We start from the raw sequence: 55,728 nt of genomic DNA on the forward strand, positions 1-55,728 counted from the left end.
GGCGTGCTGGCGACCACCGGCACCTTGCAGAGCGCCAAGTTTGCCGCCTTGCTCGACCGCTTCGCCAACGATGTGCGCGTGGTGACCCAGCCTTGCCCAGGGCTGGTCGAGCTGATCGAGACCGGTGACCTGGGTAGCCCGCAACTTCGCCAGTTGCTGATCGCTTACGTGCAACCCTTGCTGGCTGCAGGTTGCGACACGCTGATCCTGGGCTGCACCCATTACCCCTTCCTGCGCCCGTTGCTAGCCGAGATGGTGCCCAGCGACGTGGCGATCATCGATACCGGCGCTGCGGTAGCCCGGCAGCTGCAGCGCTTGCTGGCCGCCCGCGACCTGCTTGCCGATGGGCCAGCGCGCGCCGCTGCGTTCTGGACCAGTGCCGATCCGCTATCGCTGAAAAACATCCTTCCTGTGCTGTGGAATAAGTCGGACGCCGTGCAACGCTTTCAGTTGTAAAAAAAATGTGAAAACAGCTGAACTAACGTCCCATCTCTGATTTCTATTTTTTTGCCTGACATAGGCGAACACTTACAACAGCATTGGAAAGAAGGATGTTTCTCATGAGCAAACTGCTCGGCTTAGCGGCGGCTGCCGCTCTTGTTTTGGGGCAAGTCGCGGCGGTGCAGGCTGCCGATGTGTCGTTATCCGTAGGGCAGACGGGTGATTCGACCATGGTCTATCGCTTGGGGCTGCAGTCGAACTGGGATGCGAGCTGGTGGCAAAGCAGTGTCGGTCGCTTGACCGGTTATTGGGACGGCGCCTACACCTATTGGGACGGTGACGAGACGGCCAGCAACCACAGCCTGTCGTTTGCACCGGTCTTCGTTTACGAGTTTGCCGGGGAATCGGTAAAGCCGTACATCGAGGCAGGCATCGGGGTCGCTGCGTTTTCACGCACCAAGCTTGAGAGCAATGACCTGGGGTCTTCTTTCCAGTTCGAGGACCGAATCGGTTTTGGCCTGCGCTTTGCCGGTGGGCATGAGATCGGTGTGCGGGCCATTCACTATTCCAATGCAGGGATCAAGCAGCCCAACGATGGGGTTGAAAGTTACAGCCTGCATTACCGCATGGCGCTTTGATCCTTCCGTAGCCGCCTCTTCGCGGGTTAGCCCGCGAAGAGGCGGCTACTGCCGATACAGGATTCAGCGTGGCAACGGCCACAAACTGCTGACATCGAGCACTTCCAGCACCAGCTCCGGCTCGCGCAGCGGCAAGCGCTGCAGCAACTCCTCAGCGGCACTCTCAGGCGTCCAGGCTTCCGGCACAGCTTGCACCGATGTCACCGGTGTCTTGAGCGACTGCGGCGCCACCACGGTCAGGTCGATACCCTTGTCCTTCAACGCCTGGCGCTCTTCGCGTAGCCACTGCGGCATGTTGTTCCAGCCCGCTGTCACTTGCGTCGGCGCATACAACTGCAGCGCCGAATAGCGGTTGAATATCGCCATCACCTGCGGTGCGTCGCCCTTGGCCAGCAACGGCTGGACCTTGGCCAGGCAATGCTCGCCAGCCAGCTGGTTGCTGCTGACGATTGCCTCGAACAGCTCGCTGTGCGGCACATTGTCGGCCAAGTACTCACTGGTACCTGCGTTGATGATCAGGGTGTCCAGTGAGCCCCAGGCATGACAAAGCTGCTGGCATGCGCTTGCGGCCTGGTCCTCTTCATGCAGCTGCGAAGGCAGGCGCAATAGCTTGCTGCCATGACGCGCCGCCAATGCACCGAGTTCATCGCCTTCCTTGGCACTTGCGGCAACACGGTGCCCTTGTTCGAGCAACCGCGTAACCAGGGCCAAACCCAGCCCATTGGAGGCCCCTGTAACCCAGAAAATACGCGAGTGATTCAATTTGCTGCCCTCTGATCCGACCGGCGTGGCAGGCCTTTGAAGGCTTCGAGCGCACGCTGACGGCTACTGCTGAGATCGACTATAGGACTGTGATACGAATTATTAACCAAAAGGTCCGTAACCTTCATGGGCTGATGAATGTTTTTTTCATCTTCCCCGCTTAATTCGGGTAACCAGTGGCGGATGAACGCCCCCTGGGGGTCGAAGCGTTGCGACTGTGAAACCGGGTTGAAAATACGGAAATAGGGCACTGCGTCGGTGCCCGTGGAAGCGCTCCACTGCCAGCCGCCGTTGTTCGCGGCCAGATCACCGTCTATCAGGTGGCGCATGAAATGCCGTTCGCCCTTGCGCCAATCGATCAGCAGGTTCTTGCTGAGGAACATCGCAACGATCATGCGCAGGCGGTTATGCATCCAACCTGTGTGCAGCAGTTGGCGCATCGCCGCGTCGATGATCGGGAAGCCGGTGCGCCCCTGTTCCCAGGCCTCGAGGTCTGCAGGCGCATCGCGCCAGGGCAGGGCTTCGGTCTGGGGGCGGAATGCGCGGTGGCGCGACACCTGTGGATAACCCGTCAGTATGTGTTTGTAGAATTCACGCCAGAGCAATTCGTTGATCCAGGTCTGGATGCCGCTGCTGCCACTGTCGAACTCGCCGCGGTTGCTGGCCAGGGCCGCGTGCAGGCATTGGCGCGGCGAAATCACCCCTGCGGCCAGGTAAGCCGACAGTTGGCTGGTGCCGGGTTTGGCCGGGAGGTCGCGCAGATGCTGGTAATCGTCGACTGTCTCGTCGAGAAAGCGTGAGAGCCGGGCCTGCGCCTCTTCTTCGCCGGCAGGCCAGTGCTGGCTGAGGGTGCGCGGTGGTTTGTCGAAGCCTTCGATGTGCTGGGGGATCGGGTCGCTGGCAATCTCCAGCGGCGCCTGGCGTTTTACCCGAGAGGCTTGCGATGGCAGGCTGCGGTGTAAATGTTCCAGGCAGACCTTCTTGAACTGGCTGAAGACCTGAAAGTAGTCGCCGCTGCGAGTCAGGATTGTGCCGGGGCGGAACAGCAACTGGTCGAGGTAGCTGTGGGCCTGAATGCCGGAAGCTTCAAGCAACGTGCGGGTGGCCTGGTCACGGTTGTTCTCGTTGATGCCATATTCATCGTTCCAGTGCACCGCTTCGATGGCGTGCTGGCGGCATACCTTGAGCACCGCGGGCGCGGCCTCGTCCCAGGTGTCGATCGTGCGGATCAGCAGCGGAACATTCAGTTTTTCCAGCGACTGGCGCAGGTCGCGCAGGTTGCGCAGCCAGAAGTCGACCTTGCACGCGGCATCATCGTGGGCCTGCCACTGGCCTGGGCTGGCCAGCCATAAGGCCACGGTCGGGCCGCGCTCGCAGGCCGCGCTCAGGGCGCTGTTGTCGTCAATGCGCAGGTCGCTGCGCAGCCAGATCAGTTGCATGGGGCAATCATCTCTACAGGCGGGCGGTCATTGCCTTGCAGCGCACGCAATGCCGCCTGGGGGGTATCGAACAGGGCAAGGTCGGGCAGGCCGAAGGCTTGCAGTTGAGCTTGATGAAGGGAGACCGTGGCGCCGCCCACCAGTTTTAGCCCGGGCACGCCTTGCAGCGTGCGCAGCAACGCCCGGCTATCGATGCGCGGGCCCAGGTGCAACAGCAGTGCGCGAGGTTGCAGGGCGGTGACGGCTCGTTGCAGTTCCACGCCGCTGACCGGTTGTTCTAGTACTTCGACGGGGATGCCGTTGTTGCTCAGCAGCCAGGCGCATAGCCACAGGCTGGGGTCGAAGGCGTGCTCACTGTCTTGTGCAAGCAGCACGGGCGGCCCTTGCAGCGATTGATTGTCGTGGTACACCCGCGCCCCCAGCTTGCTGCGCAGCCAGGTATGGAAGAACACCTGTTCCAGCCGGGCGTTGAAATAGTTACGCCAGCGTTGTGCCAGGCTGTCCATCAACGGCAGCAACAGCTGCTCGCAAAGCGTGATGGCCGGGTACAGCGCCATGGCCTGGTTGAGTTGCTGGTCGAGGGCGCGTTGAGAAAGGTTGGCGATGGCCTCGATCAACTGTTGCTGACGGGTTTGCCAGTCACCGCGCGGGGCAACGCCGGCTGGCTTGTCCAGCAACTCGCGCACCTGGCCAACTGATGCACCACGCTCCAGCCAGGCGAGGATGGCCTCGACCCGCTCGACTTGATCGCTGCCATACAGGCGGTGACCCTTGGCAGTACGTTGCGGCTTGAGCAGGCCGTAGCGTCGCTCCCATGCACGCAGGGTCACCGGGTTCACACCCGTGCGCCGCGCCAGTTCACCGATGGGCAGGGGCGTGTCAGACGGCATTGCGCAGCCCCAGGCTGTCGGGGTGCGGCTGAAGGTAGGCCTGCTGCTGCAGGTACGGGTCAGGGTATTTGCGCAGGTAGTGTTTGAGCAGGGTCAGCGGCACAACCAGCGGCACTACACCTTGCTGGTACTGGTCGATCAGGTGCTGCAGCTCGGCCTTGTCCTGATCCGTCAGTGCGCTTTTGAAATAGCCGCTGAGGTGCTGCAGTACGTTGCCATGGGTGCCACGGCTAGCGCAGCGGCGCAGGGCCTGCATCAGCTGGCTGAAATAGCGCGGGCCGATCTCCTGCGGGTCGTCCTCTCGGCGCATGGTGCCCAGCAGGCGGCCGAGCTGGCGATAGGCATGGGGGTTGTTGGCCATTAGCAAGTATTTGTAGCGCGAATGGAAGCGCACCAGTGCGCCGCGGCTCAAGCCTTCGGCAAGTAGGTGCTGCCAGTCTGCATAGGCGTAGACGCGGCTGATGAAGTTCTCGCGCAGTACCGGATCGTGCAGACGGCCTTCTTCTTCGACCGGCAGGTCGGGGCGACGTGCGCAGAAGGCTGCTGCGTAGGCACCTGTGCCGCCTTGAAGGGCGGGGTAGCCGTTTTCCTGATACACCTTGACCCGCTCCAGCCCGCAGGAGGGCGACTTCTGCATGAAGATGTAGCCACAGATGTCATCGAGTTCCATGGCCATTCGTTCGCCGTACAGGGCGAGTGGGCCGGTCACGTCCATGTCGGGGTCACGGGTGCCGACCACCGAAGGGTTTTGTGGGTCGCCTACCAGGCGGATAGGATCGCGCGGTATACCCAGGCCGATGGCCACTTCGGGGCAGACTGGCGACCAGTCGAAATGCGCTTCGAGCTGCGTACGGCACAAGTCGGATGCTTTGTGCCCACCGTTGTAGCGCACACTGTGGCCAGTCAGGCAGGCGCTGATGGCGATGCGAGGCTTGCTGTGGGCGGATGGGTCGTGCATGGCTGCCTCCGAAATACTTGTACATGAACGCATGCGTGTACAAGGTTATTCCAGCACAGCCACAAACTTATGCAAACTAGTATTTTTGTATAGCTTTGCAGCGCGCGTTAATCGAGATGCTCCAGCAGCCTTCGGGCTGCCTCCTGGCCGCTGAGCCAGGCGCCTTCAACTCGGCCGGACAAGCACCAGTCGCCGCACGCATACAAGCCTTGGTCAGCATCGGCCAGGGCGCCCCATTCGTGATTGCCGGCGGGCCGTGCATACAGCCAGCGGTGGGCCAGGGCGAACGAGGGTGCCGGAATCACGCAGCCGACCAGCTCGGCGAATTCGCCCCACAGCTGTTCGATCACTTCTTCCTTGGCCAGGTCGATATGCTGCTTGCTCCACTCGGATGTAGCGTGCAGTACCCAGGTGTCGAGGTGCTCGTCCCGGCCAGGCTTGCTGCGGTTGCGCGCCAGCCAGTCGAGCGGGTTGTCCTGTACGAAGCAGCCTTGCATCGGCGTGTCCAGCGCGGTGGCGAACCCCAGGGCGACAGCCCAGGTGGGTTCCATCACCACGCCGGCCGCCACGGCGGCGAGTTTCGGGGTGGCAGCGAGCAGCGGCGTGGCCTGCGGGGCAGGTACTGCGATCACCACGCGGCTGAACGGCCCATGGCTGCAGCCTTCGGTGTCTTGCAAGTGCCAGTACTGCTTGCCACGAAACACTTCGGCAATGCGGCAGCCGAAGTTCACCGTGACGTCCTTGAGCAGGCCTCGGGTAATGGCGCTCATGCGCGGTACGCCCACCCAGCGGGTTTGCTCGTCAGGGGAGGGGGTGAGTTCGCCATTGCGGTAGTTGTACAGCTGCGGCTTCCATTGTGCGGCCCAGCCAGCGGCGACCCACTGCTGCACCTGTTCGACAAAACGCCGGTCGCGGGCAGTGAAGTACTGGGCGCCAAGGTCGAGCGCACCGGCATCGCTGCGTTTGCTGGCCATGCGCCCGCCACTGCCGTGGCCCTTGTCGAACAGATGAACGGATTGCCCGGCCTTTTGCAGGGCCTGAGCGGCGGAAAGTCCGGCGATACCGGCACCGATGATGGCAATAGGTACTGTCATGATGGCCTCTTCGAACCTTGCTATACGCAGACTACGCTGTCAGGCAAACCTGTACAATGCACAAAGTTTGTATAAGGTTATTCCGCTTCAGAAAGCCGGTTGGCCTATGATTCATCCGAGAGCGTTTGGTTAAAAAAGTGCCTTGTTGTTAAAAATAGACCATCGCCGGACTCTGCGAGGACACAGCCATGCATATATTGCTGACGGGCGGTACTGGTTTGATCGGCCAGCATCTTTGCCAGTACTGGTCAGGCCAGGGCCATCGCCTGACCGTATGGAGCCGACGCCCCGAGCAGGTTGCGCGCCTGTGCGGCAGCGGCGTGCGCGGTATCGCCAAGCTGGAGGATCTGTCGCCCGATGAGCCAGTGGACGCAGTCATCAACCTGGCCGGTGCGCCCATCGCTGACCGGCACTGGACTGCTGCCCGACGCAACCTGCTGTGGGCCAGCCGCATCACCCTGACCGAACAGCTGCTGGCCTGGCTGGCCAGTCGCGAACAGCGCCCTGAGGTGTTGGTTTCGGGGTCTGCCGTGGGCTGGTATGGCGACGGCGGTGAGCGCGAGCTGACGGAGGCGTCGCCGCCGGTACGCGAGGACTTCGCCAGCCAGCTGTGCATCGCCTGGGAAGAAACCGCGCTGCGTGCACAGGCGCTGGGTGTGCGCGTGGTACTGGTGCGCACCGGCTTGGTACTGGCCAGTGATGGCGGCTTTTTGTCGCGCCTGCGCCTGCCCTTCAAGCTTGGGCTGGGTGGCCCGCTGGGCAATGGTCGGCAGTGGATGCCCTGGGTTCATATAGACGACCAGGTCGCCCTGATTGATTTTCTCATGCAGCAAAAGGATGCCAGCGGTCCTTATAATGCCTGCGCGCCAGAGCCTGTGCGCAACCGCGAGTTCGCCCGGCGCCTGGGCCGGGCGATGCATCGGCCCGCGCTGTTACCCATGCCAGGCCTTTTGCTCAAGGCCGGCCTGGGCGAGCTGTCGACCCTGTTGCTTGGCGGCCAGCGGGCTCGCCCGGTGCGCTTGCTGGCAGCGGGTTTCACCTTCCGGTTCAACGATCTGCAATCGGCCCTGGACAACCTGTCCAGGCGCCTCTGACATAGGACGCTGCATGACCGATCACGCCCTGCTGCTGGTCAACCTGGGTTCACCAGCCTCCACCTCGGTGGCCGATGTGCGCCGCTACCTCAACCAGTTCCTGATGGACCCGTACGTGATCGACCTGCCTTGGCCGGTGCGACGCTTGCTGGTGTCGCTGATCCTGATCAAGCGCCCCGAGCAGTCGGCGCATGCCTACGCCTCGATCTGGTGGGACGAAGGTTCGCCGCTGGTGGTGCTGACGCGGCGCCTGCAGGCCGCGATGGTCGAGCACTGGCCCCACGGCCCGGTCGAGGTTGCCATGCGTTATGGCCAGCCGGCACTACCGGACGTGCTTGCGCGCCTGGCAGCCCAAGGTGTGCGTAAGGTGACGCTGGCGCCACTTTATCCACAGTTCGCCGACAGCACGGTGACCACGGTGGTGACGCTGGCCAACCAGACCGTTGCCGAGCGCGGCTTGCCGCTGGAGCTGCGCGTGCTGCAACCGTTCTACGATCACCCGGAATACATTGATGCCCTGGTGGCCAGTGCCCGGCCGTATTTGCAGCAGGACTATGACCATCTGTTGCTGAGCTTCCATGGTTTGCCGGAGCGGCACTTGAAGAAGCTCGACCCAACCGGCACCCATGATTTCCAGGCGGCAGATTGCTGCAAGGACGCCAGCGCCGAGATGCGTGCGGTGTGTTACCGCGGGCAATGCCTGGCCACGGCCAAGGCGTTTGCGGCGAAGATGGGCATCCCGGACGGCAAGTGGTCGGTGTCGTTCCAGTCGCGGTTGGGGCGGGCCAAGTGGATCGAGCCCTACACCGAGACGCGCCTGGATGAGCTGGGCAAGGCGGGCGTGAAGAAGCTGCTGGTGATGTGCCCGGCATTCGTCGCCGATTGCATCGAGACACTGGAGGAGATCGGCGATCGCGGCAAGGAGCAGTTCATCGAGGCGGGGGGCGAGGAGTTGGTGCTGGTGCCGTGCCTGAATGATCACCCGGAGTGGGTGAGGGTGCTGGCAGGGATGTGCGAGAAGGTCTGAATCAAGAAGGGGCTGCAATGCAGCCCCTTTGTTTCAACGCTTGGCACGCCTCAAGGCAGCTGATCATCCAGCTTCTTGTGCTTCCAGCCATCATTGCCCGGCAGAATCAGGTTCAGGGCAATCGCCACGATGGCGCACAGGGCAATGCCCTTCAGGCCCCAGTCGTCCGGGCCGTCACCGCTGCCGATCAGCACACCGCCAATACCGAACACCAGGGTCACCGACACGATCACCAGGTTGCGTGCTTCGCTCAGGTCGATCTTGTGGCGAATCATGGTGTTCATGCCCACCGCCGCGATCGAGCCGAACAGCAGGCAGAGGATGCCGCCCATCACCGGTACCGGGATGCTCTGCAGCAGCGCGCCGAACTTGCCGATGAAGGCCAGGGTGATGGCAAAGACCGCCGCCCAGGTCATGATTTTCGGGTTGTAGTTCTTGGTCAGCATCACCGCGCCGGTCACTTCGGCGTAGGTGGTGTTGGGCGGGCCGCCGAACAGGCCAGCCGCAGTGGTGGCCAGGCCGTCACCCAGTAGGGTGCGGTGCAGGCCAGGCTTTTTCAGGTAGTCGCGGCCGGTCACGCTGCCTACCGCAATCACGCCGCCGATGTGCTCGATCGCCGGTGCCAGGGCAACCGGGACGATGAACAGGATGGCCTGCCAGTTGAATGCTGGGGCTGTGAAGTTGGGGATCTCCAGCCATGGTGCGGCGGCGATCTTGGCGGTATCGACCACGCCAAAGGCGAACGACAGGGCAAAGCCTACCAGCACACCCGAGATGATCGGCACCAGGCGGAAGATGCCCTTGCCGAAGACCGCGACGATCAGCGTGGTCAACAACGCCGGCATCGAAATCAGCATGGCGGTCTTGTAAGGCATCAGCGCGGCGCCGTCACCGCCTTTGCCCATGGCCATGTTGGCAGCGATCGGTGCCATGGCCAGGCCGATGGAAATGATCACCGGGCCAATCACCACAGGTGGCAGCATGCGGTCGATGAAACCGGTGCCCTTGATTTTCACCATCAGGCCCATGAAGGTGTACACGAAGCCTGCGGCCATTACCCCGCCCATGGTCTCGGCCAGGCCGAACTGGCCCTTGGCGAGAATGATCGGGGTGATGAAAGCGAAGCTGGACGCCAGGAATACCGGGACCTGACGGCCGGTGACCAGCTGGAACAGCAAGGTGCCGATGCCGGCGGTGAACAACGCGACGTTCGGATCGAGGCCGGTGATCAGCGGCATCAGCACCAGCGCGCCAAATGCCACGAAGAGCATCTGTGCGCCCGAAACGACCTGGCGCCAGAGCGGGTCGTTGAAGCCGTCCTGCATGGTCAGGCGTCCTTCTGCTTGGTGCCGAAGATCTTGTCGCCGGCATCACCAAGGCCTGGAACGATGTAGCCGTGTTCGTTGAGGCGTTGGTCGATCGAGGCGGTGTAGATCTGTACGTCCGGGTGGGCTTGTTCCACCGCGTCGATACCTTCGGGGGCTGCAACCAGTACCATCGCGCGGATTTCCTTGCAGCCGGCCTTTTTCAGCAGGTCGATGGTCGCGACCATCGAGGCGCCGGTGGCCAGCATCGGGTCGATGATCAGCGCCAGGCGCTGGTTGATGTCCGGCGCGAGCTTTTCCAGGTAGGTGTGGGCTTCGAGGGTTTCCTCGTTGCGGGCGACGCCCACAGCACTGACCTTGGCGCCCGGGATCAGGCTGAGCACGCCATCGAGCATGCCGATGCCAGCGCGCAGGATAGGTACCACGGTGATCTTCTTGCCGGCGATTTTTTCAACTTGTACCTTGCCACACCAGCCATCGATCTCGTAGGTTTCGAGTGGCAGGTCCTGGGTAGCTTCGTAGGTCAGTAGCGCGCCGACTTCCTGGGCGAGTTCGCGAAAATTCTTGGTGCTGATGTCAGCACGGCGCATCAGGCCGAGCTTGTGGCGGATCAGCGGGTGGCGGATCTCACGAGTGGGCATAGGGGGGCTCCGAAAGGCGGGCAAAAAAACCGCGCTAGATTAATCTATTCAGCCTTTGCTGTCGTGTAGTCCTTTTGCACGTTAGTCCATAAATGCTTGATCTGTGACGAGCGGATGGGTACCTTTGCCCGCTTTTCCAAAATCCCCCCGGAGAGCGCCATGTCCGCTGATCTCGAGCACATCCGTCAAGTCATGCGCGAGGCAGACTGCCTGTACAACGAAGCCGAAGTGGAAGTGGCCATTGCCAAAGTCGGCGAACAGATCTGCAAAGACCTGCACGACAAGAACCCGGTGGTGTTCTGTGTGATGAACGGCGGCCTGATCTTCGCCGGCAAACTGCTGACCCACCTGCAGTTCCCGCTGGAAGCCTCGTATCTGCACGCCACGCGCTACCGCAACCAGACCAGCGGTGGTGAGCTGTTCTGGAAGGCCAAGCCGGAAGTGTCGTTCATCGACCGTGACGTGCTGATCGTCGACGACATCCTCGACGAGGGCCACACCCTCAGCGCCATCATCGAGTTCTGCAAGCATGCCGGTGCGCGCTCGGTGCACACCGCCGTGCTGATCGACAAGGACCACGACCGCAAGGCCAGCCCTGATCTGAAGGCCAGCTATGTCGGCCTGCCTTGCGTGGATCGCTATATCTTCGGTTACGGCATGGACTATAAAGGTTACTGGCGCAACGCGAACGGCATCTTCGCCGTAAAAGGACTGTGATCATGAGCCAGCCTGCATTCATCGACCAATCGCTGTTCGCTGGGCTGGCACAAAAGGCCGCAGGCTCCGCGCGTGGTCGTCATCACCACAATTTCCACGCCATGGAAGACCCTTGCCACCGCCTGGCAGTTGGCTTGCAGCCCTCCACCTACATTGCCCCGCACAGGCACCTGAGCGATGACAAGGCCGAGACCTTGCTGGCGCTCAAGGGCCGCCTGGGCCTGTTGATGTTCGATGAGCAGGGCGTCGTGACCGACAAGCGCGTGCTCGAGGCCGGGGGGGATTGCCTTGGCGTGGACCTGCCCCCGGGCATTTTCCATTCCCTGGTGGTGCTGGAAGCAGACAGTATTCTGTTCGAGTGCAAGGCTGGGCCCTACCGGCAGTTGGTCGAGGGCGAGCATGCCCACTGGGCGCCGCGTGAGGGTGCAGAGGGCATGGCCGAGTATCACGCCTGGATGCTCGCGCAGTTCGATTGATAGCCGCCGTTACTGCGCATGCTAGAGTGCTCCCTCATGCCAAGGAGCCTCACATGCGTGCGATTCTTCCCCTGCTGCTGGCGGTCAGCCTGCCCCTCGCTGCGGCACCGCTGCACAGCCAGTTTCTCCCGCCCGATGACCAGTCTCTGCGCCAGGAAGCGCCGACCGGCCAGCAACTGCTGCAGGTAACCGACTATTCGGTGGTGGTGGGCGCCCAGCGCCAGTCTGACCAGCAACCGATCCCGATCACGGCCTCCCTGCAGATTCGCCTCAAAGGCAAGCCGCTGAGCAAAGGCGCGACCATCGCCCAGGTGCTGCTGAACTTCGATGGCGAAGCCAACAAGAGCCTGAAAAAACCGGTGTATGACGAGAAGTCCCGTACGCTGAGCTTGAACTACCCGGGCAGCGACTACCGTGTGGTCATGGACCTGCTGCGCAACGAGACCGTCTATGTGCAGTTTCTGACCTACGCCAACGGCCATGTCTGGGCCGACTTGCACACGGGGACCGTACGTACGCGTTGAGGCCCGTTGCCTGTGGGGGGTACACTGCCGGCCTTCGAAATCCCGTGATGGTCCAGTTGGAGCCGGCAATGCGTAAAGACAAGAAGCAGGTGATTGGTGACGAAATCAGCGACGACTACATCAAGTCGTTCCTCCAGTTCGAACCGGCCGATGGCGTGACCTCGCCGTCGCTGCACAAGCTGGTCAAGGCTTACCGTGGCCTGCGCGTAGACGACTTCGAGCGTTTTGTCGGCTTCTTCGTCGAGGCGGGCTACGACCTCGATGGCAAGGACGAGCATGGCAAGACCTTCGTCGAGCAGATCGCTGACCAGCGCACGGCGCCCGAGTACATCGAGATCATCGACAACGCTCGCGGCTGATGCTCTGCAGGTAGAATCTGCAGGCACAAAAAAACGCCCCGAGGGGCGTTTTTCCGTTTCAGCCGGTTCAGGCGTAATGCTTGGCCGGGCTGTCTTCCACCAGGTCCAGCGCTGCATCGTTGTCGGCGCTGATCTTGTGGTACAGGGCCGCATCGGTGGCCAGGGTCTTCTCGCGAGCCGGGAAGATTTCCTTGAGCTTGGCAGCCCAGGCACCTTTGGCCTGCTCGGGGAAGCAGCGTTCGATCAGCTCGAGCATGATCGAGACAGTCACCGACGCACCTGGGGAGGCGCCGAGCAGCGCCGCCAGGCTGCCGTCCTGGGCCGAGACCAGCTCGGTACCGAACTGCAGGATGCCGCCTTTTTTCGGGTCTTTCTTGATGATCTGCACGCGCTGGCCTGCAACTTCCAGGCGCCAGTCTTCGGCCTTGGCCTGCGGGTAGAAGCGGCGCAGCGATTCGAGGCGCTGTTCCATCGACTGCATCACTTCGCTGACCAGGTACTTGGTCAGGTCCATGTTGTCGCGGGCCACGGCCAGCATCGGGCCGATGTTGCCCATGCGCACCGACAGCGGCAAGTCCATCAGCGAACCATGCTTGAGGAACTTGGTGGTGAAGCCGGCGTACGGGCCGAACAGCAGCGAAGTCTTGCCGTCCACCACACGAGTATCCAGGTGCGGCACCGACATCGGCGGTGCACCGACCGCGGCCTGGCTGTAGACCTTGGCCTGGTGCTGTTTGACGATTTCCGGGTTGTCGCAACGCAGCCACTGGCCGCTGACCGGGAAACCGCCGAAGCCTTTGCTTTCCGGGATGCCGGAAAGTTGCAGCAGCGGCAGGGCCGCGCCACCGGCGCCGAGGAACACGAAGCGGGCATCGACTTCACGGCTACCGCCGCTGTTGACGTCCTTGATGCTGACGGTCCAGCCAGTGCCGTTGCGGCGCAGGCCAACGACCTTCTTGCTGTACTTGACCTGTGCGTCCGGCGAATCACCCAGCAGCTTGAGCAGCTTGTTGGTCAAGGCCCCGAAATTGACATCGGTGCCTTTCGTCACGCGGGTGGCGGCGATGTGCTGGTCGGCCGGGCGGCCGGGCATCATCAGCGGCATCCAGTCATTCATCACGGCCTTGTCTTCGGTGTATTCCATCTCGGCGAAGGCGTGGTGCTGCTTGAGCAGCTCGAAACGCTTCTTGAGGAAAGCCACACCCTTGTCACCTTCGACATAACTCAGGTGCGGGACAGGGTTGATGAAGGCACGGGCCGAGCCGAAATTGCCTTTCTTGCTCAGGTAAGCCCAGAACTGGCGCGAGACCTCGAACTGGGTGTTGATGTGCACGGCCTTCTTGATGTCGATGCTGCCATCGGCGGCCTGCGGCGTGTAGTTCAGCTCGCACAGGCCAGCGTGGCCGGTGCCTGCGTTGTTCCAGGGGTTGGAGCTTTCCGCGGCCCCGGAGTCCATCGCCTCGACGACCTCAAGCTTCAGGGTCGGGTCGAGCTCCTTGAGCAGTACGGCCAGGGTGGCACTCATGATGCCCGCGCCTACCAGTACTACATCAACCGATTCGTTCTGCGCCATTTAACGCGTCTCCACAATCTACAGCTACCTAATTGACAGCACAGGACCCCAGGGTGCCAGGATCGCCATGTCCGACTCTTCGCAGTTCTTGCAACTTCCGCGGACACCGCCAATCAGTCTTCGGGTTCAGCTATTGAACGCCGTTTGCCACAGGTGCGGCAATTCGACTTATGGTCAAGGTGTCATGCGTGCGTTATGGAGCGACCTCAGATGCCCATGTGAAATGAGCGCTTCAGCCGCCTGTTCAGGGCTGTAAGGGACACATCAGCTGCTTTTGCACATGCCAGACTGTTCATTTGCTCGCCACACTCTCGTGAAGTTGTGAAAAACCGTTTTTTCACGCTCTTTTGGAGACGTGAACCTCAAAAGGGGACTGCGCGATGGCAACCCACAGGTTCATGCAGTGCGAAGGGCCGGAAAAGCAGGCACGACAGCCGATGCAAGACCTGAGTGGAAGGCTCTCTGTGGGCGAAGCGGTGAAGGTGCCGGGGTCAAACGGCGAGTGCGGGGCCCGATCAGGAGACGTCCTTATAATCGGGGGGAGATTATAGCGATGTCGCGGGCAGAAAGGTCGTTATTCGTGCTTTTTATTGCAGCGTTTGTCAGGCTGGCAGGGTGCGTCGCTGCCAATGGCGGCTTGCGTCAGCGCAAACCCGGGCGCTGGCGGGCAGTGGGCGGCCCAGCCAGGTGAGCTGTATTTCCTCGACCTGAACCCAGTTGCTGCCGCTTGGCCGCTGGCGGCATTGCTTGAAAGCCAGGCAGTTGCCGTCGCTGTCGAGGCGGGCATAGGTGTTGTGGCGCGGGCGTTGGAAGAGCAGGGTCCAGAGCGAGGCCATGATCGTCAGTCCTGTGCGTTTTGGGCTTGCCGTAAGCTTAACGGTGCGGCCATGAAACGATTGTGACAACAGCGGCCAAGCTACAAGCTGCAAGCGGCAAGATAAAAGCCGGCCCAGCGCGATCCGCTTTTACTTGTCGCTTGCCGCTAGTAGCTTGCCGCTAGGTATACTGTGGGCCTTTGCCGCATTTTCTGGAGAAACGCGCATGTTGCAACGTCTGTTGTTCGGTGTGCTGGCCGTGGCCAGCCTCAGCCTGGTCGGTTGTGCCCACAGCCCGCAACAACTCAGCCCGCAACCCAAGCTCAACGCCCAGCTCGCTGCGGTTGGCCATGGCCAGCCGGTGGTGGTGAAGGTCGTCGACGGTCGGGCTTCGCAGTCCCTCGGTACGCGCGGTGGCATGTACCCCGAGACCAGCACCATCAGCGTCAATGGCAATGACGTCGTGCCCAAGCTGCAGGCCCAGGCCGAGGCCGCCGTGCGCCTGCTGGGCTTCACGCCTACGCCCAATGCCTACAACGCGCCACAGTTGACCGTGACCCTGGCAGAGCTCAAGTACCAGTCGCCGAAAGACAACATGTACGTGACCGAAGCCACCATCGGCGCGACCTTTCGTGCCGATGTGTCGAACGCCAACCGCCGTTACAGTGGCCGCTACGGCGCCTCCCTGGACCAACGCTTCGGCATGGCGCCGAACCAGGAAACCAACACCAAACTGGTGGGTGACGTACTCAGCGATGCGTTGACCCGCCTGTTCAAGGACCCGACCATCGGGCAAGTGCTGGGCGAATAAGCCTTTCGCCGGGTTGAAAGAACCCGCTGCCTGTTACCAGGTAGCGGGTTTTTTATGGCCTGTACGGTCTTACGCTGCTTCGATATGGAAATCCAGCAGGCTGACGCCGGTCAGCATGTCCACCTCTGGCAGGTGCTCATGCACATGCCCCCCCAGCGCGCAGTAAACCAGCCACTGTCGGTCCTGGACGTTGATGGCAAAACCATCGATCAGCGCCTGCTGCTCATCGCTCTGGGCAACGAAATAGAGGCGGTCCTGGTTTTCGGCGTGCAGCATGAACTCGCTCCGGATCGGGAAAAGGCCGACAGGGTGGCCTGTCATGATGACGAGCATGTGACAGATGAAATTAAGTGACACTTTGTCGCCAAACCCGGGCGCCAAGGTTGCGCTTCGGTAGAATGCCGGCCTTCGCCGTCGTTCAAACCGAGGTTGTGTAATGTCCTTGCAAGTGTTCTGGGGGTTTCTGGCCGCCCACCCGACCAAGCTGATCAACCTGCTGGCGCTGCTGATGACCTGCCCTGGCGGGCTGCTGCTCCAGAATGCACGGCGCCGCGAGGCCATTAGCCGGGAGAGCCTGGCGATGGATGAAGGGGTGGTGGATGCGTTCGACCAGCGCGTGCCGCGCTACTACTACATCCTCGGTTTTTCCTGCCTGGCCATGGCCTTGCTGCTGTCCTGGTTCAGTACCTGGGTCTGATTCTTCAGGGCCGCTTTGCGGCCATTGGCCTGCAAGCCGGCCCTCACAGGTGCAGCGGCGCTCTCGAGGATAGCGCGGGCACTGTGGGAGCCGGCTTGCCGGCGAAAGGGCTGCAGAGCAGCCCTCGGTCAGGCAACCGGCGCCTGCAGCTTGACCTGATACTGGTTGCGCACTGGCGTTGCGTACTGCAAGACCAGATACGGCCGCTGCTCTTGCGGGCACGCGTCCAGGCGGCGCTGCCACTCTTCCTTGGCCTTGGCCAGCTCTTCGGCCGGGAACACCTGCTCGGCGCTCGGCACCTGCAGTGCCTCGTCCTTCTCGCCCCACATCGCATAGGCCAGGTAGTGCACCGGGAACAGCCGGTAGCCACCGAGGATCTGCCGGTCGATTTCCTGCGCCAGCTGCTTGGTATCCTCGTAGAACTCAGTCACCGGCGGCGCGAAGTTGATGTGCACACGGCCCTTGTAGCCGGTGATGCCCTTGGCAATGCTGTTGTCGTCCTCACCCGGCGCCTTCTGGTAGGTGCCAGTGGTGGCGCGGATATACAGCTCGCGCGCTTTGGCCTGGTCACAGGGGTCGTACTCGTAGCTGATCGACACCGGGGTCAGGTTCAGGCTCTGGATCACTGCGCCGAACGGTTCGTCCTTGCGGCTCATGTGGAACATCTTGAGGATGGCCGAGTCGGTGCGGTCGTCACCATCCTTGGCGCGGCCTTCGGCCTGGGCGATCCAGATCGAGGCGCTGTCGTTGCGGATGGAGTGATTGATGTAGGCAGAGAGCAACTGATAGGCCGCGAGCTTTTCGCGACGGCCGCTCAGCGAGCGGTGGACGATAAAGCTCTTGTTCAGGCGCATCATGTCGCTGACGAACGGCTTTTGCAGCAGGTTGTCGCCAATCGCGATGCGCGGTGTCGGCAGGCCGGCGTGGTACACCGCGTAATTGACGAAGGCCGGGTCCATGACGATGTCACGGTGGTTGGCCAGAAACAGATAGGCAGTGCCGGACTTGAGCTGTTCGACGCCGGTGTAGGTGACGCCGTCCGTGGCGCGCTCGATGGTCTGGTCGACGTAGTACTCGACCTTGTCCTGCAAGGTGGAAACGCAGGTGACCCCAGCAAACTCCTGGCGCAGGCGGCGGGCGATCAGCGGCTTGAGCAGCCAGCCGAAAGCGCCAGCGGCGCGCGGGAAGCGGAAGTGGGTGAGGATATCGAGGAATGCCGGGTCGCTGAGCAGGCGTGCCAGAACGGCAGGGACCTCAGCATCGTCGTACGGTCGGATGGCATCGAATTCGCCCATCATGCTCTCTTGTTGGAAACGGCTAGGGTAATAGGTAGGGACGGGTCCGAAAAACGGTTCGGACACACGCAGGCCCTGTAAACAGACCGGCAATTATACGCACAAGTCACTTCGGAGGCCGCGATGCTGGAAACTGCGTTCTACGATTGCCCTTATTGTGGCGAGGAAGTCGAGACCACGGTGGATCTTTCCGGTGGCGATCAAGAGTACATCGAGGATTGCCAGGTGTGCTGCAAGCCGATTCGCTTCGTGCTGCAGGTTCACGGCGACGAATGGATGCTCGATGTCTACGGTGAGAACGACTGATGCGACGAATCTACGAACCGGAAAACCTGCTTGAGGCCGAAATGCTGGTGGGCATGTTGGCCAGCGAGGGGGTCGAGGTGCACCTGGTCGGCCGCGACCTGATGGGCGCTGTCGGCGAGCTGCCGGTGCAAGGCTTGCTCGGCCTGGCGGTGCCCGATGAGCAGGCCGGTTACGCACGGCAACTGATCGATGCGTACAATGGTGCCCAGCCGCTTGCCGGCGACGAACCGGAGAGTTATCCCGGTACCTTGATCTGCTAGGTTCTGAATTCGCCCATGTGTGGACGCTACGCCCTGTTTCGCTGGCCCCAGGAGCTGGCAAGCCTGCCTGGTTTTCCTGCCGGCCAGCCGGCGCAATGGAACATCTCGCCCGCCGCTTCGGTGCTCATCCAGCGCCAGGTCGACGGCCAGCTGCAACTGGCCAAGGCACGCTGGGGGTTGACCCCCGCCTGGCTCACCGACCTGTCTCGCACCCCTGCCCATGCCCGTGCCGAAACCCTGGCCGAGCAACCCATGTTTCGTGAAGCGCTGCGCCTGCGGCGTTGCCTGATGCCGGCCAACGGTTTTTACGAGTGGCGCGGCACGGTGCGCAAGCGGCCGTACTGGCTAACGCCCGGAGAGGGCTCGTCGCTATATTTCGCGGCGATCTGGGAGGCCTACCCGGTGCAGGACCAGGTGTGGTTGAGCTGCGCGGTGGTGACCCAGGCGGCCATGAACCAGCGGCGGCCGTTGATTCTCGATGAGGCGGGGCAGGCCGCATGGCTGGACCCTGAAACACCGCTGCCGCATTTGCATGAACTGCTGGCCAGCCCGCCGGCCACGCTGCGGGAACGAGCGTTGGCGAATTTCGTCAACGATCCCAAACTGGATGCGCCGGAGTGCCTGACGCCGGCCTGATCGTGGCCTTCACCGGCCTCTTCGCGGGCAAGCCCGCGATAGGGCTCGCGTAGGCGAAGAAATCTTACCTGCGGCTATGGCAGCCGTGGACGACTCGGCCTAGGATACGCCGCATGTAAAAAGGGAGTGTTTTCATGCGTAAGTCTTTTGTCGTCAGCCTGTTGAGTGCTGGCATCCTGCTGGCTGGCTGCCAGGCGGTGAATACCACCAGCGGCGGTGCTGTAGGCGTCGAGCGCAAGCAGTACATGTTCAGCATGCTCTCGACCGATGAGGTCAACCAGATGTACGCCCAGTCGTACCAGCAGACCCTTGGCGAAGCCTCGACCAAGGGCGTGCTGGACAAGTCCAGCGCCGATGCCAAACGGGTGCAGGCCATCGCCAACCGGCTGATCGCCCAGGCGCCGAAGTTCCGCCCCGATGCCGCGCAGTGGCAGTGGGAAGTCAACGTAATCAAGAGCGATGAGCTCAACGCCAACTGCGGCCCGGGCGGCAAGATCATCGTCTACACCGGCCTGATCGATCAGCTCAAGCTGACCGATGCCGAGATCGCCGCGGTGGTCGGGCACGAAATCGCCCACGCCTTGCGTGAGCACAGCCGTGAAGCCATGTCCAAGGCCTATGGCGTGGAAATGGCCCGGCAGGGCGCAGGTGCGTTGTTTGGCCTTGGCCAGAACAGCATCGCCCTTGCAGACCAGGTGGTGAACTACGCCATGACCCTGCCCAACAGCCGTGCCAACGAGAACGAAGCCGACCTGATCGGCCTGGAGCTGTCGGCACGGGCCGGCTACGACCCGAATGCCGCGATCACCTTGTGGAACAAGATGAGCAAGGCTTCGGAGGGCGCCCCGCCCGAGTTCATGAGCACTCACCCGGCGTCTGATAGCCGGATCGCTTCGTTGCAGGCGGCGATTCCGAAAGTGATGCCGTTGTACGAAGCGGCCAAGAAGTAATTCGAGCTGCCGAGGGGCCGCCCCTGCAAAGTCCGCGCTGTTCTGTAGGCGCGGCCTTGTGACGCGATAGCGCTGCACAGCAGCCCCAGCTTCGAACGTTACCCCACCCAACCACTGGTCTTCATCGCCGAGTAGACGGCGACGATCGCCAGCACGACGAACGCGGTCGCCGCCAGCCGGCGAATCAGCGTCAGCGGCAGCTTCTCTGCAGCAAAGTTACCCGCCAGCACCACTGGCACGTTGGCAATCAGCATGCCCAATGTGGTGCCGATGATGACCATGATCAGGTGCGGGTACTGGGCAGCCAGCATCACCGTGGCCACCTGGGTCTTGTCACCGATCTCGGCCAGGAAGAACGCGATCAGCGTGGTAAGGAACGGGCCGAAGCGGCGGGCAGGGTTCTCGTCGTCATCCATTTTGTCCGGCACGAGCGTCCACAGGGCGGTGGCGGTAAAGCTCGCGGCAAGGATCCAGTGCAGCGTGGTTTCGCTGAAGAACCCGCTGACCCAGGCACCCACGGCACCTGCGGCGGCATGGTTGGCCAAGGTGGCGGCGATGATACCGGCGATGATCGGCCAGGGCTTGCGGAAGCGCGCAGCAAGGATGAGTGCGAGCAATTGCGTCTTGTCGCCGATTTCGGCCAAGGCGACGATCGCCGTGGGGACGAGCAAAGATTCCAGCATCAGGTTTCCTACGGGGGCGGGTCGACACGGCTATGACACGTACAGCCTTCCCGCCCCGGGTAAGGTGTGCGTGTCATAGGTCTTGTCAAACCCTGGATCCGTCTGTGCGGATCTTGCTCATCAGAGCTGGGTCGCACGCGCCATGGCCTGTGGGCCAAGTATGTTGACGCGTGCCGGGCAAGCAGGGCGCTTGCGGGAGACTACTCCCCTAGGACGGAGCGGATTCTGCCTAGCCGAAACGGTTTCGGCAAGCCCTGTTTTTAACCGCGTGTTGCCCTGTAGATACGGAAACCGTCGGCTTCGGCGCAGGTCTGGCAGTTGCCCAACGCGCCCTCTATCAGCGGTTGGTAGCGCAGGAAACTATTGGCGACCAAGCGCATTTCGCCGCCTTTTCGCAGATGTTGCCCTGATTTTTTCAGCAGGTTTTCCGATGCCTGATAGTTCGTGTGCACCCCGGTGTGGAACGGCGGGTTGCTCAGGATAAGGCTCAGGTCGCCGGGCGCGGCATCAATCCCATCACCACTGATGACTTCACCTGCAAGGTTGTTGGCTGCCAGGGTGAGACGGCTGGCGGCCACGGCGAAGGCGTCCACGTCCAGCAGGGTGACCTGGCTCTGTGGATAACGGCGCTTGACCGTGGCGCCAAGCACGCCGGCACCGCAGCCGAAGTCCAGCACATGGCCCACCGGCAGGTTGTCCAGGTGCTTGAGCAGCAGCGCCGTGCCCCGGTCGAGGCGGCCATGGCTGAACACGCCGGGCAGGCTGACCACCTGCAGCGGGCCGTCGTCCAGCTCAAGCTCGAAGCGCTCGGCCAGGCTTTCCAGCGCCTTGGCTTCGGGCGCGTTGTCCACGGTGACCTGCCACAGCTGGCAGTGCCGGGCGCTGTCCAGCTTGCGTGGCTTGCCGAAGGCTTGCAGCTGCTTCGCTGCACCCTCGATGCCGCCGCGTTTTTCGCCCACCAGGTACAGTTCGCGGCCGGCCAGGCGCGAGGCCAGGGCGTTGAGCAGGTAGGCCGCCAGTTCGCGCGACTTGGGCAGGAACAACACCGCCGTTTCGAAGGCTACCGGCGGCACTTCGACGCCGTAATGGCTACGCCCGGCAAAACGGCCATCGAGCATGGCCTGGTCGCCGGCATGCCAAGTCCAGCCATGGGCCTTTGGCAGCTGGCCGAGCAGGTCGTCAGCCGGCGCGCCGGCGAGCAGCAGCGGACCCTGGAACAGGTCCGCCTGGCGGAGCAATACTTCACTGCGCGGGTCCATGGACGGCGCCTCCTGAAAAAAGTGGCGCAGTGTAGCAGAGCCGGCTTGTGTGCTCAGCTGACCACGCGGCGTGGCTGGCCGGCGAAGAAGGCCTGAGCGTTCTCGCTGAGTTGGCCGACGATGCGCTGGCGTGACTCCACGGCGCCCCAGGCGCTGTGCGGGGTGACGATCAGGCGCGGGATATCCCCGGCCAGCAGCGGGTTGCCGTGGACCGGCGGTTCGACGCTGAGCACGTCGGTGGCAGCGCCGCCCAGGTGGCCGTTGCGCAAGGTGTCGGCCAAGGCTTGTTCGTCGATCAGGCCGCCACGGGCGGTGTTGACCACCAGTGCCCCCGGCTTGAGCAGCGCCAGTTCACGGGCGCCGATCATGTGCCGGGTGTGCTCGTTGAGCGGGCAGTGCAGGGTCAGGGCGTCGACCTGCGGCAGCAGGTCTTCCAGCGGCAGGCGATCGTCGCGTGCCGGGCGCCCCGGGATCTGCCCGCTCAGCACGCGCATGCCGAAGGCTTCGGCAAGCCTCGCCACCGCGCCGCCCAGTTCGCCATGGCCGAGCAGGCCGAGGGTCTTGCCCTCCAGTTCGACGATGGGAAAGTCCAGCAGGCAGAACTGGCTGGCCTTGGCCCATTGGCCGTCGGCCACCGCCTGGTTGTAGTCGCACAGGCGCGTGGCCAACGCCAGCAGCAGGGCGATGGTGTGCTGGGCCACCGAGGGCGTGCCGTAGCCCTGGCAGTTGCACACTGTGATGCCCTGGGCGCGGGCCGCTGCCAGGTCGACGTTGTTGGTGCCGGTGGCGGCCACCAGGATCAGCTTGAGCTGCGGGTTGGCCGCCAGGGCCTCGGCGTCGAGCATGACCTTGTTGCTGACCACCGCCACGGCGCCCTGCAGGCGCTGGGCCACCTGGTCCGGGCGGGTGGCGTCGAACAGTTCGAACTCATCGAACTGGCTTTGCAGCGGGGAAAGGTCCAGGTCACCGAGGTCCAGGGATTGGTGATCGAGAAACACGGCGCGACGCGGGCTGGGCATCAGTAGGGCTCCGTTGGCAGGGCAGGGATGGTCCGTCCCCCGAACAATGCCACTCATACCTTGCGCAGCCAAATCATTCCTTCGGCTGATTTGACCGTCACATTGGCGAACTACAGTAGATCCCAGACTTGTTCGGCCCGCTTTCCAGATAAGGGATACCCATGTTGCAGACCCGCATCATCAAGCCCGCCGAGGGCGCCTATGAATACCCGCTGTTGATCAAACGCCTGCTCATGTCCGGCAGCCGGTATGAAAAGACCCGCGAGATCGTCTATCGCGACCAGTTGCGGCTGACCTATCCACAGCTCAACGAGCGCATCGCCCGCCTGGCCAACGTGCTGACCGAGGCCGGGGTCAAGGCCGGTGACACCGTGGCAGTGATGGATTGGGACAGCCACCGCTACCTGGAATGCATGTTCGCCATCCCGATGATCGGCGCGGTGGTGCACACCATCAACGTGCGCCTGTCGCCGGAACAGATCCTCTACACAATGAACCACGCCGATGACCGCTTCGTACTGGTCAACAGTGACTTCGTCGGCCTGTATCAGGGCATTGCCGGGCAGCTGACCACGGTCGACAAGACCTTGCTGCTGACCGATGGCCCGGACAAGACCGCCGAGCTGCCGAACCTGGTCGGCGAGTACGAGCAACTGCTGGCAGCGGCCAACCCGCACTACGATTTCCCCGACTTCGACGAGAATTCGGTCGCCACGACCTTCTACACCACAGGCACCACCGGCAACCCCAAGGGCGTCTACTTCACCCATCGCCAACTGGTGTTGCACACCCTGGCCGAGGCCTCCGTTACGGGTAGCATCGACAGTGTGCGCCTGCTCGGCAGCAACGACGTGTACATGCCTATCACGCCCATGTTCCATGTGCATGCCTGGGGCATCCCGTACGCGGCCACCATGCTCGGCATGAAGCAGGTGTACCCGGGGCGCTACGAGCCGGAGATGCTGGTCAAGCTGTGGCGCGAAGAGAAGGTCACCTTCTCGCACTGCGTGCCGACCATCCTGCAGATGCTGCTCAACTGCCCAAGCTCACAAGGCCAGGACTTCGGCGGCTGGAAGATCATCATCGGCGGCAGCGCGCTGAACCGCTCGCTTTACCAGGCTGCGCTGGCGCGGGGCATTCAGCTGACGGCGGCGTACGGCATGTCCGAAACCTGCCCGCTGATCTCTGCCGCACACCTCAACGATGAACTGCAGGCCGGCAGCGAAGACGAGCGTGTTACCTACCGCATCAAGGCCGGGGTGCCGGTGCCACTGGTGGAAGCGGCGATCGTCGACGCCGAGGGCAATTTCCTCCCGGCCGACGGCGAGACCCAGGGCGAACTGGTGCTGCGCGCGCCCTGGCTGACCATGGGCTACTTCAAGGAAGCGGAAAAAAGTGAGGAACTGTGGCAAGGCGGCTGGTTGCACACCGGTGACGTCGCCACCCTTGATGGCATGGGTTACATCGATATCCGCGACCGCATCAAGGATGTGATCAAGACTGGCGGCGAGTGGATCTCGTCGCTCGACCTCGAGGACCTGATCAGCCGTCACCCTGCCGTGCGCGAAGTGGCGGTGGTGGGCGTTGCCGACCCGCAGTGGGGTGAGCGCCCGTTTGCCCTGCTGGTGGTGCGTGACGGGCAGGCCCTCGATGCCAAGGCGCTGAAGGAACACCTCAAGCCCTTTGTCGAGGAAGGCCATATCAACAAGTGGGCGATTCCCAGTCAGATTGCCGTTGTTACAGAAATTCCCAAGACCAGCGTAGGAAAACTCGACAAAAAGCGTATCCGCCAGGACATCGTGCAGTGGCAGGCCAGCAACAGCGCGTTCCTTTCCACGCTGTAACCGCGCTGCGGGTCATGTACCTCGGAACATGACCCGCAGGCCAGAGCGGCCCGCGCCTTGCCAAACGAAAAAAATGCGCCATGCTTCTGCCTTGCCAGCGCGCAACCCGGGACCACGCGGGGGCGAATTGGCGGCTAGTGTGCAAATCACACTTTAGAGGGATCAAGCACCCAAGCCTGCTGGCTATAGTCGGGGCCAGGGGATTTTCAGGAATGGGGGAGGGCGACACGCGCAACACGTGTCGCTGCAGGTGAAAGCCTGCATACCGGTCGCTCGGGCCGTTCTTGAAAGGACTCACTGCCATAACAAAAAAGTACATGGAGTAGCGTCGATGACATCTGCAAACCCGTTCTGGCGTCGGGCCAAGCTGCCCTTGGCCGTCAGCCTTGCTTCCACGCTCGCAAGCCCTGCTTTCGCAGTCAGTTTCAACATCGGGGAAATCGAAGGCCAGTTCGACTCGTCGCTCTCTGTCGGCGCCAGCTGGTCGACCGCCAACCCGAACAAGAACCTGATCGGGGTCAACAACGGCGGCAAGGGCCTGTCGCAAACCTCTGACGATGGCCACCTCAACTTCAAGAAGGGTGAAACCTTCTCGAAAATCTTCAAGGGCATCCATGACCTCGAACTGAAGTACGGCGACACCGGCGTTTTCGTGCGAGGCAAGTATTGGTACGACTTCGAACTGAAGGATGAGAGCCGCGAGTTCAAGGACATCAGCGATTCCGGCCGCAAGGAAGGCGCCAAGTCTTCCGGCGCCCAGTTGCTCGATGCCTTCGTGTACCACAACTACTCGATCGGCGATCAGCCCGGTTCGGTGCGCTTCGGCAAGCAGGTGGTGAGCTGGGGCGAAAGCACCTTCATCGGTGGTGGCATCAACTCGATCAACCCGATCGACGTCGCCGCCTTCCGCCGCCCTGGCGCCGAGATCAAGGAGGGCCTGATCCCGGTCAACATGTTCTACATCTCGCAGAGCCTGACCGACAACCTGTCGGCCGAAGCCTTCTACCAGGTCGAGTGGGACCAGACCGTCGTCGACAACTGCGGCACCTTCTTCTCGCAACCCGACATCATCGCCGACGGCTGCACCGACAACCTGCGCGTGCTCAACAGCAGCCGCACAGTGCCGGCAGCGGCCCAGCAGTTCCTCGCCACCCGTGGCGTGAACATCAACGAAGAAGGTGTGATGGTGGCCCGTGGCGCTGACCGCGACGCCCGTGACAGCGGCCAGTTCGGTGTGGCCATGCGCTACATGTTCGAACCGCTCGACACCGAGTTCGGCGCCTACTTCATGAACTACCACAGCCGTGCGCCGATCTTCAGCGCCACAGGCGCCTCGCCGTCGGTGTTTGCCGGCCTGAGCCAGCTGCCAGCGCAGTTGCGTGCATTGGCGCCATTGATCGTGGCCGGCAACTCGAAGTATTTCGTCGAGTACCCAGAAGACATTCGCCTGTATGGCCTGAGCTTCTCCACCACGCTGCCCACCGGCACCGCGTGGAGCGGTGAAATCAGCTACCGGCCCAATGCCCCGGTGCAGTTGAACACCACCGACATCCTGTTCGCTGGCGTGCGCCCGATTGGCGGCGCACTGAGCAACGCCTCGCTGCTCACCGGTACCCCAGGGGAAGACCTGCACGGCTACCGCCGCAAGGAAGTTACCCAGTTCCAGACCACCCTGACGCACTTCTTCGACCAGGTGATGGGTGCCAGCCGCATGACCGTTGTGGGCGAAGTGGGTGTCACCCACGTGGGTGGCCTGGAGAACGCGCACGAAACCCGTTACGGCCGTGACCCGGTATTCGGCCCGGGCCCACTGCCAGCCACCGGTGGCGCCGATACCTGCCAGGCGCTCAACACCAGCACTATCGCTGGCGCTGGTGCCGGTGCTTCGACCACCAACCTGAACCGCAAGTGCGAAAACGACGGTTACACCACCAGCACTTCCTGGGGTTACCGTGCCCGGGTCATCTGGGACTACAACGACGTGTTCGCCGGGGTCAACCTCAAGCCCAACGTGGCGTGGTCGCATGACGTGTCCGGCTACTCGCCAGGCCCTGGCGGCAACTTCGAGGAAGGCCGCAAGGCGGTCAGCCTTGGCCTGGACGCCGAGTACCAGAACACCTACACCGCCAGCCTGTCGTACACCAACTTCTTCGACGGCAAGTACAGCACCGTGGATGATCGCGACTTCGTCGCCCTCAGCTTCGGCGTGAACTTCTAAGCAATCAGATCCAGGACGACACGACATGAACAAGACCAGAAGTCTGCTGCAAGCCGGTGTACTGGGCCTGTCCCTGCTGGCGACCAGCGTCATGGCTGCGGTTTCCGCCGATGAAGCGGCAAAGCTGGGCAGCACCCTGACACCCATGGGCGCGGAAAAGGCCGGTAACGCTGATGGCTCCATCAGCGCGTGGCAGCCGCTGTCGAAGACCGCCGGCAGCGTCGATGCCAAAGGCTTCCTCTCCGACCCGTACGGCAGTGACAAGCCGCTGTTCACCATCACCGCGCAGAACGTCGAGCAGTACAAGGACAAGCTGTCACCGGGCCAGGTGGCAATGTTCAAGCGCTACCCGGACACCTTCAAGATCCCGGTGTACAAGACCCACCGCGGCGCCACCGTGCCTGATGAGGTGTTTGCCGCCATCAAGAAGAACGCCACCGCGACCACGCTGGTCGAGGGCGGCAACGGGCTGAACAACTTCCAGACCGCCGTACCGTTCCCGATCCCCAAAAGCGGCCTCGAGGTCATCTGGAACCACATTACCCGTTACCGTGGCGGCAGCGTGACGCGCCTGGTAACCCAGGCCACTCCTCAGCAGAACGGCTCCTACAGCCTGGTGTACTTCCAGGACCAGTTCGTCTTCCGTGACCGGATGAAGGACTACGACCCGAACAACCCGGGCAACATCCTGTTCTACTTCAAGCAGGAAGTGACTGCGCCAGCGCGCCTGGCCGGGACCGTGCTGCTGGTACACGAGACGCTCGACCAGGTGAAGGAGCCGCGCAAGGCGTGGATCTACAACGCCGGCCAGCGCCGCGTGCGCCAGGCTCCGCAGGTGTCGTATGACGGGCCGGGCACCGCAGCCGATGGCCTGCGCACCTCGGACAACCTGGACATGTACAACGGTGCGCCGGACCGCTACGACTGGAAGCTTGAAGGCAAGAAGGAAATGTACATCGCCTCCAACGCCTACAAACTCGACGATCCGAAGCTCAAGTACAGCGACATCCTCAAGGCCGGCCATATCAACCAGGACTTGGCCCGTTACGAGCTGCGCCGGGTATGGCATGTGGTCGCCACGCTCAAGCCTGGCCAGCGTCACATCTACGCCAAGCGTGATTTCTACATCGACGAGGATACCTGGCAGGCAGCGGTAATCGACCAGTATGACGGCCGTAACCAGCTGTGGCGCGTGTCCGAGGCGCATGCCCAGGACTACTACAACGTGCAGGTGCCGTGGTACACCCTGGAAACCATCTACGACCTGCAATCGGGCCGTTACCTGGCTTTGGGGATGAAGAACGAAGAGAAAAAATCCTACGACTTCGGCTTCAGTGCCAGCAAGGCCGACTTCCAGCCCGCTGCGCTGCGCCAGTCGGGCATCCGTTGAACCGCTAGTCCACACCTCCGTGTGATCTCCCAGAACGCCCCGGCTTGCCGGGGCGTTTCTGTTCCAGCGCTGCGATAAAGCCGCTGAATACCCTGCCAAACCCGCATTACAGCTACTGTCCACCAGGGTTGTCGCTTTTTGTCGTAGTCTTTTCCGGACGATTTGCGCCCATCATCTTCAAATGCGCCGCGTTACCCGCTAGTCTCGCAACAATCCGTACCGCCGTAGTTTTTCAACCAGAACGAGCCGGTCATGACAGATTTGTCCCGTACGCATGGATTCGCCAGCCAGGCCCTGGGCCTGCTGGACGGGCGTTTCTTCCGGCCACCGCTGCCGGACGGTCACGTGCACCGCGCACGCCTGTGCCAGCGCCTGCAAGCCGGCCTTGGCGGGCGCTTGCTGCTGGTCAATGCCCCTGCAGGCTTTGGTAAAAGCTCCCTGGCCATCGAATTCTGCGAGGCGCTGCCTGGCCACTGGCGCAGCCTCTGGCTTGGCCTGAGCCAGCGCGATGCCGACCCCGGCCGCTTCCTCGAGCGCCTGCTCGAAGGCCTGCAGCAATATTGCCCGGCCCTGGGCGGCCAGGCGATGGGCCTGTTGAAGATGCGCCAGCGCCATCAACCCTTCGCCTTCGAGGAATGGCTCGACGGCCTGCTTGATGAACTGGCGTTGTACCTGCAAGCCGATACGCCGCTGCTACTGGTGCTGGACGACTATCACCTGGCCCAGGGCCCGGTTCTCGATCGCTGCCTGCAGTTTTTACTCAACCACTTGCCGGGCGGCCTGGTACTGCTGGTCACCAGCCGCCAACGGCCCGACTGGCACCTGGCGCGGCTGCGTTTGTCGCGGCAGCTGGTCGAGCTCAATGAGCAGGAATTGCGCCTGACGCCCGACGAGTCCCTGGCTGTCATTGGTCGGCAGCCCACCGGCCTGCGTGGCCAGGCCTTGGACAATCTGATCCAGCGCAGTGACGGCTGGGTGGCCGGGCTACGTTTCTGGCAGCTGGCGGCCAGCGAGTCCGGCGATGAACATGCCTTGCCCCACGCCTTGCATGGCGGCGAAGGGCTGATCCGCGATTACCTGCTCGAAGAAGTCATCGATATCCTGCCGGCCGAAGTACAGGCCTTCCTGTTCGACACCGCCTGCCAGGAGCGCTTCTGTGCGGCGTTGTGCGATGCCCTGCGCGAGCGCGACGACAGCGCTGCCATCCTGCGCTACCTGCAGGCCCACCAGGTGTTCCTGGTGCCACTGGACGAACATGGCCACTGGTACCGTTACCACCACCTGTTCTCCGACCTGTTGCGCAGCCGCCAGTCCAGCGAGCCGCAAGCGCGCCTGCACCTGCGTGCCTGCCGCTGGTTCCAGGCCCAGGGGCTGCTCGACGAGGCGGTGGAGCAGGCGTTGCGCGCCGGCCACCTGGATGTCGCCGCCGACCTGGTGCAGAGCCTGTCGGAAGAGCAACTGCTGGCCGAGCAGAATGTCGGCATGTTGCTGCGCTGGAAAATGGACCTGCCCGATAGCCTGCTGATCAGCACGCCACGGTTGATCGTGCTGTACAGCTGGGCGCTGGGCCTGGCCTGTCAACTGGATGCCGCAGAGGAGCTGGCAAGCTACCTCAGCCGCTTCCTGCCAGCGCCTTCGGCCACCGCGCAGAAGTCCATGCTGGCGCAGTGGCTAGCCTTGAGCGGGGTGATCGCCCGTGGCCGCGGCGACCGTGAACGCACCCTGGCCTACTGTGGTGAGGCGCTGCAGAGCCTGCCGTGCAAGCGCTATGGTCAGCGCCTGGTGTGCCTGTCTACACTGTCCAACCTGGCTATTGCCGATGGCGATTTCTGGCGCGCGCGGGGCTGGAACCGCGAGGCGCTTGAGCTGGCCCAGCGGGTCGGCAATCCGTTGTTCGAAGCCTTGGCTCACTACGACCGTGCGCGGGTGCTGCATGCCCGCGGCGAAGCACTGCGCGCCCTGGATGAAGTGCGCCAAGGGTTGCAGCGCTTGCAGGATCTATCGGCCCAGCGGCTGTATGCGGTACGTGCACGGCTTACCTTGTACGAGGGCTACTTGCTGGTTACTCGCCTGCAACCTGCACAAGGGCGTGCGCGTTTGCGTGCAGGGCTGGGTGAAGCGCGTGCCTGCCGTGATATCAGCGTATTGATCGGCCATTGCGTGATTGCCACGCTCGACGGCCGCGAAGGCCATTACGCAGAGGCGTTCGCCGAGCTGGCGGAGGCCGAGCGGTTGATGCATATCTGGGATGTACCGCCGATCTTCTACCTGGCCATGATCACCCTGGTGAAGTGTGAGCTGTGGCTGGCCCAGGGCCGTACCGACCTGGCCGAATCTTGGTTGCTGCGGCTTGGGCAGACCTATGGTGGCGAACACCCGGCCGCGGCGCCGGAGTTCCACCCATTGCTGCCCTTGCACATCGAATTGCAGCAGGCATTGCTCGACCGCATCCAGGGGCGCAGTGAAGATGCTGCGGTGCGCCTGCGCGGCCTGGTCGAGCGTGGGCAGGGCAGCGGCGGCATGATGTTGACCCTCAGCGCGCTGTGCCAATGGATCGCATTGTTACTGGAGCAAGGGCGCGAAGCGCAGGCCACGGAGTTGCTGCCTGCGACCCTGTCGGCGGCCCAGGGCGGGGTGATGCAGCCGTTCCAGCGGCTGATCGAGCGCCACCCGCTATGGTTGCGTGAGCAGTTGCTCGCCCGCCCGGCCTGCAAAGTGCAAGCCGACCTGCTGGCGCGCCTGCCCGAGCTGGTGGCGCCCAGCAGTGGCACCAACGAAGCCTTGAGCGGGCGTGAGCTGGCGGTACTCGAGCTGATCGCGCAAGGCTGTTCCAACCAGCAGATCAGCGAGCGCCTGTTCATCTCGCTGCACACCGTCAAAACCCACGCCAGCCACATCAACAGCAAGCTCGGCGTGGAGCGACGAACCCAGGCGGTGGCGCGGGCCAAGTCGCTGGGCTTGCTCGCCTGACGGTACTGCCGAGCGTTTGTCCGATAAAAAAGCAGTGGCTTGAGGGGGGGCAATCCTGGCGTAGCAATGCCTGGCTAATCTTTTCCGACCAGCGGCCGATACAGTATTCGGCGGTATGCATCACCCCGCGCCATCCTCCCATCATCCAATACAGGTCGTGTTGATGCTGCAGTACGGGCAAAAGAGCTTTTTGATCGTCGATGACTTCACCGACTTTCGTACGTCGACCCGCTCCATGCTGCGTGAGCTGGGCGTGCGCGACGTCGACACTGCCGACAGCGGTGAGCAGGCCCTGCGCATGTGCGGGCAAAAGCGCTACGACTACATTCTTCAGGATTTTCACCTGGGTGATGGCAAGAAGAATGGCCAGCAAGTGCTGGAGGACCTGATCCTCGACAAGCTCATCAGCCATGAGTGCGTGTTCATCATGGTGACCGCCGAAAGCAGCCAGGCCATCGTACTCAGCGCACTCGAGCACGAGCCCGATGCCTACCTGACCAAACCGTTCAACCGGGTTGGGCTGGCCCAGCGCCTCGACAAACTGACGCAACGCAAGACCTTGCTCAAGCCTATCCTCCAGGCGCTGGACCGCGGCCGCCCGGCCGAAGTGCTGGCGGCGTGTGCCGAGCTGTGCAAGAAAGACCCGCGGTTCGCGCCGCTGTGCCTGCGCTACCGCGCCGATGCCCTGCGCGGCCTCAACCGCTTCGAAGAGCTCGACAAGTTCCTCAAGGGCATCCTTGCCAGCCGGCCGCAGCCTTGGGCATACGCAGCATTGGGCAGCCTGATGCACAAGCGTGGCCAGAACGCCCAGGCCCAGGGGGTTTACGAGCAGGGGCTCAAGGCGTTCCCGATCATGCCGAGCCTGTATGACGGCATGGCCGACGTGCTGGTGGCCCAAGGCGACACCAAGCGCGCCCAGGGCATGCTCGAAGAAGCGGTGCGCCTGTCGCCCCTGGCAGTGCGGCGCCAGGCTGCACTGGGCAAGCTGGCGCTGGGCAACGAAGACTTTGAGAGCGCGGCGAAGGCCTTCCGCCATGCGGTGAACCAAGGGCAGAGTTCGCGCTACAAGGATGCCGAGAGCAACCTCGGGCTGGTGCAGGCACTGATGAGCAAGAACGCCGGTTTTGGCCTGGATGCGCGCACCCGAGTCGAGATCAACACCGTGCTCAGCGAGGTGGCCAAGGACAACCTCGACGATCAAGGCCTGCAGGTGCGGGCACGCATGATGAAGGCCGCCAGCCTGCAGCAGGCCGGTGATGCCGATACCGCCGCCAAGCTCACCGAACAGGCCCTGCAGCGGCTGGACAAGATGGACCAGTTCTTCTCGGTTGAAGCGGCGTTGACCGTGGCCAGGCAGTTGCAAGGGCTCGACCAGGCTGCGGCGGCGAACAGCATCCTCAAGGCGTGCGTGGAAACCTATGGTGATGACCCCAAGGTCATGCAGAGTGTAGCCGCGCTGACCGACGACCCGGCAGTGCTCAACGCTGTCACCGAGGCGGTCGACCTCAACCGGCAGGGCGTGCGCAGCTACCAGGCTGGGCAACTCAACGAAGCCTTGCAGATGTTCCGCAGGGCTTTGTCGCTGCAGCCCAAGAACATCAGCATTGCCCTCAACACATCCCAGGCGCTGTTGCGTATTGGTGGCGAAGTGACCCCGCCTGCCATCCTGGAGGAGTGTCGCAGCTGCCTGACCAGCGTGGCAGGCATCCCTGCCAGTGACAGCCGCTATGATCGCTACCGCAAATTGCACATCAAGGTTTTCGGCGCATGAGCCAGGATAATCAGGGGCTGGATTTTTCCACGGTGATCGCCTCCACCGTGCACGACCTGAAAAACTCGTTGTCCGCGCTCATCCAGTCCCACGACCAGTGGCTGGCGCGCCTGCCCGAAGAGCTGCGCAGCGGCACCGAGCAGGGCGTGATGGAGCATGAGTTCCGTCACCTCAACGGCATGTTGGTGCAGTTACTGGGGCTGTACAAGCTGGGCGTCAACCAGCTCCCGGTGTGCCCGGACTACCACGAGCTGGACGACTTCATCGAAGCGCAACTGGCGGCCCACCAGCAGGTGCTTGAGCACAATGACATCCTCGCCACCTGGCGTGTGGACAGCGACAACCCGCTGGGCTTCTTCGACCGTGAGCTGGTCGCTTCGGTGATCGCCAACGTGATCACCAATGCCACCCGTTACGCTGGGCATGCGCTGCTGATCAGCATCGAGGAAGAAAACGAGCAACTGGTAATCAGCGTCAACGACGACGGCCCCGGCTACCCCGCGCGACTGCTCGAGCGGCAGCAGGACTACGCGCTGGGGATCGACGGGCAGAGTGGCAGCACCGGGCTTGGCCTGTATTTCGCGGCACGGATCGCGGCGTTGCACGAGCGCGATGGGGTGCAAGGGCGGATAGAGATTGCCAATGGCGGGGCGCTTGGGGGTGGGTTGTTCCGGTTGTATTTGCCGTGATTGAGCGCGTGGGGCCCAGGGCTTGCCTTGGGTTATCCTGCGCACATGAAATCGAGCGCCGCCCGCGCCGCGCTCGATCTGCTTGGCGCCATACAACTAAAGACAAGCGCCCGGTTCCACCCACTCACGACCGCACCGGTAGCCCAGATGCTTTCCCAGCCCCCCCTCATCCGCGAAACCTTCCCCGTAGGCCCGCTGCAGTGCAATTGCACCCTGATCGGCGACCCGCTCAGCAAAAAAGCCATAGTCGTCGACCCGGGCGGTGACCCGGACAAGATCCTCGCCCGCCTGCAGGCTCACGGCCTGACCCTGGTGAGCATCATCCACACTCACGCGCACTTCGACCATTTTCTGGCCTCGGGCAAGCTCAAGGAGCTCACAGGCGCCACCTTGCACCTGCACAAGGACGACCAGCCGCTGTGGGACAACCTGGAGATGCAGTGCCAGATGTTCGGCGTACCCTACACCCCGGTGCCACCGCCGGACCGTTGGCTGGGTGATGACGAAGCGCTGGCCTGCGGCTGTGGCGTGGCCCTGCACACCCCAGGGCATACGCCGGGCTCGATGAGCTTCTGGTTCGCCGATGCCAAGCTGCTGGTGGCGGGGGATACGCTGTTCCGCCGTGGTATTGGCCGTACCGATTTGTGGGGGGGCGATCAGCGGGCTATCGTTCGTTCGATCAAGGAGCGGCTGTACCGTCTGGATGAAGACGCCATCGTGGTCACCGGCCACGGGCCGGATACCCGCCTTGGCGACGAAATGCGCGAGAACCCGTTCGTGCGGGCATGAACAGGTTTTCATGGAATTATTTCGCCGCGCTGTAATCCAAGGCTGGCATAGATCCATTCACGATTTGCCGCACACACGAATTTTTGTAGGAGCTTGTCCATGTTCACCATGCGTCGTCTGATTATCGTCGCGACCGCTGCAGCCCTGATGACCGGCTGCGCCAGCCAGAACCCTTATGACAACCAAGGTCAGGCACAGGGCGGCTCGACGGGCATGAGCAAGACCGCCAAGTATGGTGGCCTTGGTGCGCTGGCCGGCGCCATCGCCGGTGCCGCCATCGACCACAACAACCGTGGCAAGGGCGCCCTGATAGGCGCCGCCGCTGTCGGTGCCGCCGCTGCCGGTTACGGCTACTACGCCGACAAGCAGGAAGCCGAATTGCGTGCGCAAATGGCCAATACCGGCGTTGAAGTGCAACGCCAGGGTGACCAGATCAAACTGATCATGCCGGGCAACATCACCTTCGCCACCGATTCGGCGAACATTGCGCCGAGCTTCTACTCGCCGCTGAACAACCTGGCGACCTCGTTCAAGCAGTTCAACCAGAACACCATCGAAGTGGTCGGCTTCACCGACAGCACCGGCAGCCGCCAGCACAACATGGACTTGTCCCAGCGCCGCGCCCAGGCGGTCAGCGCCTACCTGACCTCGCAAGGTGTGGATGCCTCGCGCGTTACCGTACGTGGCATGGGCCCGGACCAGCCGATTGCCAGCAACGCCGATGCCAATGGCCGCGCTCAGAACCGCCGGGTAGAAGTCAACCTGAAGCCGATCCCAGGTCAGCAGTACGACCAGCAGGGGCAGGTTCAGCAGTACCCGTGAGTTCTTGGGGCCGCTGTGCGGCCCTATCGTCGGCAAGCCGGCTCCCTCAGGGTCGCAAACGCTGCACATCGCTGGGGGGCCGGCTTGCCGGCGCTTGGGCTGCACAGCAGCCCTCAGGTTTCAGCGCACAACGCTGGCCTGAATGGCTGTAAGGGCGATGGTATGCACGATGTCATCCACCTGAGCACCGCGTGGCAGGTCGTTTACCGGCTTGCGCAGGCCTTGCAGCATGGGCCCCAGGCTGACCCCGTCGGTACTGCGTTGCACCGCCTTGTGGGTTGTGTTGCCGGTGTTCAGGTCGGGGAACACGAACACCGTGGCGCGCCCGGCCACCGGGCTGTTGGGGGCGAGCTGGCGGGCAATATCAGGGTTGGCGGCAGCGTCGTACTGCAGCGGCCCATCAATCAGCAGGTTCTGCTCCGCGCTCTGCGCCAGGCGCGTGGCTTCGCGCACTTTTTCCACTTCTTCGTCGCTTGCCGAGTCGCTTGAGTAGCTGATCATCGCCACCCGTGGCGCGATGCCGAAAGCTTGTGCCGATTCGGCGCTCTGGCGGGCGATCTCGGCCAGTTCGCTGGCACTGGGGTGCGGGTTCATCACGCAGTCGCCGTACACCAGCACCTGTTCGGGAAACAGCATGAAGAACACCGACGACACCAGGCTTGCGCCCGGCGCGGTCTTGATCAGTTGCAGGGCAGGGCGGATGGTGTTGGCGGTGGAGTGCACCAGCCCCGAGACCAGGCCATCGACTTCATCCAGTGCCAGCATCATGGTGCCGATCACTACCGGGTCTTCAAGCTGTTGCTCGGCCATGGGCGCATTGAGGTTCTTGCTCTTGCGCAGGTCGACCATCGGCTCCACATAGCGCCCGCGAATCAGCTCGGGGTCGAGAATTTCAAGGTCCGCCGGCAAGGTGATGCCCTGCGCGCGGGCCACGGCTTCGACTTCTTCCGGTTTTGCCAGCAGCATGCAACGGGCGATCCCTCGCGCCTGGCAGATGGCGGCAGCCTGCACCAGCAAAGGCTCGGCGCCTTCCGGCAGGACGATGCGTTTATTCGCCTGCTGCGCCCGCTGTATCAGCTGGTAGCGGAACACCGCTGGCGACAGGCGCAGCTCGCGCGGGGTGCCGCAGCGTTGGTGCAGCCAGGCCGCGTCAAGGTGGCTGGCGACGAAGTCGGTGATGAACTCGGCGCGCTCGCGGTCATCCACCGGGATTTCGCGGTTGAGCGAGTTGAGCTGGTTGGCTGTGTCGTAGGAGCCGGTGCTCACCGAGAGTATCGGCAGCCCGGCCTGCAGGGCGCCGCGGCACAGGCCGAGGATGCGTGTATCGGGCTTGCTGTCGCTGGTCAGCAGCAGGCCGGCCAGCGGCACACCGTTGATCGCCGCCAGGCTGACGGCGAGGATGATGTCGTCGCGGTCGCCCGGCGTCACCACCAGCGTGCCGGGGGTGAGCAGCGGCACGGTATTGGCCACGGTGCGTGCACAGATGATGATCTTGTTCATGCGCCGCTGTTCGTAGTCGCCGGCATTGAGCACTTGCGCGCCCAGCAGGTCGGCCACGTCACGGGTGCGCGGGGCATTCAGGTCGGGCTGGTAGGGGATGCAACCTAGCAGGCGGAAGTCGCCGCCACGCAGCAGCGGCGAGTGCTCGCGCAGGCGCGTGGCGAACTCGGCCATGCTCTCGTCGGTGCGCACCTTGTTGAGGACCACCCCAAGCACTTTCGGGTCGCGCGGGCCACCGAACAACTGGGCCTGCAGTTCGACCCGCCCGGACAGTTCGCTGAGCACTTCGTTTTCCGGCGCCGACACCAGAATCACTTCGGCGTCCAGGCTCTTGGCCAGGTGCAGGTTTACCCGCGCCGCATAGCTGGCATGGCGGGTCGGCACCATGCCCTCGACCACCACCACGTCATTGCCGATGCAGGCTTGCTGATAAAGACGAATGATTTCCTCGAGCAGCTCGTCCAGCTGGCCGTCGCCGAGCATGCGCTCGACCTGGGCCAGGCTCAGTGGCTTGGGCGGCTTGATGCCGTGAGTGCGGGCGATCAGCTCTGTGGAACGTTCCGGGCCGGTGTCGCCAGGGTGCGGCTGGGCAATCGGCTTGAAGAAGCCGACCTTGAGCCCGGCGCGCTCCAGGGTGCGCACCAGGCCCAGGCTGATCGAAGTCAGGCCGACACCGAAATCGGTCGGCGCTATGAAAAATGTCTGCATGCGTGCTTCTCGAAATAAAGCGTTGCAAGGAATCAACGGGCAAGGGTAGCGCTATCGGCCCCTTGTGCACACCAGCCACAGGCGAAAGCCTGGCCGATGCGCTGCGCGCGCTGTTCGGGGTCGAGCACCCAAGGGCGCGCTTGCCACGGTGGCTGGTGGCGCAGGTGCTGGGTGTGGCCGCAGGACAGGTCGACCACCCAGTGGCCCTCATCGTCCTGGTGGAAGCCAATGATCCGACTGATGGGGCGCCCCTCGTCCTTGCTGGGTTCGCAATCAGACGATGCGTTGGTTACACTTGTCCGTTCTACATACTTTTGCAAAAGGTCTTGCCCCATGCTGATCGCCGCCAACAAGGCTGTCTCCATCGACTATACCCTGACCAACGACGCCGGGGAGACCATCGACAGCTCCGCCGGTGGCGCGCCGCTGGTCTACCTGCACGGTGCCCAGAACATCATCCCGGGCCTGGAAAAAGCCCTGGAAGGCAAACAAGCTGGCGACGAACTGAACGTCACCATCGAGCCTGAAGATGCCTATGGCGAATACCTGGCCGAACTGGTCAGCACCCTGAACCGCAGCATGTTCGAAGGCGTCGACGAACTGGAAGTGGGCATGCAGTTCCACGCCTCTGCGCCGGACGGCCAGATGCAGATCGTCACCATCCGTGACCTGGACGGCGACGACGTGACCGTCGACGGCAACCACCCGCTGGCCGGCCAGCGCCTGACCTTCCAGGTCAAGGTTGTTGACGTGCGTGACGCCACCCAGGAAGAAGTCGCTCACAAGCACATCCACGGTGAAGGTGGCCATCACCACTGATTTTCTGCGCTAAGCTCAGAAAGTCGCCAGGCGCTCGGACAAGCCGACACGCCTCCCGCGGGAGGTGAACGGCTTGGATGAGCGCCTTTTTAGTGGGCGCAATTCGCCTGCGCGGCAACCGGGAACCTGAGAGGGGATGTCATCATGAGTGCATTTCACGACCTGAAACTGGAAGCTCTGAACGGTGGGGAACTGCCCCTGGCACCGTTCAAGGGCCAAGTGGTACTGGTGGTCAACGTTGCCTCCAAATGTGGTCTCACGCCGCAATACAAGGCCCTGGAAAACCTCTATCAGGTTTACAAGGACAAGGGCTTCAGCGTGCTTGGCCTGCCGTGCAACCAGTTTGCCGGGCAGGAGCCGGGTAGCGGAAAGGAGATACAGGAATTTTGCAGCCTTCACTACGGGGTGAGCTTCCCCTTGGGCAGCAAGCTGGAGGTCAACGGGCCGCTGCGCCATTCGTTGTATCGTTTGCTGGCGGGCGAGGGGGCTGAGTTCCCCGGCGAAATCACCTGGAACTTCGAGAAGTTTCTGGTGGGCAAGGACGGCCGGGTGCTGGCGCGTTTTTCGCCACGTACGGCGCCGGATGACCCGACGGTGGTGCAGGCGATCGAGAAGGCGTTGGCCTGATTCAGGGGGCCGCGTGGCGGCCCTTTTTCGCGTGTAAGCAGCCCTGATAATTTTGTCAGTTGCGGTAATCTCATCAGCATTGCTTAATCCCATTCAAGACGCTGCCCTTTGATGGCAGTGGAATTGATCTGCGGAGGGGCTGTGCATGTTCTTCTATCAAGGCTCGCGACTAACGCTTATTAACTCTGGGGCGGTACAGCGGCGTATTGTCGAGGCAAGCACCCATCCTTTGGCTGTGATACAAGACGGAATTCAGACTTCTTTACTGGCAACGGATGTCAACACATCGGTGCTGTTGGAACAACGGCATTCGATTGCACTACGGTGCTACACGCCTTATGGGCTTCACGCTATCGAGCCCTGGGGGCCAGGGTTTACCGGGCAGGTGCAAGACGTGATAACCGAGGGGTATTTGCTAGGTAATGGTTATCGGTTGTATAGCCCGAAGCTCATGCGATTCTACTCAGCCGACAGCTGGAGCCCTTTCGGCAAGGGAGGGATAAATGCCTATGGCTATGGTGCTGGAGATCCAGTCAATGGCACTGACCCTACCGGACATATGTTCGAACGTCTGCGCCTATGGTGGAAAATGATCAAGTATCATGATGCCGTTGCTGCTGGGAATGCTAAACAAATATTTCGCAGAGAGGGTAAGCATCTTATTCCCCCTAGTAAGATTAACGTAAGACAAGAGCTGGATCGTCAAGTTATCAACGCTCAGAACAACCTGATAGCTCACCGCCGCACGCTCAACACACTTCCTGATGTGCCACAAAATGCGGCCCAAAGGGATTTCGCACAAGAACGAATTGTAATAAATCAGGCGCTGCTTAACGGCGCGGTTCGCAGGGATCTGACAGTCCAGAAAAAATTTATTGTAGAGCCTTCAACCCTATATACCTTTACGGTAGGTAAGAACGGCGATATAGCGGTGGAAATCCGCGAAAACTAGTTGCGGGGGTATAGAAGAATCGACTGCCTTGCGTTCGCGCGGTCCAGATAGCCTTCAAACTGCTCGACAATCGCGGGCCAACCTTGGCGACTGGCATGTTGGCGAGCATTCAGGCGTACCCGCCGCAACGTTTCCTCTTCTTCCATCAGCCAGCAGGCTGCATCCATAAACGCCGCCTGGTCCCCAGGCATGGCTAGTGCGCCGCTGTGGCCGTGGCGTATGTGGTGCGCTGCGGCTGCCTCGTCATATGCAACCACGGCCAATCCCGAGGCCATGGCTTCGAGCACCACGTTGCCAAAGGTCTCGGTCAGGCTCGGGAACAGGAACAGGTCGCCGCTGGCATAGTGCTCGGCCAGCACCTCACCACGCTGGGCACCACAGAACACTGCATCCGGCACTTGCTGTTGGAGGGCTGAACGCTGTGGGCCGTCGCCCACCAGGATCAGGCGTATGCGCTTCTGTGGATACGCCTTCTGCAATGTCTCAAGGCTGGGACGGAGCAGTCCCAGGTTTTTTTCTGCAGCCAGCCGCCCGACATGCAACATGGCGATATCGTCCGGGCCTAGCCCCCAGCTTTCGCGCAACGCCTGGCTGCGCCGGGCCGGGTTGAACAGGCAGGCATCGACACCCCGTGCCAGCAGTTCCAGGCGCTCGAAACCACGGCGCTCAAGCTCCAGGCGCTGGCTGACACTGGGCACCAGGGTGATGGCCGTGCGCCGATGGAACCAGCGCAGGTAGTGCGTGAGCAGGCGCGCCAGCAGGCCCAGGCCGTACTGGCCGGAATACTTCGGGAAGTTGGTGTGAAAGCCACTGACCACCGCCACCCCCAGGCGCCGGGCCGCGCGCAGGGCGCTGAACCCCAGCGGCCCCTCGGTGGCGATGTACAGCACATCCGGGCGCTGCCGTCGCCAGCGGCGCAACAGCGTGTGCATCGACACCTCACCCCACTGCAGGCCCGGGTAGCCAGGCAAGGCCCAGCCGCGGCACAACATCAGGTTCGGGTCGTTGTGCGCTGGCCCTTCACCGGCCTGGCGCGGGCGTACCACCTCGACCTCATGGCCGCGTTGGCGCAACCCTTCGCCAAGGCGTCCAAGGGTAGTGGCCACGCCGTTGATTTCGGGCGGGAAGGTTTCGCTGACAAGGGTGATGCGTAGGGCAGGTGTATTCATGACAAAAAGCTTCCGCCTACTGCGTTGCGCCCATGTGACAGCCTGGTGATACGCAGATGACGCGTAAAACGTATGCGTGAATATTTCCGTACCGTGGACTCAAGAACCGACCCTGGGCAGCCGATGGAGATGCATTCCATCAGGTGATGCGCTCCGGGAGCGGTGATGTTCCACAGCAAGCTCAAGCAAGAAATCCAGCAACTGCGCGAGGAGCTGTTTTCCGTCGAGCAGGTCAAGAACAGCCTGGACAGCGAAATGCTGGTGCTCCAGCTCGACCCTCAGGGGCGTATCGAGATGGTCAACGGCAACTTCGAGAAAGAGATGCGCTACCGCCCCGAGCAACTGATCGGGCGTCACATCGAAGACATCGTGCCGGCCCATGTGAAGCAGCTCGACTTTCATCAGCGCATGAAGAACGCCATCACCCGCGGTGAGCACCTCAATGGCGCCTTCCGCCTGCTGCGTGGTAGCGGTGAAGAGGCCTGGCTGCGCTCGATCCTGCAACCGGTAAAGGGCAGCGACGGGCGCATCAAGTACTTCACGATGCACTCCAGTGACCTGACCCGCACCATCGAAGCCTCACGCGAACACGAAAGCCTGATCAAGGCGCTGATGCGTTCTACCGCCGTGATCGAATTCAACCTGGATGGGCAGGTGCTGACCGCCAACGACCGTTTCCTGCAAACGGTCGGGTATAGCCTTGAGCAGGTGCGCGGCAAGCATCACCGCATGTTCTGTGAACCGGAGGAGGCCAACTCGGCAGGTTACCAGGCGTTCTGGGACAAGCTGCGCCGCGGCGAGTACGTGGCCGATCGTTTCAAGCGGATCGATGCCCATGGCCGCACAGTATGGCTGGAGGCGTCCTACAACCCGATCATCGATGCCCATGACGTGCTGTACAAGGTGGTCAAGTTCGCCACGGTGATTACCGACCAGGTCAATCAAGAGCAGGCCGTGGCGCAGGCAGCAGACATTGCCTATAACACCTCGCTGGAAACCGACAGCAGTGCACGCAAGGCCACGGATGTGGTGACCCAGACGGTTGAGGTGATGCGTGGCCTGGAAGGTTCGATGCATGATGCCGCCGAAGGCATTCAAGCGCTGGACAAGCAGTCCAAGGTGATTGGCGCGATTATCAAGACCATCAGCGACATCGCCGGCCAGACCAACCTGCTGGCGCTCAATGCCGCCATCGAGGCCGCCCGGGCCGGTGAGCAGGGGCGTGGTTTTGCGGTAGTCGCAGACGAAGTGCGCCAGCTGGCTTCACGTACCAGCACCGCCACTGAAGAAATCGCCAAAGTGGTGCAGCAGAACGAGCAGTTGGCCCAGGCGGCGGTGGACATCATCGACACCAGCAAACGCCAGGCCGAGCAAGGGCTGGCGCTAGCCGCAGATACCGGTGGTGTAATCGTCGAGATTCAGGAAGGGGCGAAGAGGGTGGTGGACGCAGTAGGGCAGTTTTCAAGCCAGCTCAGCCACTAGGGTTTGTAACTGTAGGAGCTGGCTTGCCTGCGATCGGCTGCGTAGCAGTCGTAAATTCTGTATCCGCACTCAGTCTGGACTGCGCATATACCGATTGTACGACTGCTTCGCAGCCGATCGCAGGCAAGCCAGCTCCTACAGTGACGGCGTTACACGATTTTTCTTACAGAGCCTACTCAGCCTTGCAGCTGTTGATAAACATCGCTGGCGATGGACGCGAAGGTTTCAATGCTAGCGAACTTGCTATCGATGCGGTGTTCGTCCTGGAAGGAGAACGCCACACCAAATACACCGCTGAACTCACCTGTGATCACAGGATGATTGTTTTCTTGAACTGCACTGGCAATAAAGACTGGAAATGCAGTACTGGCGGTGACAATCCTGTCGACGGGATTGTTGACGCTGTTGATGAACAGCTGATTGGCAGGTATGTCGATGCCTTGCCCCTGCAGTGCTTCATCGAGTCTCCAGGTTGCCTTGTGCTTGAGGATTTCGAACCCCTGTAAATGTTCCGGTATGTCAGTAAGGTCCAGATAATCTCTATCTTCATTCATGTTCAAGTGCCTTTTGCAAGTACTCATCCGAGCGGGCAGTTTTTGATGCATGGGTCTGCGTTCAACGCATGTGTGAAAACCCATGCACACTCACATTTGACGCGTCAGGCAATGGGTGGCATTTCCATCATCCTGTCGAACGTTTCCTGCAAGGCGGCCCAGAAGTTACCGTCGCTGTCCAGCGTGCGCTCGCCGCCGCTGTCATCCGAGTACTCAACGCTTTCTGGCTTGGGGAGTGCTCCGCTGATCAATGCCCACGTCAGGAAGTTGATGGCATAGCGTCGTTCGGCAAACTCATCGCTGCCGTAGATGAACCAGTTGGTTGCAGGTTCCAAATCATGTTTTGGAAGCGTTTCCTTGAGGACTTGGTAAACGCGCCCCTGGATCTTTTCGAATGCTTCGTTTTCTTCATGCGTGAGCGCCGGCCCTTCCAGGCCTACGGGGCCGCGCAGGCCTAGTGGGCCTTTCGGATCTATTGGGCCCGTTGCTTCAGGCTCTTCAGGCTCTTCAGGCTCTTCTGGGGCCGGTTCTTCTTCTGGCTCCGGTACTACCTCATCGGGCTCTTCAGGCTCTTCTGGACGATCAAGAGTCTCAGCTTCATCCTGAATTTTCTTTTTGATGTCATCGTCGTCAATCATTGGTTTACTCCTGTAGAGAGAAACACCAAATGGTGTTCGGCGATGATTTAGCCTGTCGAAGATAACGGGGGTGGTGTAAATAATTATCCCCTGGTGCGTTCGACGGCTTTTCCTTCCTTGACCCAGAACAACGTGGCCCCGGCCACCGCCGCTGGCATCATCAGCACGTTCACACCTGGAATCATCAACGCCAGGTAGGTGATGCCGCCAAACCCCAGCGACTGCCAGCGCTTGCTGCGCAGCCAGGCCAGCATGTCCTGCCAGCTCATCTTGTTGTTGTCTGCCGGGTAGTCGATGTACTGGATGGCCATCATCCACACACCGAACATCAGCCACAGCGGCGCGGCAATCACGTTCACCACGGGGATGAACGACAGGATGAACAGCGCGATGGCCCGTGGCAGGAAGTAGCCAAGCTTGCGCATCTCGCGGCCGAAGGTACGGGGCACCATGGCGACCAGCTCACCCCAGCTGAACGCCGGGAAGTGGTCTTCGCCACGCACCACCACTTCGACCTTTTCGGCCAGAAAGCCATTGAATGGCGCAGCGAGGATGTTGGCCACCAGGGTGAAGGTGAAGAACACCATCAATACCAGTAAGGCGACGAACAGCGGCCAGAGGATATAGCTGAGGAAGCTCAGCCAGTTAGGCAGGGTCGGCATGAGGGTATCGAGCCACAGGCCGAACTGGTGGCCGGCGAAGTAGATCATGCCGCCGAACAGCAGCAGGTTGATCGCCAGGGGCAGCAGCACGAACAACCGCAAATTGGGGCTCAGCACCAGTTTCAGGCCTTCGCGCAGGTATTGTGGGCCAGAGAGGACGGGGGCTTGCATCGAGATACTCCGCAGAGAAGGGAAAACGCGCTGACCTTACCGGCTTTGCCGCGCCGACGAAAGGTGAGCAAGGGGTGGGAAACCGGCTGTAACAAAAGCCTTTGAGCCCCTGTCGGAGGTGAAATTCACATATAGAGGATGCCTATGAGGTGGATTGTCGAAGGATATTTCCTTAATCTTTGCCACCTCGCTACAGTGCGCTCAACTTTACGGTTTCTGGACCTGCGCGTTGTAGCCTTCCCCAAGTGCTGCGTGGGTCCTTTTTAATTTCCAGCTGGCGCAGCCGGTCTACCGATGCCGGCCCCTGCGGCCCGCTCGACAGGAGTTCGACATGTCTGAAGTACGTCATTCGCGCGTCATCATCCTCGGTTCCGGCCCTGCCGGTTACAGCGCCGCGGTGTATGCCGCCCGCGCCAACCTCAAGCCGCTGCTGATCACCGGCATGCAGGCCGGTGGCCAGCTGACCACCACCACCGAAGTCGACAACTGGCCGGGCGACCCCCATGGCCTGACTGGCCCGGCGCTGATGCAGCGCATGCAGGAACACGCCGAGCGTTTCGAGACCGAGATCGTCTTCGACCACATCAACGCTGTCGACCTGGCCAACAAACCGTTCACCCTGCAAGGTGACAGCGGCAAGTACACCTGCGATGCACTGATCATCGCCACCGGTGCAAGCGCGCGTTACCTGGGCCTGCCTTCGGAAGAAACCTTCATGGGCAAGGGCGTTTCGGCCTGTGCCACCTGCGACGGTTTCTTCTACCGCAACAAGCCGGTCGCCGTAGTCGGTGGCGGCAACACTGCCGTTGAAGAGGCGCTGTACCTGGCCAACATCGCCAGCAAGGTGACCTTGGTACACCGCCGCGAGACCTTCCGTGCCGAGAAGATCCTGGTCGACAAGCTCAACGCCCGTGTTGCCGAAGGCAAGATCGAGCTCAAGCTCAACGCCACCTTGGACGAAGTGCTGGGTGACAACATGGGTGTGACCGGCGCGCGCCTGAAGAACAACGACGGCAGCAGCGACGAAATCAAGGTCGACGGTGTGTTCATCGCCATTGGCCACACCCCGAACACTTCGTTGTTCGAAGGCCAGCTGACCCTGAAGGACGGCTACCTGGTGGTCCATGGCGGTCGTGAAGGCAACGCCACTGCCACCAACGTCGAAGGCGTGTTCGCCGCAGGCGACGTGGCTGACCATGTCTACCGTCAGGCCATTACCTCGGCGGGTGCGGGCTGCATGGCGGCGCTGGACGTCGAGCGTTATCTGGACGGCCTGGCCAACGCCTCGTTCTGATTCACGCATGAAAAAAAACCGGCCATCTGGCCGGTTTTTTTATGCCTTTGATGCGATGTGCTGCGGCTGTACCGGCCTCATCGCGGGCAAGCCCGCTCCTACAGGCTCAGGCGCATCGACAGGTCGACCGCTTTCACATCCTTGGTCATGGCGCCAATCGAGATGTAGTCCACACCCGTCTCGGCAATCACCCGCAGGGTGCTTTCGTTGACCCCGCCACTGGCCTCGAGCTTGGCCTTGCCGGCGGTGATGCGTACCGCTTTGCGCATTTCGTCCAGGCTCAGCTCATCGAGCATGATGATGTCGGCACCGGCGTCCAGCGCCTGGCGCAGCTCGTCCAGGCTCTCCACCTCGATTTCCACCGGCTTGCCCGGGGCGATGCGGTGCGCCGCGGCCACGGCTTCGGGCACGCCGCCGCTGGCAGCGATGTGGTTTTCCTTGATCAGGAAGGCGTCGTACAGGCCGATGCGGTGGTTGTGGCACCCGCCGCAGGTGACCGCGTACTTTTGCGCCAGGCGCAGGCCGGGCAGGGTCTTGCGGGTGTCGAGCAAGTGCACTTGGGTGCCCTCGACCAAGTCTGCGAGCGAGCGCGCTCGTGTGGCCACACCCGACAGCATCTGCAGGAAGTTCAGCGCGCTGCGCTCGCCGCTGAGCAGCGAACGGGCCGGCCCTTCAAGGTGGAACAGCACCTGATTGGCCGTGGCGCGTTCACCATCGACCGCCTGCCAGTGTACCGCCACGCGCGGGTCCAACTGGCGGAACACGGCATCGACCCAGGCGGTGCCGGCAATCACGCATTCCTCGCGGGTGATGATGGTGGCCTTGGCCAGGCGCTCGGCCGGGATCAGCTGTGCGGTGATGTCGCCACTGCCTATGTCTTCCAGCAGCGCGCGGCGCACGTTGGCTTCGATCTCGGCGGTCAGGTCGGCAAGGCGTAGGTTCGGCATGGTCGGCTCCACAAGCTAGGTGCCGCCGATTATAGGGCAGGGGGGCGTGGTGTACAGCCGCCTTGCAGCACACCTTTGGTCAGGTCGCGTGAGCATTTTCCAAAAATTACAGTCATTTACCCGCAAGCCAAGTGTTGCTGGCGGGCGTCGGCAATTTTACCGATAATGGCGCCCACTATTTGGCGTCATAGCTTTGACGATCCGTTGCCCCATCAAACACGTCACCCTGCAAGGAGTTCGGGATGCATGAAGAAGGCAAGGTGGTGTCCCTGGTGGCCGCCATCGATCGTGGCGCGCGTACGCCCTTGCCTTGCCTCCCGGTGCTGCTTTTGCAGGTGCGCGACAAGGCCGCCCTGCAATTGCGTCAGGGCCTGCTGGCGTTGTTCAACAACGCCGACAATACCTTGTTCGAGATGGCCGACAAAGCCACCGAGCGCGCCAACCAGAACCTGTATTTCGAAGCCATGCGCGACTTGCGCCTCAAGCGCAAAAGTATCGAGCGCGGCTTTCTCGACAGCTTTCACGACAGCTTTGCGCGCATCTGCCAGGCCGCCCCTCCGGGTTTCATTGCCGCGACCGATAGCCTGCGCAACACGGCGCAACGCGAGCGTGCAGCGACCATCGACGGCATGGTTGCACGCGTGCTGGCGCGTGACGGTGTTGCCCTCGGCCAGCTGAGCCTGCGCTTGCAGGCCCTGCTCGAGTGCCCCGTGGACCCGCAGCGCAACCCGCTCGGCCCTGCTGCGCTGTGCGGGTACTTCCTCGAAGCCGGGCGCAACCTGGGGGTGGGCCTACGGGTCAAACTGATCCTGCTGAAGCTGTTCGAACGCTATGTGCTGCGTGACATCGACGTGCTTTATGGCGATGCCAACCAGTTGCTGGCTACCGCCGGCGTGCTGGCAGAACTGCCCCCGGCGCCACGTCGACGAGTTGCGGACCGCCGCCTGGGCGCACGGCGGGTGCCCCCAGGCGAGGCGCCGGGCGATACCCTCGGCGCGGACGATGCCGGGCAGGCCTTCTTCGCCTCGCTACAGGGCTTGCTTGCACCGTCGCGCGGGCGCATCGCACCACGCTTGCAGCGGGTCGCTACGGCCCAGCCGATCAGCAACGCCGACCTGCTGCGCCTGCTTTCGCACCTGCAGCACTATGTGCCGGCCACCCTCGATGAGGACGGTTTCGATCTCGGCCAGCAGCTCGAACAACTGTTGCTGCGGGTCAGTGTGCGCAGTGGCACCCGTCGGCGTATTGCCCCGGCCGACGAAGACACAATCAACCTGATTGGCCTGTTGTTCGACCACATCCAGGGCGACGACAACCTGCCGGCCAGCCTGCGCGTACTGATCGTTCGTCTGCACATCCCCCTGCTCAAGGTGGCGCTGCTCGACAAGGGGCTGTTCAGCCGCGCCAGCCACCCGGCCCGTCGCCTGCTCAACGAGATCGGCGACGCGGCGATTGGCTGGGAGAGCGGCAACGAAGGCTTGCGTGACGGCCTGCACCTGCGCGTGGAACACATCGTCCAGCGCCTGCTCAATGACTTCACCGACGACTGCGCGCTGTTCGCCGAACTGTTGGAAGACTTCCTCGCCTACAGCCAGGACGAACGCCGGCGCAACGAGTTGCTCGAACAACGCACCCGCGACGCCGAAGAGGGGCGGGTGCGTGCCTTGCAGGCCCGCCAGCAGGTGCAGCAGGCACTCAACCAGCGGTTGCGCGGGCGTGTGCTGCCCAAGGTGGTGGTGCAGATGCTGGTGCAGGCCTGGAGCCAGGTATTGTTGCTGGCCTGGCTGAAGGAGGGTGAGCGTTCCCCGGCGTGGGTCAAGGCGTTGGCCACCATGGATACGTTGCTTGCCAGCATCACTCCCCACCGTGACCCACAGGCACTCTTGCAGCAGGTACCGGGGCTGCTCAAGGCCCTGCGTGAAGGCCTTGCCAGCGTGGCATTGGATTCGGTGGCGACGCGCGACTTTTTCCAGCAGCTCGAGCAACTGCACCTGCGCGCATGCGCGGGGCCCCGGCAGCCGCCTGCAGAGGTGGCCGAGGTGCTGGTGGCCGAAGACATCGTGCTGGCCATCGCTGACGAGGCCGCTTGCGCTCCGCTGCACCCACCCGGGGACTACGTTGCCCACTTGCGTGCGGTGCAGCGGCTGCGCATCGGTAGCTGGGTGGAAGTGCTCGACGAGGATGAGCCGCTGCGCTGCAAGCTGGTGGCGCGCATGGAAAGCAGCGACCGCCTGGTGTTCGCCAAGCGCAACGGGCTGCAGGTAAGCCAGTGGACCGTGGCGGGCCTCGCCCAAGCGCTGCGTCGCGGCGAAGCGCGGGTGCTGGATGATCGCCTGCTGTTCGAACGGGCTCTGGATGCCGTGCTTCAAGGCTTGCGGCAAAAGCAGGTGCATTGACCCACGGCTGCAGGATTCACATGCACAGCGCTGCACTCGCAGGGCATACTGCGCTCGTGTACCCGGCGCTTTACAGGATCTGCCCCATGCAATTGGACCGTGCCACCGGCTGGTTCCACGGAAACGGAATCACCCACTGCCCTTCGCCGAACTTCAACTCGCGCCCCGAAGGCGAATCGATTTCGCTGCTGGTGATTCACAACATCAGCCTGCCGCCGGCCTGCTTTGGCAGCGGCAAAGTCCAGCAATTCTTTCAGAATTGCCTGGACCCCAACGAGCATCCCTACTTTGCCAGCATCAGCCACCTGACCGTGTCGGCGCATCTGTTCGTCGAGCGCGACGGCGCGGTGACCCAGTTCGTGTCGTTGCTCGACCGTGCCTGGCATGCGGGCGTGTCATGCTTCGACGGGCGTGAGGGCTGCAACGACTTTTCCATCGGTATCGAGCTGGAGGGCACCGATGACCTGCCCTACAGCGATGCCCAGTACAGCGTGCTTGAGCAACTGACCCGGCAGATCCAGGCGGCCTGGCCGGCCATCGACATGGGCCGCATCCAGGGCCATAGCGACATTGCCCCGGTGCGCAAGACCGACCCGGGCCCTGCATTCGACTGGCCGCGATACCGCGCCGCCGTGCAAGCCAACGAGGACAAGGCATGAGTTTTCTGGTGTTGATACTGGCGCTGTGGTTCGAGAAATTCTCCGCCCTGCGCCATCAGGTGCAACGCGATGGTTTCTTCCTCGGTGAACTGGTGCGCCTGGAGCGCAGCGGCAAGGTGCACCCCTGGTGGAGCCTGGCCATTCTGGTGCTGGCCCCCGTGGCGGTGCTGGTGCTACTGCTGTATGTGCTCGACCCGGTGGCTTATGGCTTGCTTGCCCTGCCGGTGCACCTGCTGGTGCTGATCTACAGCCTGGGCCGCGGGGATGCCAAGGCCGCTCTCGGGCCGTTCCGCGATGCCTGGCGGCGTGGTGACGACCAGGGGGCGCTGCATGTGGCCGAGCGTGACCTGGGGCTGGTGGCCGAAGAGCCCCATGGCTTGTTGGTGCGGGTGCAGGGCTACCTGCTGTGGCAGGCGTATCAAAGCTTCTTCGCGGTGATCTTCTGGTACTTCGTGCTCGGCCCGGGGGCGGCGCTTGCTTATCGCTTGCTGGCGTTGACCGCCGATAACAGCCACCAACCTGCGCTCAAGGCGCGTGCCGAACAGTTGCGGCACATCATGGACTGGCTGCCGGTGCGGGTGCTGGCCGTGAGCTTTGCCTTGGTCGGCAATTTTGTCGCGGTAACCCGTGTGATGCTGCACGAACTGCTCAACTGGCACATCAGTGCCGCGCATTTGGTGGCCAGGGTCGGGCGGATTGCCGACGACATCCCCGACGAAGAGGATAGCCTGCGTGGGCTGGGCCGGCTGGACAGCCTGTGGGAACTGCTGCTGCGCTGCGCGGTGCTGTGGTATGCCGGGTTTGCGCTGTGGACGGTGCTTGTGTAGGGGCGGCCTTGCCGGGGCGCCGGAAGGGTCGGAAAGGCCCGCAGTTTTGCTGCATTGCTGAAATCCTGGGGCCGCTTTGCGGCCCTTTCGCGACACGAGGCCGCTCCCACACCTTGCGGCTTCTGGTTAACCTTAAGTTACAAACCTCCGATTCGTTCTGCGCTATACAGGTGGCCTAGTGCTACCCCTCGCAGAACAAAAAGAATCCACGGAGGTGCCAGTGAAGCGTTTGCTCTACCCGGCTATCGCACTGATGAACCGGCTGAGCTTCGGCCAGAAGTTCAGCCTCATCAGCGCCCTGTTTTTCCTGCCGATGCTGGTCACCAGCAGCTACCTGATGCGCGACGCGTATCAGCAGTACCAGGCCACCTGTGCCGAATTGCAGGCCATTGACCCGCTCAGGGCCAGCCTGGCATTGCGGGCAGACCTGGAAACCCTCGGCAATCTCCTGCAGATCAACGCCGTGCTCGGCCAGTCGAGCCAGGCCGGTGACCTGGAAGCTCGCATTGCCACGCTGCAGGCCAAGGCCCAGGCGCAGTTGCAGGCATTGCACGGCCATGACTCCGTTCCCCAGGCCAAGCTCGAAGAGCTGGCGGGAGCCTTCGCCATCGCCGCGGCCGAATCGTCCTTGCAGAACAAGGTCGCCCTGGTCGAGCGGTTGCTGACTCAAGCCCAGGTGCTTAACAAGCTGATCGCGAGCCAATCCGGTTTGAGCCAGGACAGCCAGGCTTCGCTGCGCCAGCTGAGCGAGTTGCTGGGCACTGCCACAGCCCAGGTCACCCAGGCCTTGGGCGAGGGCCGGGCGATGGGCGCCATTGCGCTCGGCAGAGGCTTCATTGACTCGTCCGGTAGCGCCCGCTTCGAAGACCTGCTGCAACGGCTGGAGCGGTTGGCAGCCGACTATGGGCTACGTGTGGATGACGCCCTGGCCAGTGATTCAGAGCTCAGAAAAAGCCTGGCGGATGTGGCAGAGGCGAGCAGGGTTTCGGTCAAGCAAGCGGCTGCGTTATTTGAAGAGCAGGTGGTGGTAGCGCAAACCCTGGATGCGCCTTGGCCTGAATTTTATCAACAGGCCAGCGCGTTGATCGCCGGCACCTATCGATTGAATGAGGCGATTGTTGGGTATCTGCAGGAGCAGTTGCAGGCGCGCCTGGCCCAGGAGCACCTGCGCATGCTCGCCTTGGGTGCAGTGCTGGCCGGCGTATTCGCGCTGATTCTCTACCTGTATGGCGGCTTCTACGTATCAACCCGGACGACTTTACGCAGGCTGAGTGGCGCGATGGACAAGGTGGCGGCGGGTGACATGACCATCAGCTTCCAGGCCCACAGCCGCGACGAACTCGGTGAATTGGCCCAAGGCTTCAGCGAAACCGTACGCCGTATCCGCAGCCTGATTGACCAGGTCGGCCACACCGTGGTGGCAGTCGAGGAGCAGGCCGGTCAAGTGCTGGCGGTGTCGGCGCGCAGCAATCAGGCCGTCAGCGGCCAGCGCGAACAAATCGAACAGGTCGCCACGGCGATGAACCAGATGAGCGCCACCGCGCAGGAAGTGGCACGCAGCGCTGCCTTGGCCGCCGATGGCGCGCAGCAGGTCAATCGCGAGAGCGCCAATGGCCGCACGCTGGTGGAAAGCCAGCAAGGCAGCATCGGCCGCCTGGCCGCAGAAATCGACCAGACTGTGCTGGCGATCAATCAGCTGGCAGATGACAGCCGGGCGATTGGCCAGGTACTGGAGGTGATCCGCAGCATCGCCGAGCAGACCAACCTGCTGGCGCTCAACGCCGCCATCGAGGCGGCGCGGGCCGGTGAGCAAGGGCGTGGGTTTGCCGTGGTCGCCGACGAAGTGCGTACCCTGGCCAGGCGCACCCAGGATTCCACCGCGCAGATCGCGCTGATGATCCAACGTTTGCAGGACGGCGTCGGCGCGGCGGTACGGGCCATGGGCAGTAGCCATCAGATGGCTGCAGGTACGGTCGATGAAGCGCGGCAGGTGCAGCAGGCGCTGGGCAACATCCTGGGTGCGGTCGAAGGCATCGTCGAGCAGAACCAGCAGATCGCTGCAGCGGTCGAGCAGCAGACGGCGGTGGCGCATGACATCGACCAGAACATCGTCGCGATCAACCGGGCGGCGCAGGACACTACCCAAGGGGCTTGCCAGACCGAGGATGCCAGCCGGGCATTGTCGGGGCAGGTGATGGAGTTGAAGCGGTTGATCGGGGCGTTCAGGGTTTAGTCAGACATTGAGTAATGTGGGGGCGGGCTTGTTCCGTGAATAGGCCCGCACTACCAACCAAACAACTCACAGGCATTCTTGCTAGTGGCCTCAGCCAACAGTTCCACCTCGATGCCGATCACCTCGGCCAATGCCTGGGCGATCTCGGGCAGATGCTCGGGGCTGTTGCGCTCGCCGGCAAACATCACCGGCGCCATGTCCGGTGAATCGGTCTCCAGCACGATGCTTTCCAGCGGCAAGCGCGGCAGGGTCTTGCGCAAGCGCAAGGCTTGCGGCCATGTCCCTGCGCCGCCAAGGCCAAGGCGAAAACCGAGCTTGATGTACTCGCGCGCTTCTTCATAACTGCCGGCGAAGGCGTGAATGATCCCCGCCCTTGCCGGCTTGTAGCGCTTGAGCGTGGCAATCACCTGGGCATGGCTGCGGCGCACGTGCAGCAGGGCGGGCAGTTCGAAATCACAGGCCATCTGCAACTGTGCTTCGAACAGCACCTGCTGGCGCTGCTGGTCCAGCGTTTCGACGTAGTAGTCCAGGCCGAACTCGCCCACGGCGCACAACCGCGGGTCACCGCGCAGGCGTTCGAGCCACTCGCGCAATTGCACCAGGTGCTCGGGGCGATGCTGGTCCAGGTAGATCGGGTGCAGCCCCAGCGCGGCATGAATGCGCGCATCGCTGCAGGCCAGGTCCCAGACCCGCTGGAAATTCGCCTGATACACACCCAACACCACCATACGCTCCACCCCGCGCGCCGCCGCGTTGGCCATGAGGCGCGGGCGGTCGGCGTCGAAGTCGGGGAAGTCCAGGTGGGTGTGGGTGTCGATCAGGCGCATGTTCAGGCCGCCGGAATGCGTTGCTTGAAAGTGCGACCGATGGCATGCACGCCGGGTTCGTAGCGCTTGTCTTCGATCGCGGCCAGGGCCAGTTCCAGGGCGGTAGCGGCGATCAGGCCGTGTTGCTGGGCCATGGCGTTGACCGGCAGCGGCAAGAAGTCCAGCAACTGGTTGTCACCGAAGGTGCCCAACTGCAGCTGGCGGGAATCGGCCGGGCGCGCTTGCAGTGTGTCGAACACGCCCTGCAGCAGCACATAGGACGTGGTCACCAGGGCATCCGGCAGGCCGCCCAGTTCGTCGATCAGTTGCTGCATCAGGCGCTGGCCGCACTCGCGGCTGAACGCCTCGCCTTGATAACGACGGACATCGCCCGCGAAGCCTTGCACCGCTTCTTCAAAACCACCGGCGCGGGCCTGGCTGACCGACAGTTCGGGGCGTGCACCGATCAGGGCGATGCTATGTGGTGCGGTGGCCAGCAGGCTGTCGGCCAACTGGCGGCTGGCATCGCGGTCGTCGCTGATGACCGAACAGAAATGGGCCGGGTTTAGGCGCCGGTCGATGGCGATCACCGGCAAGCCGTTGTCCTGCAGCTCACGGTAGCTGTCATCCTCTGGTGGCAGGCAGCTGGCGACGAACAGGGCATCGCAACGGCGGGCACGGAACAGCTGCTGCAACTTGCGCTCGCTGTCGGGCTGGTCATCGCTGCTGGCGATCAGCAGCTGATAGCCACGGGCGCGGGCGCCTTGTTCCAGCTGCTTGGCGATGCGTGCGTAGCTGGGGTTCTCCAGATCCGGGAGAATGAAGCCCAATGTGCGCGTGTGCCGGCTGCGCAGGCCCGCCGCTTGCGGGTTGGGCGTGAAGCCATGGGCCTCGACCACCGCACGCACGCGCTCGACGGTGCTGTTGCTGATGCGCTGCTGCTCGGCCTTGCCATTGATGACGTAACTGGCAGTGGTCACGGACACACCGGCCAGACGGGCGATATCACTGAGTTTCACCGAATTTTCCTTGTTATTACCGGGGCTGGCTGTACAACCAGACCACGTAGTTTGACCCGGGCTGGCCGCCACGCGCAGACGACCATTGTCGCAATTGTCCGACAGGATGGGGCTTTTTCCCCGGAAGATTATCGAGTAACGTGGCCGCTTGGTCAGATTAAACGTTTCAGCTAGTAATTTTTCTGCCTCGATGGCCGTTTGTGCAAGGCCGTTGAACTGGCTGACTACGTGAATTTCACAACAATACCTCAGTACCCGGCGCAAAAGCGCACACCGGGGCTGCAAAAGGAGAAGGTCATGCTCGAGCTCGCCAATGAGCAGATAGCCATGGGCCAGACGGCCGCCGACAAGGCCGAGGCATTGCGCCTGCTGGCCGACCGACTGGTTGCCGACGGCCTGGTTGCCGAGGGGTATTTGCAAGGTTTGCAGGCGCGCGAGGCGCAAGGCTCGACGTTCCTTGGCCAGGGCATCGCCATCCCCCACGGCACCCCACAGACCCGCGACTTGGTCTATGCGACGGGCGTGCGCTTGTTGCAGTTCCCCGACGGTGTGGACTGGGGCGATGGCCAGGTCGTCTACCTGGCCATCGGTATTGCCGCACGCTCCGACGAACACTTGCGCCTGCTGCAGTTGCTGACCCGCGCCCTCGGCGAGACCGACCTGGCCGAGGCCCTGCGCCGCGCTAGCTCCGCCGAAGCGCTGCTCAAACTGCTTCAAGGCGCGCCACAGGCGCTGGCGCTCGATGCCCAGCTGGTAGGCCTGAACCTGCCCGCCGAAGATTTCGACGAGCTCGCCTGGCGCGGTGCCCGGCTGTTGCAGCGCGCGGGTTGCGTCGACAGTGGTTTTGCTGCCGTGCTGCAACAGGCCGAGCCACTGCCTCTGGGCGAAGGCCTGTGGTGGCTGCACAGTGAGCGCCAGGTCCGTCAGCCTGGCCTGGCTTTCATCACCCCGCAGCAGCCGCTGCGTTATCGCGACCAGCCCCTCAACGGCCTGTTCTGCCTGGCCAGCCTAGGTGCCGCTCACCAGGCGCTGTTGGAGCGCCTGTGCGAAGTGCTGATAGAAGGGCGCGGGCAGACGCTCTAC

General features: G+C 62.6%; 55 protein-coding genes, 1 pseudogene and 1 riboswitch (2 of these 57 only partly in view). Of the genes and pseudogenes, 33 read left to right on the forward strand and 23 right to left on the reverse strand.

Translation table 11 applies throughout. From position 1 onward, the window contains the following. Positions 1-456: the 3' portion of a glutamate racemase gene (gene murI / locus ACFY68_RS16105; RefSeq protein WP_387529079.1), read on the forward strand. Its footprint begins 342 nt before the window's first position; the window shows 456 of its 798 coding nt (coding positions 343-798); its start codon lies beyond the left edge, outside the window; the stop codon is at positions 454-456. A gap of 104 nt (positions 457-560) precedes the next feature. Continuing rightward, a complete protein-coding gene (locus tag ACFY68_RS16110; RefSeq protein ID WP_387529082.1) occupies positions 561-1,079 on the forward strand; it encodes an acyloxyacyl hydrolase in 519 nt (172 codons plus the stop codon). Positions 1,080-1,142: 63 nt separating this feature from the next. Here the strand turns inward: ACFY68_RS16110 and ACFY68_RS16115 are convergent, their stop codons facing one another. From ACFY68_RS16115 to ACFY68_RS16135, 5 genes are all read right to left on the reverse strand, one after another. Further along, the gene (locus ACFY68_RS16115) at positions 1,143-1,841 is read right to left on the reverse strand and encodes an SDR family oxidoreductase (RefSeq protein ID WP_387529085.1); all 699 of its coding nucleotides are present in this window, start codon (positions 1,839-1,841) and stop codon (positions 1,143-1,145) included. Further along, entirely contained in the window at positions 1,838-3,280 is a 1,443-nt protein-coding gene (gene phrB / locus ACFY68_RS16120) for a deoxyribodipyrimidine photo-lyase (protein ID WP_387529088.1), read from the reverse strand. Before phrB ends, ACFY68_RS16115 begins: the two co-directional genes overlap by 4 nt. Then, positions 3,271-4,170: a MerR family transcriptional regulator gene (locus tag ACFY68_RS16125; protein WP_387529091.1), complete on the reverse strand. Its 900-nt coding sequence runs from the start codon at positions 4,168-4,170 to the stop codon at positions 3,271-3,273. The genes phrB and ACFY68_RS16125 overlap by 10 nt, the downstream gene beginning before the upstream one ends. Then, positions 4,160-5,128, reverse strand: a complete 969-nt coding sequence (locus ACFY68_RS16130; RefSeq protein ID WP_387529094.1) for a YbgA family protein — start codon at positions 5,126-5,128, stop codon at positions 4,160-4,162. The genes ACFY68_RS16125 and ACFY68_RS16130 overlap by 11 nt, the downstream gene beginning before the upstream one ends. 107 nt (positions 5,129-5,235) lie before the next feature. Further along, positions 5,236-6,222 (reverse strand): NAD(P)/FAD-dependent oxidoreductase, encoded by a 987-nt coding sequence (locus ACFY68_RS16135; RefSeq protein ID WP_346614901.1) that lies wholly within the window; start codon positions 6,220-6,222, stop codon positions 5,236-5,238. A 188-nt stretch (positions 6,223-6,410) separates the two neighbouring features. Here ACFY68_RS16135 and ACFY68_RS16140 point away from each other — a divergent pair, with 188 nt between their 5' ends. Both ACFY68_RS16140 and hemH read left to right on the forward strand, forming a co-directional pair. Beyond that, the gene (locus tag ACFY68_RS16140) at positions 6,411-7,316 is read left to right on the forward strand and encodes a TIGR01777 family oxidoreductase (protein ID WP_387529097.1); all 906 of its coding nucleotides are present in this window, start codon (positions 6,411-6,413) and stop codon (positions 7,314-7,316) included. A gap of 13 nt (positions 7,317-7,329) precedes the next feature. After that, a complete protein-coding gene (hemH, locus tag ACFY68_RS16145) occupies positions 7,330-8,343 on the forward strand; it encodes a ferrochelatase (protein ID WP_387529100.1) in 1,014 nt (337 codons plus the stop codon). Positions 8,344-8,393: 50 nt separating this feature from the next. On the opposite strand, the gene ACFY68_RS16150 is transcribed toward hemH, so the two are convergent. Both ACFY68_RS16150 and upp read right to left on the reverse strand, forming a co-directional pair. Next, positions 8,394-9,668 carry a uracil-xanthine permease family protein gene (locus tag ACFY68_RS16150; protein WP_346614904.1) on the reverse strand — a complete coding sequence of 425 codons (1,275 nt, stop codon included), beginning with the start codon at positions 9,666-9,668 and terminating at the stop codon, positions 8,394-8,396. A 2-nt stretch (positions 9,669-9,670) separates the two neighbouring features. After that, positions 9,671-10,309 (reverse strand): uracil phosphoribosyltransferase, encoded by a 639-nt coding sequence (upp, locus tag ACFY68_RS16155; protein WP_346614905.1) that lies wholly within the window; start codon positions 10,307-10,309, stop codon positions 9,671-9,673. A 159-nt stretch (positions 10,310-10,468) separates the two neighbouring features. Here upp and ACFY68_RS16160 point away from each other — a divergent pair, with 159 nt between their 5' ends. The 4 genes from ACFY68_RS16160 to ACFY68_RS16175 all read left to right on the forward strand — a co-directional run bounded on the left by ACFY68_RS16160 (position 10,469) and on the right by ACFY68_RS16175 (position 12,385). Beyond that, positions 10,469-11,026 (forward strand): hypoxanthine-guanine phosphoribosyltransferase, encoded by a 558-nt coding sequence (locus ACFY68_RS16160; protein ID WP_387529104.1) that lies wholly within the window; start codon positions 10,469-10,471, stop codon positions 11,024-11,026. A 2-nt stretch (positions 11,027-11,028) separates the two neighbouring features. Continuing rightward, complete coding sequence (locus tag ACFY68_RS16165; protein ID WP_387529107.1) at positions 11,029-11,502, forward strand: WbuC family cupin fold metalloprotein; 474 nt, start codon at positions 11,029-11,031, stop codon at positions 11,500-11,502. Positions 11,503-11,555: 53 nt separating this feature from the next. After that, positions 11,556-12,026 carry a hypothetical protein gene (locus tag ACFY68_RS16170; RefSeq protein WP_346614907.1) on the forward strand — a complete coding sequence of 157 codons (471 nt, stop codon included), beginning with the start codon at positions 11,556-11,558 and terminating at the stop codon, positions 12,024-12,026. 68 nt (positions 12,027-12,094) lie between these two features. Further along, entirely contained in the window at positions 12,095-12,385 is a 291-nt protein-coding gene (locus tag ACFY68_RS16175) for a PA4642 family protein (protein WP_346614908.1), read from the forward strand. Between the two features lie 67 nt (positions 12,386-12,452). On the opposite strand, the gene mqo is transcribed toward ACFY68_RS16175, so the two are convergent. Both mqo and ACFY68_RS16185 read right to left on the reverse strand, forming a co-directional pair. Then, a complete protein-coding gene (mqo, locus tag ACFY68_RS16180; RefSeq protein ID WP_387529111.1) occupies positions 12,453-13,958 on the reverse strand; it encodes a malate dehydrogenase (quinone) in 1,506 nt (501 codons plus the stop codon). A 602-nt stretch (positions 13,959-14,560) separates the two neighbouring features. Further along, a complete protein-coding gene (locus ACFY68_RS16185; RefSeq protein ID WP_387529114.1) occupies positions 14,561-14,794 on the reverse strand; it encodes a hypothetical protein in 234 nt (77 codons plus the stop codon). Positions 14,795-14,999: 205 nt separating this feature from the next. On the opposite strand from ACFY68_RS16185, the gene ACFY68_RS16190 reads away from it, so the two are divergent. Beyond that, positions 15,000-15,584: a YajG family lipoprotein gene (locus ACFY68_RS16190; RefSeq protein ID WP_346614911.1), complete on the forward strand. Its 585-nt coding sequence runs from the start codon at positions 15,000-15,002 to the stop codon at positions 15,582-15,584. Positions 15,585-15,653: 69 nt separating this feature from the next. Here the strand turns inward: ACFY68_RS16190 and ACFY68_RS16195 are convergent, their stop codons facing one another. Continuing rightward, complete coding sequence (locus tag ACFY68_RS16195) at positions 15,654-15,860, reverse strand: hypothetical protein (protein ID WP_346614912.1); 207 nt, start codon at positions 15,858-15,860, stop codon at positions 15,654-15,656. 160 nt (positions 15,861-16,020) lie between these two features. Between ACFY68_RS16195 and ACFY68_RS16200 the strand changes: the two genes are divergently transcribed. Next, positions 16,021-16,281: a hypothetical protein gene (locus ACFY68_RS16200; RefSeq protein ID WP_346614913.1), complete on the forward strand. Its 261-nt coding sequence runs from the start codon at positions 16,021-16,023 to the stop codon at positions 16,279-16,281. A gap of 128 nt (positions 16,282-16,409) precedes the next feature. Here the strand turns inward: ACFY68_RS16200 and ACFY68_RS16205 are convergent, their stop codons facing one another. Further along, entirely contained in the window at positions 16,410-17,579 is a 1,170-nt protein-coding gene (locus ACFY68_RS16205; protein ID WP_346614914.1) for a 1-acyl-sn-glycerol-3-phosphate acyltransferase, read from the reverse strand. Between the two features lie 120 nt (positions 17,580-17,699). On the opposite strand from ACFY68_RS16205, the gene ACFY68_RS16210 reads away from it, so the two are divergent. From ACFY68_RS16210 to ACFY68_RS16225, 4 genes are all read left to right on the forward strand, one after another. Continuing rightward, entirely contained in the window at positions 17,700-17,882 is a 183-nt protein-coding gene (locus tag ACFY68_RS16210; RefSeq protein ID WP_346614915.1) for a CPXCG motif-containing cysteine-rich protein, read from the forward strand. Beyond that, on the forward strand, positions 17,882-18,142 hold the full coding sequence (locus ACFY68_RS16215; RefSeq protein ID WP_387529120.1) for a putative signal transducing protein: 261 nt from the start codon (positions 17,882-17,884) through the stop codon (positions 18,140-18,142). Before ACFY68_RS16210 ends, ACFY68_RS16215 begins: the two co-directional genes overlap by 1 nt. 15 nt (positions 18,143-18,157) lie before the next feature. Continuing rightward, positions 18,158-18,778: an SOS response-associated peptidase gene (locus tag ACFY68_RS16220; RefSeq protein WP_387529123.1), complete on the forward strand. Its 621-nt coding sequence runs from the start codon at positions 18,158-18,160 to the stop codon at positions 18,776-18,778. 134 nt (positions 18,779-18,912) lie between these two features. Continuing rightward, a complete protein-coding gene (locus ACFY68_RS16225) occupies positions 18,913-19,728 on the forward strand; it encodes a M48 family metallopeptidase (protein WP_346614918.1) in 816 nt (271 codons plus the stop codon). 98 nt (positions 19,729-19,826) lie between these two features. On the opposite strand, the gene ACFY68_RS16230 is transcribed toward ACFY68_RS16225, so the two are convergent. The 3 genes from ACFY68_RS16230 to ACFY68_RS16240 form a co-directional block, all read right to left on the reverse strand. Continuing rightward, entirely contained in the window at positions 19,827-20,408 is a 582-nt protein-coding gene (locus ACFY68_RS16230) for a TMEM165/GDT1 family protein (RefSeq protein ID WP_346614966.1), read from the reverse strand. 91 nt (positions 20,409-20,499) lie between these two features. After that, positions 20,500-20,632, reverse strand: a riboswitch (yybP-ykoY riboswitch). Between the two features lie 39 nt (positions 20,633-20,671). Then, positions 20,672-21,670, reverse strand: a complete 999-nt coding sequence (locus ACFY68_RS16235) for a methyltransferase (RefSeq protein ID WP_387529126.1) — start codon at positions 21,668-21,670, stop codon at positions 20,672-20,674. Between the two features lie 53 nt (positions 21,671-21,723). After that, positions 21,724-22,689 (reverse strand): 2-hydroxyacid dehydrogenase, encoded by a 966-nt coding sequence (locus tag ACFY68_RS16240; RefSeq protein WP_346614920.1) that lies wholly within the window; start codon positions 22,687-22,689, stop codon positions 21,724-21,726. A gap of 161 nt (positions 22,690-22,850) precedes the next feature. On the opposite strand from ACFY68_RS16240, the gene ACFY68_RS16245 reads away from it, so the two are divergent. The 8 genes from ACFY68_RS16245 (at position 22,851) to ACFY68_RS16280 (ending at position 35,182) form a co-directional block, all read left to right on the forward strand. Further along, positions 22,851-24,533, forward strand: a complete 1,683-nt coding sequence (locus ACFY68_RS16245; RefSeq protein WP_387529130.1) for a fatty acid--CoA ligase — start codon at positions 22,851-22,853, stop codon at positions 24,531-24,533. A gap of 331 nt (positions 24,534-24,864) precedes the next feature. Next, a complete protein-coding gene (locus ACFY68_RS16250; protein WP_346614922.1) occupies positions 24,865-26,751 on the forward strand; it encodes a DUF1302 domain-containing protein in 1,887 nt (628 codons plus the stop codon). Positions 26,752-26,776: 25 nt separating this feature from the next. Continuing rightward, on the forward strand, positions 26,777-28,141 hold the full coding sequence (locus ACFY68_RS16255; RefSeq protein WP_387529133.1) for a DUF1329 domain-containing protein: 1,365 nt from the start codon (positions 26,777-26,779) through the stop codon (positions 28,139-28,141). A 252-nt stretch (positions 28,142-28,393) separates the two neighbouring features. Next, positions 28,394-31,111 (forward strand): LuxR C-terminal-related transcriptional regulator, encoded by a 2,718-nt coding sequence (locus tag ACFY68_RS16260; protein ID WP_387529136.1) that lies wholly within the window; start codon positions 28,394-28,396, stop codon positions 31,109-31,111. Between the two features lie 163 nt (positions 31,112-31,274). Beyond that, on the forward strand, positions 31,275-32,882 hold the full coding sequence (locus ACFY68_RS16265; RefSeq protein ID WP_387529139.1) for a response regulator: 1,608 nt from the start codon (positions 31,275-31,277) through the stop codon (positions 32,880-32,882). Next, positions 32,879-33,571: a sensor histidine kinase gene (locus ACFY68_RS16270; RefSeq protein WP_387529142.1), complete on the forward strand. Its 693-nt coding sequence runs from the start codon at positions 32,879-32,881 to the stop codon at positions 33,569-33,571. Before ACFY68_RS16265 ends, ACFY68_RS16270 begins: the two co-directional genes overlap by 4 nt. A gap of 147 nt (positions 33,572-33,718) precedes the next feature. Continuing rightward, the gene (locus tag ACFY68_RS16275; protein ID WP_346614927.1) at positions 33,719-34,360 is read left to right on the forward strand and encodes an MBL fold metallo-hydrolase; all 642 of its coding nucleotides are present in this window, start codon (positions 33,719-33,721) and stop codon (positions 34,358-34,360) included. Positions 34,361-34,459: 99 nt separating this feature from the next. Further along, positions 34,460-35,182: an OmpA family protein gene (locus ACFY68_RS16280; RefSeq protein WP_346614928.1), complete on the forward strand. Its 723-nt coding sequence runs from the start codon at positions 34,460-34,462 to the stop codon at positions 35,180-35,182. Positions 35,183-35,302: 120 nt separating this feature from the next. Here ACFY68_RS16280 and pta read toward each other — a convergent pair whose 3' ends face one another. Next, on the reverse strand, positions 35,303-37,390 hold the full coding sequence (gene pta, locus ACFY68_RS16285) for a phosphate acetyltransferase (protein WP_387529146.1): 2,088 nt from the start codon (positions 37,388-37,390) through the stop codon (positions 35,303-35,305). 32 nt (positions 37,391-37,422) lie between these two features. After that, positions 37,423-37,725, reverse strand: a complete 303-nt coding sequence (locus ACFY68_RS16290; protein WP_387529149.1) for a DUF3565 domain-containing protein — start codon at positions 37,723-37,725, stop codon at positions 37,423-37,425. On the opposite strand from ACFY68_RS16290, the gene ACFY68_RS16295 reads away from it, so the two are divergent. The 3 genes from ACFY68_RS16295 to ACFY68_RS16305 all read left to right on the forward strand — a co-directional run bounded on the left by ACFY68_RS16295 (position 37,724) and on the right by ACFY68_RS16305 (position 39,788). Further along, positions 37,724-38,209 (forward strand): peptidylprolyl isomerase, encoded by a 486-nt coding sequence (locus ACFY68_RS16295; RefSeq protein WP_387529152.1) that lies wholly within the window; start codon positions 37,724-37,726, stop codon positions 38,207-38,209. The two genes, ACFY68_RS16290 and ACFY68_RS16295, sit on opposite strands and share 2 nt — an antisense overlap. A gap of 144 nt (positions 38,210-38,353) precedes the next feature. After that, a complete protein-coding gene (locus ACFY68_RS16300) occupies positions 38,354-38,836 on the forward strand; it encodes a glutathione peroxidase (protein ID WP_387529155.1) in 483 nt (160 codons plus the stop codon). 145 nt (positions 38,837-38,981) lie between these two features. Then, positions 38,982-39,788, forward strand: coding sequence for an RHS repeat-associated core domain-containing protein (locus ACFY68_RS16305; RefSeq protein ID WP_387529157.1), 807 nt, complete (start codon positions 38,982-38,984; stop codon positions 39,786-39,788). On the opposite strand, the gene ACFY68_RS16310 is transcribed toward ACFY68_RS16305, so the two are convergent. After that, positions 39,785-40,957: a glycosyltransferase family 4 protein gene (locus ACFY68_RS16310; protein WP_387529160.1), complete on the reverse strand. Its 1,173-nt coding sequence runs from the start codon at positions 40,955-40,957 to the stop codon at positions 39,785-39,787. The genes ACFY68_RS16305 and ACFY68_RS16310 overlap by 4 nt on opposite strands. 165 nt (positions 40,958-41,122) lie before the next feature. On the opposite strand from ACFY68_RS16310, the gene ACFY68_RS16315 reads away from it, so the two are divergent. Continuing rightward, positions 41,123-42,439 (forward strand): methyl-accepting chemotaxis protein, encoded by a 1,317-nt coding sequence (locus tag ACFY68_RS16315; protein ID WP_387529163.1) that lies wholly within the window; start codon positions 41,123-41,125, stop codon positions 42,437-42,439. Positions 42,440-42,615: 176 nt separating this feature from the next. Here ACFY68_RS16315 and ACFY68_RS16320 read toward each other — a convergent pair whose 3' ends face one another. The 3 genes from ACFY68_RS16320 to cysZ form a co-directional block, all read right to left on the reverse strand. Continuing rightward, positions 42,616-42,993: a hypothetical protein gene (locus ACFY68_RS16320; protein ID WP_387529166.1), complete on the reverse strand. Its 378-nt coding sequence runs from the start codon at positions 42,991-42,993 to the stop codon at positions 42,616-42,618. Positions 42,994-43,097: 104 nt separating this feature from the next. Next, positions 43,098-43,631 (reverse strand): hypothetical protein, encoded by a 534-nt coding sequence (locus ACFY68_RS16325; RefSeq protein ID WP_387529169.1) that lies wholly within the window; start codon positions 43,629-43,631, stop codon positions 43,098-43,100. An 83-nt stretch (positions 43,632-43,714) separates the two neighbouring features. Next, the gene (gene cysZ / locus ACFY68_RS16330; RefSeq protein ID WP_387529172.1) at positions 43,715-44,464 is read right to left on the reverse strand and encodes a sulfate transporter CysZ; all 750 of its coding nucleotides are present in this window, start codon (positions 44,462-44,464) and stop codon (positions 43,715-43,717) included. 331 nt (positions 44,465-44,795) lie between these two features. On the opposite strand from cysZ, the gene trxB reads away from it, so the two are divergent. After that, a complete protein-coding gene (gene trxB / locus ACFY68_RS16335; RefSeq protein WP_346614943.1) occupies positions 44,796-45,758 on the forward strand; it encodes a thioredoxin-disulfide reductase in 963 nt (320 codons plus the stop codon). A 98-nt stretch (positions 45,759-45,856) separates the two neighbouring features. Here the strand turns inward: trxB and nadC are convergent, their stop codons facing one another. Then, entirely contained in the window at positions 45,857-46,705 is an 849-nt protein-coding gene (nadC, locus tag ACFY68_RS16340) for a carboxylating nicotinate-nucleotide diphosphorylase (RefSeq protein WP_387529175.1), read from the reverse strand. Between the two features lie 242 nt (positions 46,706-46,947). Between nadC and ACFY68_RS16345 the strand changes: the two genes are divergently transcribed. The 5 genes and pseudogenes from ACFY68_RS16345 (at position 46,948) to ACFY68_RS16365 (ending at position 52,820) form a co-directional block, all read left to right on the forward strand. Continuing rightward, on the forward strand, positions 46,948-49,101 hold the full coding sequence (locus ACFY68_RS16345) for a DUF1631 domain-containing protein (RefSeq protein WP_387529178.1): 2,154 nt from the start codon (positions 46,948-46,950) through the stop codon (positions 49,099-49,101). Positions 49,102-49,187: 86 nt separating this feature from the next. Beyond that, a complete protein-coding gene (gene ampD, locus ACFY68_RS16350; protein WP_387529181.1) occupies positions 49,188-49,760 on the forward strand; it encodes a 1,6-anhydro-N-acetylmuramyl-L-alanine amidase AmpD in 573 nt (190 codons plus the stop codon). Then, positions 49,757-50,587: a regulatory signaling modulator protein AmpE gene (gene ampE / locus ACFY68_RS16355; RefSeq protein WP_387529184.1), complete on the forward strand. Its 831-nt coding sequence runs from the start codon at positions 49,757-49,759 to the stop codon at positions 50,585-50,587. The genes ampD and ampE overlap by 4 nt, the downstream gene beginning before the upstream one ends. Positions 50,588-51,758: 1,171 nt before the next feature. Next, positions 51,759-51,962: pseudogene (locus tag ACFY68_RS16360) on the forward strand (HAMP domain-containing protein); the annotation flags it as partial. Positions 51,963-52,115: 153 nt separating this feature from the next. Then, positions 52,116-52,820: a methyl-accepting chemotaxis protein gene (locus ACFY68_RS16365; RefSeq protein ID WP_387529222.1), complete on the forward strand. Its 705-nt coding sequence runs from the start codon at positions 52,116-52,118 to the stop codon at positions 52,818-52,820. A 50-nt stretch (positions 52,821-52,870) separates the two neighbouring features. On the opposite strand, the gene ACFY68_RS16370 is transcribed toward ACFY68_RS16365, so the two are convergent. After that, positions 52,871-53,647: a TatD family hydrolase gene (locus ACFY68_RS16370; RefSeq protein ID WP_387529187.1), complete on the reverse strand. Its 777-nt coding sequence runs from the start codon at positions 53,645-53,647 to the stop codon at positions 52,871-52,873. 2 nt (positions 53,648-53,649) lie between these two features. Further along, complete coding sequence (cra, locus tag ACFY68_RS16375; protein ID WP_387529190.1) at positions 53,650-54,645, reverse strand: catabolite repressor/activator; 996 nt, start codon at positions 54,643-54,645, stop codon at positions 53,650-53,652. 297 nt (positions 54,646-54,942) lie between these two features. Here cra and ptsP point away from each other — a divergent pair, with 297 nt between their 5' ends. Beyond that, positions 54,943-55,728, forward strand: the 5' end (the start) of a protein-coding gene (gene ptsP / locus ACFY68_RS16380) for a phosphoenolpyruvate--protein phosphotransferase (protein WP_387529193.1). Its footprint extends 2,067 nt past the window's final position; 786 of the gene's 2,853 nt are visible here — the first part of the coding sequence; its start codon is at positions 54,943-54,945; the stop codon falls past the right edge of the window.

Source organism: Pseudomonas sp. NPDC012596 (assembly GCF_042902325.1).
Classification (GTDB): Bacteria; Pseudomonadota; Gammaproteobacteria; order Pseudomonadales; family Pseudomonadaceae; genus Aquipseudomonas.

Coding starts and splice junctions, on each gene's coding strand:
- ACFY68_RS16290 (WP_387529149.1), bottom strand. CDS start 37,725: ATGGGGCAAGACCTTTTGCAAAAGTATGTAGAACGGACAAGTGTAACC.
- ACFY68_RS16215 (WP_387529120.1), top strand. CDS start 17,882: ATGCGACGAATCTACGAACCGGAAAACCTGCTTGAGGCCGAAATGCTG.
- ACFY68_RS16150 (WP_346614904.1), bottom strand. CDS start 9,668: ATGCAGGACGGCTTCAACGACCCGCTCTGGCGCCAGGTCGTTTCGGGC.
- ACFY68_RS16315 (WP_387529163.1), top strand. CDS start 41,123: ATGTTCCACAGCAAGCTCAAGCAAGAAATCCAGCAACTGCGCGAGGAG.
- ACFY68_RS16325 (WP_387529169.1), bottom strand. CDS start 43,631: ATGATTGACGACGATGACATCAAAAAGAAAATTCAGGATGAAGCTGAG.
- ACFY68_RS16365 (WP_387529222.1), top strand. CDS start 52,116: ATGAGCGCCACCGCGCAGGAAGTGGCACGCAGCGCTGCCTTGGCCGCC.
- ACFY68_RS16140 (WP_387529097.1), top strand. CDS start 6,411: ATGCATATATTGCTGACGGGCGGTACTGGTTTGATCGGCCAGCATCTT.
- ACFY68_RS16135 (WP_346614901.1), bottom strand. CDS start 6,222: ATGACAGTACCTATTGCCATCATCGGTGCCGGTATCGCCGGACTTTCC.
- ACFY68_RS16210 (WP_346614915.1), top strand. CDS start 17,700: ATGCTGGAAACTGCGTTCTACGATTGCCCTTATTGTGGCGAGGAAGTC.
- upp (WP_346614905.1), bottom strand. CDS start 10,309: ATGCCCACTCGTGAGATCCGCCACCCGCTGATCCGCCACAAGCTCGGC.
- ACFY68_RS16370 (WP_387529187.1), bottom strand. CDS start 53,647: ATGCGCCTGATCGACACCCACACCCACCTGGACTTCCCCGACTTCGAC.
- ACFY68_RS16175 (WP_346614908.1), top strand. CDS start 12,095: ATGCGTAAAGACAAGAAGCAGGTGATTGGTGACGAAATCAGCGACGAC.
- ACFY68_RS16205 (WP_346614914.1), bottom strand. CDS start 17,579: ATGATGGGCGAATTCGATGCCATCCGACCGTACGACGATGCTGAGGTC.
- nadC (WP_387529175.1), bottom strand. CDS start 46,705: ATGCCGAACCTACGCCTTGCCGACCTGACCGCCGAGATCGAAGCCAAC.
- ACFY68_RS16310 (WP_387529160.1), bottom strand. CDS start 40,957: ATGAATACACCTGCCCTACGCATCACCCTTGTCAGCGAAACCTTCCCG.
- ACFY68_RS16300 (WP_387529155.1), top strand. CDS start 38,354: ATGAGTGCATTTCACGACCTGAAACTGGAAGCTCTGAACGGTGGGGAA.
- ACFY68_RS16305 (WP_387529157.1), top strand. CDS start 38,982: ATGTTCTTCTATCAAGGCTCGCGACTAACGCTTATTAACTCTGGGGCG.
- ACFY68_RS16160 (WP_387529104.1), top strand. CDS start 10,469: ATGTCCGCTGATCTCGAGCACATCCGTCAAGTCATGCGCGAGGCAGAC.
- ACFY68_RS16255 (WP_387529133.1), top strand. CDS start 26,777: ATGAACAAGACCAGAAGTCTGCTGCAAGCCGGTGTACTGGGCCTGTCC.
- ACFY68_RS16260 (WP_387529136.1), top strand. CDS start 28,394: ATGACAGATTTGTCCCGTACGCATGGATTCGCCAGCCAGGCCCTGGGC.
- trxB (WP_346614943.1), top strand. CDS start 44,796: ATGTCTGAAGTACGTCATTCGCGCGTCATCATCCTCGGTTCCGGCCCT.
- ACFY68_RS16195 (WP_346614912.1), bottom strand. CDS start 15,860: ATGCTGCACGCCGAAAACCAGGACCGCCTCTATTTCGTTGCCCAGAGC.
- ampD (WP_387529181.1), top strand. CDS start 49,188: ATGCAATTGGACCGTGCCACCGGCTGGTTCCACGGAAACGGAATCACC.
- ACFY68_RS16270 (WP_387529142.1), top strand. CDS start 32,879: ATGAGCCAGGATAATCAGGGGCTGGATTTTTCCACGGTGATCGCCTCC.
- ACFY68_RS16235 (WP_387529126.1), bottom strand. CDS start 21,670: ATGGACCCGCGCAGTGAAGTATTGCTCCGCCAGGCGGACCTGTTCCAG.
- ampE (WP_387529184.1), top strand. CDS start 49,757: ATGAGTTTTCTGGTGTTGATACTGGCGCTGTGGTTCGAGAAATTCTCC.
- ACFY68_RS16110 (WP_387529082.1), top strand. CDS start 561: ATGAGCAAACTGCTCGGCTTAGCGGCGGCTGCCGCTCTTGTTTTGGGG.
- ACFY68_RS16125 (WP_387529091.1), bottom strand. CDS start 4,170: ATGCCGTCTGACACGCCCCTGCCCATCGGTGAACTGGCGCGGCGCACG.
- ACFY68_RS16265 (WP_387529139.1), top strand. CDS start 31,275: ATGCTGCAGTACGGGCAAAAGAGCTTTTTGATCGTCGATGACTTCACC.
- mqo (WP_387529111.1), bottom strand. CDS start 13,958: ATGGCGCAGAACGAATCGGTTGATGTAGTACTGGTAGGCGCGGGCATC.
- ACFY68_RS16240 (WP_346614920.1), bottom strand. CDS start 22,689: ATGCCCAGCCCGCGTCGCGCCGTGTTTCTCGATCACCAATCCCTGGAC.
- phrB (WP_387529088.1), bottom strand. CDS start 3,280: ATGCAACTGATCTGGCTGCGCAGCGACCTGCGCATTGACGACAACAGC.
- ACFY68_RS16250 (WP_346614922.1), top strand. CDS start 24,865: ATGACATCTGCAAACCCGTTCTGGCGTCGGGCCAAGCTGCCCTTGGCC.
- ACFY68_RS16170 (WP_346614907.1), top strand. CDS start 11,556: ATGCGTGCGATTCTTCCCCTGCTGCTGGCGGTCAGCCTGCCCCTCGCT.
- ACFY68_RS16185 (WP_387529114.1), bottom strand. CDS start 14,794: ATGGCCTCGCTCTGGACCCTGCTCTTCCAACGCCCGCGCCACAACACC.
- pta (WP_387529146.1), bottom strand. CDS start 37,390: ATGCAGACATTTTTCATAGCGCCGACCGATTTCGGTGTCGGCCTGACT.
- ACFY68_RS16295 (WP_387529152.1), top strand. CDS start 37,724: ATGCTGATCGCCGCCAACAAGGCTGTCTCCATCGACTATACCCTGACC.
- ACFY68_RS16165 (WP_387529107.1), top strand. CDS start 11,029: ATGAGCCAGCCTGCATTCATCGACCAATCGCTGTTCGCTGGGCTGGCA.
- ACFY68_RS16190 (WP_346614911.1), top strand. CDS start 15,000: ATGTTGCAACGTCTGTTGTTCGGTGTGCTGGCCGTGGCCAGCCTCAGC.
- hemH (WP_387529100.1), top strand. CDS start 7,330: ATGACCGATCACGCCCTGCTGCTGGTCAACCTGGGTTCACCAGCCTCC.
- cysZ (WP_387529172.1), bottom strand. CDS start 44,464: ATGCAAGCCCCCGTCCTCTCTGGCCCACAATACCTGCGCGAAGGCCTG.
- ACFY68_RS16320 (WP_387529166.1), bottom strand. CDS start 42,993: ATGAATGAAGATAGAGATTATCTGGACCTTACTGACATACCGGAACAT.
- ACFY68_RS16200 (WP_346614913.1), top strand. CDS start 16,021: ATGTCCTTGCAAGTGTTCTGGGGGTTTCTGGCCGCCCACCCGACCAAG.
- ACFY68_RS16280 (WP_346614928.1), top strand. CDS start 34,460: ATGTTCACCATGCGTCGTCTGATTATCGTCGCGACCGCTGCAGCCCTG.
- ACFY68_RS16130 (WP_387529094.1), bottom strand. CDS start 5,128: ATGCACGACCCATCCGCCCACAGCAAGCCTCGCATCGCCATCAGCGCC.
- ACFY68_RS16275 (WP_346614927.1), top strand. CDS start 33,719: ATGCTTTCCCAGCCCCCCCTCATCCGCGAAACCTTCCCCGTAGGCCCG.
- ACFY68_RS16225 (WP_346614918.1), top strand. CDS start 18,913: ATGCGTAAGTCTTTTGTCGTCAGCCTGTTGAGTGCTGGCATCCTGCTG.
- ACFY68_RS16345 (WP_387529178.1), top strand. CDS start 46,948: ATGCATGAAGAAGGCAAGGTGGTGTCCCTGGTGGCCGCCATCGATCGT.
- ACFY68_RS16245 (WP_387529130.1), top strand. CDS start 22,851: ATGTTGCAGACCCGCATCATCAAGCCCGCCGAGGGCGCCTATGAATAC.
- ACFY68_RS16220 (WP_387529123.1), top strand. CDS start 18,158: ATGTGTGGACGCTACGCCCTGTTTCGCTGGCCCCAGGAGCTGGCAAGC.